A 57,671-nucleotide genomic window follows, 5' to 3' on the forward strand; every position below is an offset into this window, starting at 1 on the left:
GTGTTATGTCCTCTACTCGTTCGGTTGTCGAAGCCGGTATTTAACCGAGCCTCTCATTGTCCGTTCTCTAGTTTTCGCATTTATCGTGAAACGCTTTCGCATTTTTCGTGCGCCGCTTCAGCCGGAAGAATGGCCCGTTTTGAAAAAGCATGGGTTGACTTGCGCCTTACCGAACGGCGCCGGCATGGGAATCGAAAAAGGCTTTAACGATCTTGCACTGCATGATGAGCTGGTAAAAAGCTACGAAGAGATTTTCCCGAAGTTGAAAGAAGCAGGTTATACGACTGTCATTTGTTGTTCCGGAAACAGAAAAGGAATGTCGGACATTGACGGCATGCGTGAATCTCGGCCATCGGACTTCGGAGGCTGATGCCTTCCGCTGAAAAGTACGGCATTACCATGATTATGGAGCTGCTCAACAGCAAAGTGAATCACAAAGATTACATGTGTGACCACACTTCCTGGGGTGCAAGGGCTTTGCGAAATGGTTGGTTCAGAGCACTTTAAGTTGCTATACGACATTTGCCAGCAGTGTCGATCATGGAAGGTGACGTAATCGCGACGATCAAAAAAATATCATAAATACATCGGACATTATCACACTGGGGGCGTCCCTGGCCGGAGATGAGATTGACGAAGGGCAGGAGTTATACTATCCGGCGATCATGAAAGCCATTGCAGACACCGGTTTCGAAAGGATATGTTGCTCAGGAGTTTATCCCAAAAAAGAGAACCGTTAGCTTCGTTGAAACAATGTGTTCAGATTTGTGACATTGCTTAACACGATAACAGCGGGATTGTTTGAATTTACTTTTCAAAAACAATCTCGCTGTCATTGCAATATTTGAAACGCTTACCGATTGGGAAGTTGGCAGGATGGGCATTCGGGATTAATTTGTTTTGATGATAAACCCTCTGGTCGTCACAACTGCAATGATGTTCTTCACTAATAATTTTGAATACACTCGGATTGGCGTCCACCAATTTTTCGCCCCGCCAAAATACACTGGATTTGTCTTTTGTGTAAAATTGTGTGATGACGTGAAAACTGCTTTGCATCCACATTCTTGATTTCTCTCCAGACGAGCATTCTGCAATACAAACACCTGGGCATTGATCAACCGCATATGCATGTTCGAGCGGTCTGAAATGAATTGATGTAATTGAATCGACGCGCATGTCATTTGCAATAATGCCTTTGGAATCGCTGAAATATTTCAAATAGCCGAACTCGCCAATGTATTGCAGATTTTCCAGGATCATGCAGAAACGATGTGATCGCCGCGGTAAACGTGCTTGCTATCTTTATAAAGTCCGCCGTCAACCTTGACGAAATGCTGCGCGTCGTCCGACGAAAACTGTCCATCGCGAAAACACATGCTCGGCGTCCTTACTAAGTGAGCCACCAAGGATCCGGAAAGTTTCAAGAATCAGCTTCCTTAATTAAGTTTCCCTGATAGTACACGACCTGATCATCACCAGCGAATTCAGCAGCACTTTCATAACCGGGAAATCTTTTATCGAAAACTTCGAATGTCTCAGCATTGGCGCTTGTCAATTCATACAGTGATGCATTGCTGAAACCACCATACCAATAAGCCTTGCCATCTTTTACATGATAACCGCGGGGAGTCAGCGCACCTGGTTTGAATCCCGACTTTTTATCAGCGCAGTAAAACAAATTAGAAACAATTGCGAGAAACCCCATGATGATCAGTTTACTTTTTAAATGTTGGTGCTCAGCCATCTTAATGCTTGAATGTTTTTGCACAAAGATTGACCAGACGCCCGCAATTGATTCAAGTCAATTATTTAAAGGACAATTTTCTCTCAAGTGGCAGCATTCAAGTTATATGCATGTCAAAATGCAAATCATGCACAGGATTTTCGAAAGACATAATTCTTTAAAGCAAATGCTAGAAATCAATTTGTTACAACAGATTCTATACAAACGCATCCCGCTTAGAATATGAATAGAAACACTTATCCCTAAGTCGAGCCCGAAATAACTGAATTCTCAGTTAATGTCTAATGCCTTAAACCCAGACATGATTGTTGTATAATTTATATTATGTTAAATAGACTTTCTCTGGGAAACAGATCACCATAACCGATTCAGAAAATTACTGGATACCCTTCGCTCATCCCTTTCTATTAATACATTCACAAATTTGAATATTGATCCCGACACATTTAAGGATCAATGAGCAAACCACTAATTTCAATTGCCCTTTGCACATACAACGGTGACAAATACTTGGCCGAACAGCTGGACTCACTCGTGAACCAGTCTTATCAAAATTTTGAAATTGCTGCCGTCGAGATGACTGTTCAACTGATTCGACGTTTGACATCTTACTCAGTTACCAAGCTAAACATGCCTTCATTAGAATTTTCCAAAACGAAGCCAGACTTGGTTACAATCTGAACTTTGGCAAAGCACTCGGCCTCTGTAATGGAGAACTCATCGCCATCTCAGATCAGGATGACATTTGGAGAAACGACAAACTTGAAATTCAGTATCACGCCATTAAGAACAACTTACTCATTTACTGCGATTCACACTTCATTGACAGTTCCGGACAATCCATGCATTACAAAATGTCCGACAAGTTTAACTTCTACAAAGGCTCACAGCCAGAGGCTTTCTTATTTATGAACTGTGTTTCTGGACATAGTATTTTGTTCCAAAAGTCGGTTCTGCCTTATGCTTTACCTTTTCCAACTGAATATTATTACGATCAATGGCTTGCATTTGTGTGCTGTTGCATGGGATCCATAGATTTCGTAAACGAAGAACTTGTGCAATATCGGATGCATTCAACCAACTGCACAGACATTCTTGCTTTGGGAACAACCAAATTGAAGACTCAACAGAGCCTGGTGGAAGGTTTGTTAAAAGAGAGTAAGTGGCTACAAATATGTGCTTCGAGGGAATCGGCCTCCCAGCATTTGATTACTTCTCTATATCGACAAAGCCTACGAACAAACTCTTCCTTTATTAATATAGCATATGGTCTTAACATTTTGAGGAATAAAACGTCACTTCTTCAAATCAGGAAAAAAGGGAATATCAGTAATTTCTTCTTCGCACTCAGAAAGATTTGGGGCTTGAAGTTCAAGAGGCTTTTGGTAAGGTAAGATGCTGATATCAATTAATAAGACTGTTCAAAATGTTCCCAAGCCTTTAATATCGATAGCATTGTGCGTCTATAATGGCGAGCGTTTCTTATCTGAGCAACTCGATTCAATACTGAATCAATCCTACAAAAACATCGAGATCATTGCCGTGGATGACTGCAGCTGTGACAGCAGTTGGGAAATTCTAAGTGAATATCAGTCAATGGATCCACGGATTAAGATATTTAGGAATGAAGTCAATGTTGGTCATGCTAAAAATTTCGAAAAAGCACTCCGTCAATGCACTGGTCAATACATCGCGTTATCTGACCAGGATGACATTTGGGACTTGGGCAAACTAACCTTGCAAATGACGAACATTGCGAACCATCAACTTATTTATCACGACTCAGCGTTTTTGAATGAAGACGGGTCGCTTATGAACAAGGCGATGTCTGACGTTATAAACCTGTATTACGGCGATGATCCTAATGTATTTCTTTTCTTTAATTGTGTGTCAGGGCACGCTTGCTTATTCCGAAAGGAACTTCTTCCTTTCATCCTCCCCTTCCATTCTGCTTACTATCACGATCACTGGATTGCATATGTGGCAACCAGCCTCGGGTCTATCTCGTATATTCCTCAATGTCTGGTGAGTTACCGCCAGCATTCAGATAGTTCAACCGACATTTTAAACAAAAGAAGTTCCAAAAACATACATTATCATGAAAATAGAGATGTCGCTAAACTGCGGAAAGATTTAGAGTGGATAAAACATTGCGCAGCCTTCTCTCGAAACAAAGATCAAGCTTTTATAAATCGCCTGACCTATCTTTTCGAACGAAGGCTTGTCACATACTTTTTCGCTAGAATATGCAAGGTTGATTTATAAGCATTTCGAAATATTATATTTTATACAGAAAAATCGAAAGTCTAAGAAACTCGCTTTTATCTATCGACAGATTTGGGGATTGAAAGCAAAGCTAATTTGGAGCAGCATTTTTGGAAAATCAAGTTCAAAATCCTAAACACAAAAAAAAGCAGCAACTCTCGTTGCTTCTTTTTCCCATTTTATATTTCTTACAACATTATTCCTCTACACAAGCAACGCCTTTGCCAGCGAATTGTTCAAGGACTCCGTTTACTGTTGTCAAGTTTTCCTTAGCCTCAGCTTCGTCTTTTGCTTGAATTGCTTTTTCGAAGTAAGGTTTTGCTTTTTTGAATTTTCCGCAAACACGGCCTTCAATTTCCTTACCTCTTTGTTGATACTCAGTCATGTTCATGTTATCAACTTCGCCTTTCAATTGAACTGCTTCGTTGAAATAGAAAACACCTAAGTTGTACAGCGCATCATAATTAGCTCCGTCGATTTCCAAAGCTTTTTTGTAACTGGCAATTGCTTTGTCACTTGCTTCTTTTTGTTTTGCTTTCAGATCAGCAAGCTTCTTTTCGTTGCCGGCTGCATCTCCGCTTTGTGCTGATGCTTGTGCTGTTTTCACTTCACCTTCCATCGTTGCGATAGTTGCCAAAGTTTCTTTTTTCTTAGCATTCACATCTGCAAGCTGACGTTTCAAATCGGCGTTTTTCGGTTGCTTCTTGATCAAAGCACTGATACGCTTAACCTCTCCGTCGTAAACTTCAATTTTGCCTTTTTCAGCTTCGAGGTTTTTGGTAAGGCTCGCAGCACCTTTGCTCCCCGACCCCATTTTAGCGCTCAATTGTTTCACGCTGTCAGCCGCAGTCCGTTGCATGTTATCATAAAGAATTGCAAGGTTAACCACGTTCTGAATGTTCTTTGGATCAGATTGTGCCAATGCTTCAAGCTCGCTGATCGCTTTCGATTCGTTACCTGACGCAAGCAAAATGTTAACTACTTCCGCTTTAAGGTCTTTGTTGTTAGGAGATTGAGTCAAACCTTTGTTCAAAGTTTCGATTGCTTTGTCAAAGTTCTTCTCTTCTCTGTACAACTGAGCCAATCCGTAAAATACGCTTGGATCTTTACCGCCATTTGCTGCATATTTCTCAAACTGATCTCTTGCAACGTCCTTTTTATCAAGCTGTTGCGCAGCGATTCCACCATAAAGTGAAGCAAGTGTATCTTTTTTGTTGATCTCTTGCGCAGCTGTGAACATTTCAAGTGCACCATTCAGGTTTTTCGCCTGATATTTCTCGGCGCCTTGTTTTACAAATGCATTGAATAGTTGTGAACCTTCTCCGCCTGCAAGCACGTTTTCAGCTTCTTTGGCAGATTTACCTGGTTCTCCTTTTTTCGTTTTATCCAGCTCAACAACCTTTTTATAAGCTTCCAGAGAAGTTTTAGCTGCGCTAGAATCTACTGCTGAGCCTTGTAAAGCGATGTTTTCATAAAGTTTTGCTCTTTCCATCCAAAATGCCGCTTTCGCGCTGCTTTTCGGATCGCTCATATCTTTATCGCTTTTCTCTTTATCCTTACGAAATTGATCCACCATAGCCTTGTTGACAGCATCATCCTGCGCAAATGCAGCCATGCTGAACAGACTAAGTGCAGAAACAAAAAACAGTTTTTTCATAAATATTAAACTTAGGTTGTGATTGGTTGTTCGCTTAAATATAAATCAATTAATATAATTTTTACAAAAATCATGCCTCTGGCTCGTCAGAAGCGTCATTTTCATCTTCTGCCTCTTCATCGTCTTCATCTTCGATGACGTCTTCATCGTCGTCCCCCTCCTCTATTTGTTCATCAGCTGAAACGATGATCATGTCGGAAGTTCCTTCAATTGCAGGAGAAGTTTTGATCACATTGCCGTCCTCGTCCAATTCTTCCGCTTTTTCATCCGGATCTTTCAGGATGCGTGTTACAGAAGTGATTTCATCAGAGTTGTTCAATCGGATCAATTTCACACCCTGGGTGTTACGTCCAGCCAGCCTGATATCAAGCACACTCATGCGAATGGCGATACCATTTCTGGTAATGATCATTAAATCATCCTGCTCTGTAACTTCACGGATTGCAACAAGTTTACCCACTTTGTCCGTCGCATTCATGGTCGAAACACCTTTTCCGCCACGCTTTGTAATGCGATAACTGTCTATATCAGAACGTTTTCCAAAACCGTTTTCAGACACAACAAGCAGCTGCGCATCTTCGCGATTGATACAAACCATTCCGATCACCTTATTATCCGGATCGTTCAGATTGATACCGCGCACACCGGCCGCAGTTCTTCCCATCGGGCGAACACCTTTTTCATTGAAACGAACAGCGCGTCCGGCACTTGAAGCGATTACAATGTCATTGTCTCCATTGGTCAATGCAACATTCAGCAAGCGGTCACCTTCATTAATAGAAATCGCGATGATCCCGTTTGTTCTCGGACGAGAATATGCTTCGAGCAAGGTTTTCTTAATTGTGCCCTGCTGCGTACACATAATGAGGTAATTATTGTTGATATAATCCGCATCCGATAAAGTACGAACGTTGATCACTGAACGAATCGAATCACCATTTTCTAAACTGATCAAATTCTGGATCGGTCGGCCTTTCGATTGTTTGCTTCCCTCTGGCACTTCGTAAACCTTCATCCAGAACAGCTTACCATATTCTGTAAAGATCAGCAGATAGTTCAGCATCGTAGCCGAGAACAAATGCTCGGTGAAATCAGTGTCTTTGGTTTTCACACCGCGGGACCCTACTCCTCCTCTTGTCTGCGTTCTGTATTCTGCTAATGGTGTTCTCTTAATGTATCCTTCGTTCGAAATTGTAATCAACATTTCGTCATCCGGGATCATGTCCTCATCGCTGAACTCTTCGGCAGAGAACTCGATTTTGGTACGACGCTCATCTCCGTAGCGATCTTTGATTTCGCCCAATTCCGTTCTAATGATGTCAAACTTGCGATATTCGTTGGCAAGAATGTCTTTCAAATCGGTGATCAAAATCATGATCTCTTCGTATTCCTTCACGATCTTGTCTCTTTCAAGACCTGTCAACCGTTGCAGACGAAGTTCAAGAATGGCTTTTGCCTGAATTTCACTCAGTTCGAACGACTCCATCAAACCCGTTTTCGCAATCTCCGGATCACGTGCATTACGGATCAATGTGATTACGGCATCCAGGTTATCCAGCGCGATAAGCAAACCTTGCAAAATATGCGCTCTCTTTTCAGCTTCGCGCAGTTCGTATTCTGTACGACGTGTGATGACAACAATCCGGTGCTCCACATAATGCTTAATCAAATCTTTCAGATTAAGCGTTACCGGGCGTCCTTTAACGAGCGCCACATTGTTCACCCCGAAGCTCGATTGCAGCGGCGTATATTTGAATAAGTGATTTAATACAATGTTTGGAACGGCGTCTTTTTTAAGATCAAAAACGATCCGCATTCCGTCACGGTCAGATTCATCACGGATATCCGAAATTCCATCCAGTTTTTTATCATTAATAAGGCCGGCGATCCTTTCGATCATCGCGGCTTTATTGGTCATGTAAGGAATTTCAGTAATGATGATTTGCTCCCGACCTGTTTTTGAAACCTCAAATTGCGCTTTGGAACGCATGATAATGCTGCCGCGACCGGTTTCAAATGCTGACCTTACGCCTTGGTAACCATATATAATCCCTCCCGTTGGAAAATCCGGCGCCTTAACGTGCTCCATCAATTCCGGAATGGTGATCTCGTTGTTATCAATGTATGCCAAAACGCCATCGATCACCTCTGAAAGGTTGTGCGGCGCCATATTCGTCGCCATACCCACAGCAATTCCGGATGAACCGTTTACAAGCAGGTTAGGGAATTTGGCAGGAAGCACCGAAGGTTCTGACAGCGAATCGTCAAAGTTGGGCTGAAAATCGACCGTGTCTTTTCCAAGGTCGTTCAAAAGTTCGTCAGCAAGTCTTTTCAGCCTTGCCTCTGTGTAACGCATCGCCGCAGGATTGTCTCCATCCACGGATCCAAAGTTTCCTTGTCCGTCAACCAATGGATAACGCAAAGACCACGGCTGGGCCATCCGCACCATTGTGTTGTAAACAGATGAATCGCCATGCGGGTGATATTTACCCAAAACCTCCCCTACTATACGAGCTGATTTTTTATGCGAGCGGTTGTAATTAACCCCCAAATCCGACATCCCGTACAACACACGCCTGTGCACCGGTTTTAGACCATCGCGAACGTCGGGTAAAGCGCGGGAAATAATAACTGACATCGAGTAATCGATGTATGCTCCACGCATTTCATCCTCAATATTAATGGGGATAATGTTTTCACCAGAAGATTCTGCCATAAAGAATTAGAAAAGAATCGAAATTTAAACGAGCAGCTGAAATCCAACTACCCAATGAATTAATACAATAATGTTAGTTCTAAAAAGTCAAATTTCGCTATTTTAAAGCATTCTAACAAACTATCTTTTGTGCTATTTCGACTTTCATTTCGTATATCCGTGATCCTTCGGAAATTACCCGGCTAATATCGTTTCAAAACTTAATTCGCTTCTATGATTAAATTTTAGTTTCTTCCAGCTTCTAACCTAAACGCTTACTTTTTCCCGCTCCATTATGCCGTTATTATTGACATTTATTGCCATTATCGCGCTTATTGCACTCATTGCCTGGCTTAAAATTGACACATTTATATCATTTCTACTTGTTTCCATCGGTTTAGGACTAGCGAGCGGGCTCGATGTTGAAACGGTCAGTAAAGCAATTCAAAAAGGAGTCGGCGGCACATTGGGCGATCTGGTGCTCATCGTTGGCTTTGGTGCCATGCTAGGAAAAATGGTCGCGGACAGTGGCGCGGCGCAAAGAATAACGGATGCGCTCATCGGCCTTTTCGGGAAAAAATACATTCAGTGGGGAATGGCGCTGGCCGGATTTGTGATCGGCATCCCGCTGTTTTATAATGCAGGTTTCGTCATTGTAATCCCGTTGATTTTTATGATCAGCGCAACTGCACGTCTTCCTTTATTATATGTAGGCGTTCCCATGCTTTCTGCATTATCCGTTGCACATGGTTATCTCCCGCCTCACCCCTCGCCTGCCGCCATCGCCAGCCAGCTGAATGCGGATCTTGGTCAAACCCTTTTATACGGAATTATCGTTTCCATCCCGGCCATTGCAGTGGCCGGTCCGCTTTTCGGGAGCACATTAAAACGCTTTCAACCCAAGCCGGACGAAGATCTTTTTAATGTAAAACCTCGTCCTACTGCCGAGTTGCCTGGCCTGGGAATCAGTGTCATAACCGCTTTACTTCCTGTGTTTTTGCTAACCTCCATGTCGGGAGTCAAACGCATTTATCCTGACAATAAAATAATCGGATTGCTTGCTGAGCCCTATTTCGGGATGCTGATCTCTGTTTTGTTTGCTGCTTATGTTTTAGGAATTCGTCGCGGGATGAATATGAAAAATGTCAGCAAATCAATGGAGGAAGCATTTAAAGGTGTTTCCGTTATCCTGCTGATCATTGCCGGAGCGGGTGTTTTTAAAGAAATCATGACCGCCAGCGGTGTAAGCACATTCATTGCCGAAAGTCTGAAAGGCGTCGACATTTCGCCATTATTACTAAGCTGGGGAATTGCTGCAATTATCCGTGTTTGTGTTGGCTCAGCCACGGTTGCCGGACTCACAACGGTGGGCATACTTTCACCACTTTTAGTAACCTCTGATGTTTCGCCCGAATTGCTTGTATTGTCCATTGGATCAGGGAGTTTAATGTTTTCCCACCTGAACGACGGCGGTTTCTGGCTCTTTAAAGAATACTTCAATCTGAGCATCAAAGACACGCTTTTGACCTGGTCTGTGATGGAAACAATTGTGTCTGTAATGGGATTACTGGGCGTTTTAGTGCTAAATTTGTTCGTGTGACCAATCCTGAATGAGTGAATGATTGAATGACTGAATAAGCATTCTCATTCGGTCATTCACTCATTCAAAATTTCACATTCACTCATTCACTCAATAATCATGGATACTGCTGAATCAAACTTCGCTGCCTTAGGCCTTAACTTACCGCCTGCGCCTAAGCCACTTGGCGTTTACAAGCCGCTTTTAATTGTCGACAAACGCTGGGTTTACGTTTCTGGCCACGGAACTGTGCAGGACGACGGAACACTCATTAAAGGCCGCATCGGAAAAGATATGGATGCAGATGCGGGCAAGCTGGCAGCCCGCCAGGTTGGATTAACGATCCTTTCAACATTGAAAGCAAACCTGGGCAGCCTTAACCGCATCAAACGCGTGATAAAAGTTTTAGGAATGGTTAACTGCACGCCTGATTTCGAAAAACATCCTTTTATTATCAATGGTTGCAGCGAGCTTTTTGCCAAAATTTGGGGCGAAGAAAACGGAATCGGCGTAAGAAGCGCCGTAGGAATGGGAAGCCTTCCCGACAACATTCCGGTGGAAATTGAAGTGATGTTCGAGCTTGAAGAAAAATAGGTTGAATGAATATTAGTTCAAATTCACTCATTCAATCAGTCAATCATTCACTCCTTAAATAATGTGGTTTCAACTCAAAAATCCAGAGCGCGTCATCTCGCCTTCACTCCTGTTTTATAAGGATCGCATTGAAAATAACATTCGTGGCATGGTCAAAATCGCGGGTGACGCAGATCGGCTTATCCCGCATGTGAAGACGCATAAATCTGCCGAAATCGTAAAATTGCAGCTTTCGCAAGGCATTAATAAATTCAAATGCGCCACCATTGCAGAAGCAGAAATGCTCGCAGATTCTGGCGCAAAGTGGATTTTGTTGTCTTACCAAATGGTTGGACCGAACATTGAACGGTTGTTTGCATTGCGCGAAAAATTCAGCGACGTCACATTTGCGTCTTTGGTTGATAACGAAACGTCAGCCGACCAGTTGAACGAAGCCGCAGTTGCTAAGGGCGCTGTTGCGCATGTATTTTTAGACGTGAACAATGGTATGAACCGCTCCGGACACGTGACGGACGAAACCATATTATCGCTCTATCGCTACATTTCGACGCTTTCAAATGTCTCATTTGAAGGCGTTCACGTTTATGACGGCCATTTGCGCAATCCGGAATTCACCGAGCGCAAATCGGAAGTGGATCAGGCTTTTGAGAAAGTGCTGCCTCTTTTTGATCTGATCAAAACGCATACTGGCGCAGAGCCGATGATCATTGCAGGCGGGTCACCGTCTTTTACGGTCCACGCCCTGCGTCGCGAATGTCTTTCTTAGCCCGGGCACAAATGTGCTTTGGGACTGGGGTTACGGCGACCGGTTCGATGGTCAGCCATTCGAGCATGCCGCTCTGGTCCTTACGCGCGTCGTTTCCAAGCCAGCTGCGGGCGTCGTTACTATTGATCTTGGGCATAAGGCAGTTGCCGCCGAAAATCCGATTGAGAACCGCTTCAAATTACTGAATCTGAGTAATTACAAAGTGACAGGCCAAAGTGAAGAGCACGGTGTTTTGGAAGTTGGTCAAGAAGTTTGGGACGCGGTGCAAATCGGTGATGTGCTGTATGCACTGCCCTTTCACATATGCCCGACCGTTGCCTTGCACGACTTCGCCTCGGTGATCGAAGACGGGCAGGTTACTGATGAGTGGAAAATCGTTGCGCGCAACAGGCGCATAACCATTTAATTATCAATCCTAAACCAATAAAAATGTTTCTTTTCGACGCGCACCTTGACCTTTCCATGAATGCAGTGGAATGGAACCGCGACCTCACACAAGATCTGCATGCAATACGGCAGCGGGAAGCCAATATGACCGATAAGCCGGATCGCGGCAAAGGCGTTGTGAGCTTTCCTGAAATGCGCAAAGGAAATATTGGCATGTGCGTTGCAACCCAAATTGCGCGCTTTGTAAAACCTGACAGCAAAATCCCCGGCTGGCATTCACAAGCCCAGGCCTGGGCGCAGACGCAAGCGCAGATTGCCTGGTATAAAGCGATGGAAGAAGCCGGCGAGATGAAACAGATCGTCGATCTGAAAGGTCTGCACGCACATTTGCAGCTTTGGCAAAATGCGGAATGGACTGAAAACCTGCCGATCGGATACATTTTAAGTTTAGAAGGAGCGGATTCGGACTTATCTCGCTCAAAAACCTGGAAACCGCATATCAAATACGGTCTCCGTGCGATTGGGCCAGCACATTACGGGCCGGGCGTTTATGCTTATGGAACGGATTCGGATCAGCCGCTTTCCCAAAAAGGTAAGGATCTGCTGGTGGAAATGGACAAACTGAATATGATCCTCGATGCCACGCATTTATGCGACACGGCATTCTGGGAGGCAATGAACATTTACAAAGGGCCCGTTTGGGCAAGTGATAATCTTGTCCGGAAAATGACCGCCGCATAACAGGCAAGTTTTCCGACGAAATGATCAAGGAACTGCTTGAAAGAAAAGCGGTTATCGGGATGGCCTTCGACGCGTGGATGATGGTTCCTGGCGGGGTTCGTGGCAAATCCACACCCGAAAGCATGGGACTGACCATTGCGCATGTTGCCGAGCACATTGATCACATTTGCCAGATTGCAGGAAATGCACTGCACGTCGGCATAGGCTCGGATCTGGACGGCGCTTATGGTAAAGAGCAGCTCGCCCATGGACCTGGATTCTATCTCCGACCTGCAATCGATTACCGGAATTCTGGGAAAAACGTGGTTATTCTGCAACCGACATTGAGCAAATTATGTGGCGTAACTGGGTGGATTTTTTGGAGCGGAGCTGTTGAAATTGATTTGCTTAGAAAAAATCTAATCAATCTCTTAATATTATAATAAAGTGTTTCAGGAAAAAGCTTTGCAACTTACATCATCGTTGCAGAGCTTTTCTTTTGCACTCCATTTTAAAGATCTTTTAACATTTCTTATCTGGAATTATTATAAATAAACAGCATCTTTGATTAAAGTGTATGAGCGCATCATTTTGCCGACATGCATTGCCATTATCCTTCATTTTCAGAACCCATGCGTAATACATATAAGATTTCATTTCGCAACCAAAATAAAGAACAATAAATCCTTCCAGAGACTGCACGATTGCCTTAAACAGCTTAATGTAAAACACTGGGCTTACGATTTTCAGGATTTATTGCTGACCCTTACTTCCCGAACTTTCGGATTTCTCGAAGATCCAGGCTGTTGCTGCGCTCGGCAGGTTATGTCTGCCACTTTGTAAAACTGGAAAACCTTAGCGAAGCAAAAGGACTGGCAATGAGCTGATCACAATGCTTTTTCTCTGATCAGGTTTCTTTTGGCCTGCTGGATGTGGCGCTCGTTATGTGCGATGAGAAATTGAAAAACGTCTCCGAGTTTAAGCTTGATAAGCTTTTGTAATTGACGTTGGTATCTTAATACGCGTTTCAGGTCCTTTGTCCGGGCCTGACGCAATCGAAAAAGTCATCTCCTCCTGCTGCCTGATAAATTCTCCTATAACTTCCGCAGCATTCAATGTCGAAGGCGGAGTGTGCCCTTTCATTGCTTTATACTTTGTTTTTCCCGTCTGTGGATCCATCATTTTGGTAAAATAAGCGCCGAACCAGGAGCTCTTGAAATCCGGATTTTTACTGTTTGGCGAGCTAGAAAGCTTTTCATGAATGTGCGGATGATAAAAATTCCCGTAACTGTTCAGGTGGTCGAGACATTGGGCAATGCTCCATCCACCCGTTTCCGAGGGCGCGTTTAAGGATTCTTCACTTCTATTTTGAAAAAGCGCCACTGCGTCCGAAATATGGCTTTCGACTTTATTTTCTAGGCGGAAAAGCAGTTCTGATTTGTTTACCGGTTTCATATTATATGATTTATAATGCAAAACTGCATCCGGCAGCGCATTAAAAGATTGGTAAAAACCAACATTTCAGATCTTAATCTTATTCAAAAGCAGCGAATCCACAACGCCACCAAACGATGGCGGATACATTAAAGCCAGCGTCGCCTCGCGGTTTTGATCATCAAAATAATAAACGCGCTGAATGCCTTTTACAACAAAATAAAGATATCCCTCCACTGCCCCGGCGGCAGTGACAACTTCTTTTCTGCCAGACGCATATGGCTTCCAAACAGCAGTAAATGCATTCCAATCATCATCAGAAAGCGGCCTCACGGCATTCACTAGAACGCGAAGGCCTTCTAACTGGTCAGCATGCTGGTTTACGGAATATGCGTCTGGCACAACCTGTTTCAGTTTCTAGAAAATACTAAACGGTCATTCCCCCACAGGAGAAACCATAAAGTTAAGAAAATGAAACACTTCATCCTGACTTCTTATGTGGTTTCGTGCAGCGGAAAGATCGTCACCGATTTTTATCGTATACGCAGTGTCCGGCAGTGCTTCAAACATGTCCTCATCCGTCGTGTCGTCGCCAATGGCCAGAATGAAGTCGTAATCGCCGTTTTCCACAAAAGCACGTGCAGCGGTTCCTTTGTTAAAAGCGGTTTTCTTCACTTCAACAACCTTACTGCCGTCAATAACTTGCAAGTTCAATTCCGGCTGAATGTAGTTTTTCAACTGCCATAGCAACTCTTGCGCACGTCGTTGCGCGTATTCTTTCTCGTCAGCTGTGCGGTAATGCCAGGCCAGCGACGTTTCCCTTTCTTCTACAAAGGCACCCGGGCATCTTTTCGCATACATATCCATAATGGGCCGAATGCTTTCCTTCCAGTTCTCCTCATAATTTTCGTTCAAAACCCACTCCTCCGTTCCCTTTGTACGGATAAGTGCGCCGTGTTCGGCAATGATGTGAACGGGAAGATCTCTGAAAAGCTGATCCAGAAAATACCGGTCGCGTCCGCTGATAATGATCACCGTATCGCGTTTCGCAATTTCCAGAATCAGTTTTTTAACATCCTCAGAAACAATCGCTTGTGCAGGATCGGGCACAATGGGAGCAAGTGTTCCGTCATAATCAAAAAAGAGGATGCGGTTCGTTGAGGTTTCGTAGCCCTGCGGATGCCGTCTATTCCTTTATTGGTTAAAAAAACCTGTCTCAGGCGTTCGTGTTCTTGTTCTAGCATTGTCATTTGGGTAAAAAAGTCATTGGTCCAGGTGAAAACGTCATAATCCATGATCCGTTCGCGCATGGCATCCATCCTTTTGGTCTGTTCATCCTCCGGCATTTCGAAGGCCTTCTTAATGGCGTCCGCAATGTCCTGCACGTCCAGCGGGTTAATGATCAGCGCTTCGCCAAGCTCGGCCGCCGCGCCTGCCATTTCGCTTAATATCAAAACACCCTTACGGTCTTTCCGGCTTGCCACATATTCTTTACAAACAAGGTTCATCCCATCCCGCACGGGTGTAATAAGCGCCACATCGCTTGCCGTGTACATGCCCACGAGCTCGTGATAAGCCATTGAGCGATATTGATAAATAATCGGCTGCCAGTAAATATTTCCAAAATCAGCATTAATGCGACCCACAGTCTGGTCAATCTCAGATTTCATTTGCTGATATTGCTCAATGGTGTCGCGCGATGGAACGACAACCATGACGAACGAAACTTTCTCATGCCACTCAGGATAGCGTTCCAGAAACCGCTGAAAGCCGCGCAACCGGTGAATGATGCCTTTGGAATAATCGAGGCGGTCCACGGAGAAGATGATTTCTCGTTTAATGACTGCCGGGCCTCATTTCTGGCTTCTGCAACCTCAGGTTCGTCATATGCGCTGTTGAATTTCTCGAAATCAATGCTGATCGGAAATGAATCGATTTTTACGATCCGGTTGCTCATATTAATGTAATGCAGCTTATTGCCATAACCTGAAACCAGTCTGGCCGCTTTCAGAAAATATTCTACATAATCATTTGTATGAAACCCAACGACATCGGCGCCTAATATGCCGTCCACAATGGCCTTGCGCCAGTTTACGGGCAGCAGTCGGAAAAGTTCGAATGATGGAAAAGGAATGTGAAAGAAAAAGCCGATCTTATTGTCCTTATGCTTTTCCCTGATCATTTGCGGCAGCAGCATTAGTTGATAATCCTGCACCCAAACCACATCTCCCGGCCGGATTATCTCACTTACTTTATCAAAGAAAAGCCGGTTAGCAACCTGATAAGCGTCAAAATAATCGTCTTCGAAGCGGGCAAGCGAGGGAAAATAATGGCATAAAGGCCAAATAAGGTTATTGCAAAATCCTTCGTAGTAATTTTCGTTGAGACGTCTTCGGAAATAAACACGGGATGTGCTTCAAAGTCGTCGTTTGCAAGTGTCTGGCCTTCCAGCTCTTCCTGCGTATTTTCGGAAAAACCGACCCATTGGATCTTTTCCTGAGATGAAAATGCGATGCCCGTTTGCTCCTTTACCAATGACAGCACGGCCGAAACGAGCCCTCCTGAATTTTGAAATAATTGCACCTGATCGTTCTCGCGAACGATTTTGAATGGTAATCGATAGGCAACAATTATTAATCTTCCTGATTCATTTTTTGATTTTAAATTTTCCAGTAGCAACCCCAATAAAGTTAAAAAACCTGTGCCATGCGTCATTTTCGCGTACCAAAAACGAAAAATTTGATGTGGTCAGGATTTGTATTAGCTTAGCACCTGCAACCTCTTTCATCATTTTATCAGGAACCGATTCATCGAGGCACCAGCTGTTTTGCAGCTGATTGCAAGCAGATTAATTCTGCTGTTTTCCATACATTAAAGTGATGAATGAACACAAATACGGGTTTCAAAGCCTTAGATTAGTCAAGGACTACATTGTGTAATCGCAGATTAATACTGTGCCACTCTTTGTTGTGGGTTGCAGGCGGCCCGAAATGGCCGCCACTTTTTTTGCCTGATTCCAATTGCTATGCTCGCTCCGGTACGAATCCGGTTAACTAATTATTTAAATGAAGGGCATATTTACGCTTTCTATTCTGCTTGTCTCCCTCCTTACGACAGCTTTTCCGGCTGTTGCCCAATTTGAAAACATGGTTAATAAAACCCACGCAGCACGTTATACGGAGATGCGCAAGTTTATCAACATGTACATTGCCGAGCCGGATACGATTGAGTCCTTCAAATCCATTGCCCGGCTCAAAGCAGTCGCCATTGCGCATAATGACAACGATCTGACTCTTGAAGCGGATCTGATGCTGATCATGCTGAACTGGGAAATCCATCGCAGGGAAGTCGCTTATCAAAAACAACATATCAGAAGTCTGCATGCCATTATCAATGTGGCAGCCAAGGAAAATAACACGCAGATCATTATCCGCGCACACCGTTTTCTGGCTCAATATTACTGGTACAGAATCCAAAAATTATGAGCGTGCTTTTGACCAATATCTGAAAATCCATACACTGTTAAAAAACGTATCCGGGAAAGATTTTCCTGAAAAGTCCTTCATACTGACCCAGATCGGGGAAGCTTATTATTTTTTCGCTGATTACAGAAATGCAATCCGCTTTTCCAGAGAGGCCATTACGGTGGAAGTGATTCGGGAGCAGCGCGGCGTGCATAACATTGCCATGAACACGATCGGGTTAAGTTTATGTGAAGATCTCCGAGTTGGACTCAGCTGACTATTATTTCACCAAAATCCTAAACAACATTGATCTTGACGACTTCAACGTCTGGAAAGGAATTGCGCAGGGCGATCTTGGACACACCGCTTATCTCCGTGGCAACTATGCACGCGCCACGCCGCTCCTAAAAGCCAGCATTGATCAGGCCATCATTATATCCGACCGCGCCCAGGCGGCTCAGTTAACGACTTATCTGGCTGACATCCTGATCCGTGAGAATAAAATCGCCGAAGCCGAAAAGACAATGCTGGAAGCCAGGAAACTGGCAGAGGTCGGTGAAAATCCAAGACCCCTGGAACAGATTTACCAGGTTGCCGCAAAGGTGTATGCCGCAAAAGGCAATCTGCATTTGACCAATATTTATCTAGACTCATCCAATCAAGCGCAGAACATTAAAGAAAGGAATTTCAATGCACTGCAAATGCTGCGGGCAAGTGAAAAGGCCCAGTTAACCGCGCATAGGGCGGTTATGGAGCGGGTTGCGGCAGAAAAGCAAATCAAGACGTTAGAAAGAAACATTCTGTTGGTGCTTGTGCTCTTGCTGGTGGTGATGGCTTTGTATTTTTATAAAACATATTATTACAAAAACCTCGAAAAACAGCGCCTTGTAAATGATCAGCTTAAAAAGGCGGAGCAGGAACTGAACTTTGCCACGATGCAGCTGGAAGAATTTACGAGAAGCATTTCCGAGAAGAATCAGCTGGTCGAAGAGCTCAGCGCAAAGTACGGCAACACCGCCAGCGAGGAAACGATCCAGGAATTACAAAAGATCACGATCCTGACCGACGAACAGTGGGAATATTTCAGAAATCTTTTTGAAAAAATCCATGTGGGTTACCTTTCCCGTCTGCGTGAAAAACTGCCCGGCCTCACCCCTGCCGAAGTCCGGTTTATGGCGCTCGCCCGACTCAATCTCGGCTATAAAGAAATGGCCAGCACACTGGGAATTTCGGTTCAGAGTGTGCGCGTGATCCGGCACCGGATCCGCAAAAAGCTGAACCTTCCCGAGGAGGCAGATCTCAAAGATGTGATCGCGACGATTTAAAGTGCGTGCGTGCATATTTTTCTTTGCGCGTCAAGTAACAGTCAATCAAGCCGTTTCAAATTGGAATGTTTTTGGAATGCCCGATATCTACGCATTAACGGAGCTATTTCTACATTTGAACTGTCAGACCTACTTACTCAAACCCCATGCGCACCGCCAAGTCCAGGTATTTCCTTTTACAATCTTTTATCCTCGGCCTTTTATTGATCTTATCCGTTTGCAGGTGGCATAACGGGCAGGTTGCACAAGCTCAAAAAAAGATCCGATTAATGCAGGTTATGTCGCAACAGATCAGCGCCCGATAACCGCCCGGCCATACTGACTATATCATTACCTAAACCCTCCCCGAAAATTCCTAAACACTTAAACAAAAATGCCCTGGATGATTTGATCGTCCAAGGCATTTTGTCTAAAAACCATTGTCTGCAATGCTGTTTAAGCGAAAAGCAGGCTTAATGCAGCACCGGTTCCAGCGCTTCTTCTTCACTGACCACGTGCTCAATGGAAGGCGGCAACAGCTTGTACATGACGGGCGTTACCAAACGCGAAAGCAATGTTGAACTGATCAATCCACCGATTAAAACGAGTGCAAGCGGCGAATAAAGTGCGCTGTATTCGATCACAAGCGGAATTAGGCCACCAATGGCAGTCATAGATGTCAGCAAGATCGGAACGAAACGAATTTCGCCCGCTTCAATGATCGCCTCTTCTATTCCTTTGCCTTGCGCCCTCAGCTGATTGGTAAAATCAACAACCAAAAGTGAGTTTTTGACCTCAATCCCAACCAATGCAATGAATCCAATGGTTGCCGTAAAAGACAGCGTTTCGCCGGTTAGGAAAAGCATCGCCAGTCCGCCCACAATGCCCAGTGGGATTACTGAAAGCACAATGAGAATGCTTTTGAATGTTTTGAATTCCAAAATCAACACGCCGAGGAAGCCGAACACGGTTACCAGAATAATCAGTCCTAATCCCCCAAAACTCTCTTCCTGACTCTCCTTTTCGCCCGCGACCGTGAATGTCTGGCCTTTTTCGAATTTGAAATTATTGAGCTTCGTCGTGATCTCTTCGTTCATGCGCTGCACATTGTAGCCGGGCTTTGCAAATGACGAAACGGTCACATAACGGTCCTTATCATAATGTCGGATCTGGTTAGGCGAGCTCTCAAATTCGATGGTTGCAACGTTTTTCAGTGGAATGTTGGCTCCTGAGGCAGCTGTGACATATAATTTGTCAAAAACACCATAGTCCTGAATCGTCGCATTTCTTGACACCGAAACATTGACATTATAATTATCGGCTTTACCAACATCTTCCCGGTAAGTCGCAACATTTAAGCCTGCTGCGCCTAGCCGCACAGTGCGATCTATATCGGCGGAGGAAATGCCCAAAGTCCCGGCTTTTTCCTTATTAATGTTCACTTTCAGGTCCGTTGGCTGAACGAGCAAAGGATTGTTGACATAAATTGTCCCCTCAGTCTTACTCAGCATTTCTGCCACACGGAATGCAGTTTTGCGCAGATCGTTAAGATCTTCTCCATAAATGCGATACGCAAGCGGCGCTTCAATAAGTGGGCCTTGTTCAAAATCCTTCACCTTTATTTCGGCACCCGGATAACGCTCCAATTTCTTCCGCAAACGCTCAATAACCTCTACTTTTTCGTGCGTTTCCAAGCCTTCGACCTGCACAAAAATTTCTGCAAAATTCTCACTTTCATTGCGTTGGATCACATTATAGTAAACCCGCGGATTGCCCTTGCCCACATTGGTTGCGAACGACGTAATAAGCGGCTCCTGCTTCAAAACCCCTTCCACATAACGCGTTACCTGATTGGTTTTTTTCAAATTAGTCCCCTGCGGCGTTTCAATATCGATCAAAAACATCGGCTTTTCAGATTTCGGAAACAAGCTGTTGCCGATCAGCGGCACTAGGGCGAGCGAACCTGCGAATATAAGACCTGCTAGCACCAATGTTGTTGCAGGCCATTTCAGCGCCTTATCCAACACACTTCCGTAAGTTTTGTGAATGCCTTTTTTCATGCCTCTCAATAAAAAGTTACCATCCGCACTTGCATGACGTTTCAATATAACGCTCGACAAGAATGGCACAATGGTAAGCGACACGAGCATGGACGCAAACACGGTTGTGATCACCGAAAGTGGGAGACTCCGGATAAAATCACCTGCGCCTTCTGGCAGAAAAACCAGTGGAAGAAATGCGAAAATGAGCAGAATTGTACAACCTACAACGGCCATTCCAATTTGTGAGGACGCTTTTACGGCCGCATCCACGCGATTGTAACCGAGCCGCAGATAACGCTCAATATTCTCCACAACCACAATGCTGTCGTCGACCAAAATGCCAAGCGCGACGATCATGCCGACAATGCTCAGCTGGTTAATGTTATAACCGAGCAAATTCATAATTGTAAGCCCGATGCTCAGCGAAAGCGGAATCGAGATCATCACAACAAGTGACGCGCGTGTTCCCAAAGGCAGCAGCGTTAAAAGCACAAGCAAAATCGCGATGCCGAAGTCTCTTGCAAAATGTGACAAACGCAGATCCACACTTTTTGCCTGATCAAAAACCTTCACCAGATCAATGTTCGCTGGAAGCTCTTTCTCAAATTGTTCAACAATGGGCGAAACCTGATCCTGCACGGCGATGATATTCTCGCCTTCCTTCTGGCTCACATTTACAAAACTGCAACGGAAACCGTTCAGGCGTGTAATGTGCGTTTCGTCTTCATAACCCAGTTTGACATCTGCCACATCTTTCAGGTAAACGACTTTGCCGCCCGCCGTGGAAACAATGGTGTTGGCCACTTCGTCCAGTGTCCGGTAATTTCCGCTGGTTTTAATGTTCAGCTTCTTCGTGGCCATGCTGATGCTGCCACCGGGAATGTTCACATTTTCGCTTTGTAATGCGCCGATAATCTGATTTTGTGTGAGTTTTTGCTGCGCTATTTTTTGCAGATTCAGGCTCACATTCACCTGACGTTCCGGAAATCCCGCATAGTCAACCTTTTTAAGCGATTTGATCTTTTCAAGGCGCTCCTTGAATTCCTTCGAGTATTTCTTTAATTGCGCATAGGACGCATTTTCGCTGATCAATGCATATTGATAAATGCTTACGTCCGAGGGAATCTGCTTGTTAATGCGGATATCATTAATGTCCGCGGGCAGACTACTTCTCAAACTGTTGATCTCACGAACGAGCTCCTGATATTTATCGTCGGGATCGCTGCTGTATTTATACTGCACCTGCATGACAGCAAGCCCGTCACGGATGTCCGTAATCACGTGTTTCATGTCGTCGAGCTCGTTGATCTTCTTCTCCATCGGATCCACAACAAGCTGTTCTACGTCTTTTGGACTGGCGCCGGGATAGACAATCACCACCGTGAATTGCGGCGGATGAATATCGGGGTCTTCACTCCTGGGCATCGAAAGCAGCGAGTAAACGCCCAATGCTAACACTGCTAGAAAGATTACCAGAGTGAATTGGTAATTTTTGACAGCAAATTCAGGTAATTTCATGACGTTAAGGTTTGAATGTTACTGCACTATTCTGATCGCTGAACCGTCTGCCAGATAAGCGGAACCCTCGCGGATAATTTGTGCGCCTGCATCGACACCTGTGCGAATAAAAGCCTTCTCCCCTTGCAAAAAAGCGACTTTCACCTGCTTTTTCACGGCCTTACCCTGCGCAGCTACGAATACGAAAGCGCTGTCGCTTTCCCCTTCAATTAATGCGTCAACCGGAATGGAAATAAGGTTGGTTTTTTCTTTTCGGGTAAATGCTAACCTTCGCAAAAAGTCCGTTTGCGAGCTTGGCTGGCTGCTTATCAATCCTGATCTCGGCTTGGTAAAGTCCCGAAGTGGCGTCGCTTCCTTGCGATAAAGCTGAAATGCTTCCTGAAAAAGTCTGCGGATAAGCGTCAAAGGTGATTTCGGCTTTTTCACCGCCTTTTAAGCGGGTCCAGTCCTTGTCAGTCAGACCACATTTGATTACCCAATCTTTGTTACTGGTGCTCGTCAGGAACAGAATCGGCACGCCGCCCTGCACTTGCTCACCTGCATTCTGCAATTTCTTAATGACAACGCCGTCTGCATTTGCATAAATTTTGGACTGCGAAAGATTAAACCGGACAATATCCAATTGCTTTTCTGCGACATTCAGCGACGTAAGGCTGTTTTCAAGCTGCTCTTTTGTATTAACGCTGTCTCGATACAAATTCTGCGTGCGCTGCGCATCGCGTTTTGCTTTCATAAAGTTCTCCTCAGCCTGTGCCATTTGCGCGGCTATTTCAGTTGTATTCAATGTGGCAAGCAACTGCCCGGTCCGCACACGATCGCCCTCTTTGACCAAAATATCCCTGATAATTCCACCAACCTTAAATGAGAGATTCGCTTCGTTATCAGAGCCCAGCAAGCCGGATGTTTCAACGGGTTGTGACTGGCTCAACGCCGCCGAACTAATGATTTTGACCGGAATCGTGCTGTCAGTCTGCTCCACCTTTTTTGCTTCTTTGCAGCTTGCCAAAAACAGCGCGGCCAAAGCAATGGTGAGAATAATGCTTGTTTGAAATGTTTTTTTCATGACTTATTAATTAGAAAATAAATAGCTGGCTTGGGCGCGTTCCAGCTCAGCGGAACGACTTTGCATATTCATGTAGGCAATGCTTTGCTGCAACTGATCGCTAATGAGTCGGTTTTGCGCATCAAGCAGTTCAATGTAAAGCAGTTGTCCCTCGCGGTAAAGTTTTTGCTGATCCTGATAATACTGCTCCGAAAGTGCCGTCTGACTCCTGGAAGCCTGATGAAGTTTGATGGATGCATTCAGTTTGTTAGAAGCCGTTTGCGATTGCAATTCCAGCTGCTGCGACACCTGACTGATCTGTTCGCCCGTAACTTTTCCGTCTAGTAATGCCTGCTTCGTCCTGTATTGCACGCGGTTTCCTGCAAAAACGCGCCAGTCCAATGTTAATCCAAACAAATAGTAACGCGTTATCATTATTGAAATTAAGAAAATCACCCTGCGAACCCAGGTCTATAAACGTAGCCAGTTTTGGTAATGATGAAGCCCTGGCAAGCTGGCCAGATAAGGTGTTAATTTTGGAAAGCGATTCGAGCTTAATCAACTCTTCTCTTCTCGCAGACGCTACGGCCGCAGAGCCAGGCTCAACCTGCGGCGTATCCCTGGCGTCTATTTTCGTTTCCAAAGGGCTGTTTAATAAAAAATTAAAATAAGCAGCAGCGCTTTGTGACTGATATTTTGCTTCTTCCCATCTTGCTTCCAGCCCGATCAGCTCATTCTCGGAGCGGCTCACCACCGTGCGTATTGCTTTATCATTACTGACCAGGACGCGGTTATAGCGAAGGTTTTCCCTGGCCAGCGCCACAGCACTTTCCAGAATGCGAACCGCTTCTTCTGATTGCAGGTAAGCATAGTAACCGAGCTTGATCTCTTTCACTAGCTCTCGCTTATAAACCTCATAATCAGCTTGTTGCAGGTTGATCTGCTCTTTTCTGATCTTCGTGTTATACCCGATTTCAGGGTTATAAAGCGGCAGTGATGTCCTGAATTTGGCGTCGTAATAGTTGTTCGGGTTGAATGTCTGGTTCACATTCTCGACCTGTGGAAAAGCAGTGGAATTGGTGAGCTGGTTCAGCGACGAATAAACCGGATTGAGCAGGTCACCGATCGGGATGCTGATTTTCCGGCCTCCGCGCGAATCGAGATAAGAGGTGTTAAAGTTGACTTCCGGCAAAAAATAACTTTTCGCTTCTTTCAGCGCGTACATGCTCTTTTGTAACAAAAAATCCTGCTGTCGCAGTCCCTGATTATTTTTGAGCCCCTGGGCAATGTAGGCTTCCAAAATTTTGTCTTGTGCTCGCAATGGTTGAGCCAAGCACACGATCATTGCAATAAATGCAATTTGCCGTCGCAGGCGTAGAATCCGTCTATTCATGTAAATGACGTTTATTTAGTAAACAGTGTTCATTACTGGGGAAATTTTTTTAGGCTTTCATGTTTTCAATAAAAAATTCAAGAGAGCTTTCCATCATCTTTTGCATTAAATCATCAGGCATCTGCATCACGCACAACCGCTCACGCACATGAAGCGAAACAAGCCCGTGCGTGTAAGACCAAACGGTCATTGACAACACATATTTATCAGCAGGTTTAATCAGCATTGCTTCCAGACATTCGGCTATGGTGTCCACCACATATTCAAAAGCACATTCGCCGGCGTCCCATTTTTCTTCAGACTTGATCTGCGACAGCGGAGCCCGCATGATGAACATCAGATCGTAGTAATCGGGGTTTTCCATCGCAAACCGCACATAGGACTTCGCAACGGCAACGAGCCTTTCATACGGATTTTTAATGACGTCATGCTTTCTGAATTCTTTAAAAAGCATGGCAAATCCATTTTCATGGATCACGTAAAAGATCTCGTCCTTATCCTTGAAATAAAGGTAAATCGTGGCCGGGCTGTATTCAATGTCCTCCGCAATGTTCCGGATCGACGTTTTGTCATAGCCTTGTTTCAAAAACAGCTGGGTTGCCGATTCAATGATAAGATTTCTCATATCCTGCTTCTCCCGCTCTTTTCGCTCCTTAATCGCCATGTTATCTTGATTTCGATGTAAATATAATAAACACTGTTTAGTAAATACATTTTTGCCGAAAAATTTATTTCAAAAAATAAAATTCCTGCTGACATACGGCTGTCATAAGCCCCCTGTTCCTTTGTTGTGTTCAATAAACAAATCACTAAAAACCTTTAAAAAATGGAAGCTAACAGCCTTGAAACCAAAGAAGTTGCACAATCACCATTGATCATTTCAACAGACGCATTGCTTGAACATTGGCAAGGACACCGCAAATTGACACGTCGCGTTATCGAAGCATTTCCGGAAGCTCAGTTCTACACATTCTCAATTGGCGGCATGCGCACATTCGCCGAGCTGACGATGGAGATGGTCGGATTGGCAGCGCCGGGCATCCGCGGGATCGCTTATGGAGAATGGACATTTTCCGAACCTGTTCTTGATCATTCAACGCCGGCCCCGGCAACGAAAGACGAAGTCCTCAATCTGTGGGATTTGGTAACAGCGTATATCGACGCACTCTGGCCGCAGATCGAGCCAAGCCGGTTTTCAGAAACGGAAGCAGCATTCGGCATGTATGAAAACACCATTCTGAACACATTGCTTTATCTCATCGATAACGAGATCCATCACCGTGCACAGGGCTATGTTTATCTGCGTGCATTGGGAGTTGAGCCGCCTGCATTCTGGGATCGGTAGTCATTTGCGTCTATTAGCCAAGGTTATTATAAACGGCCTGCATCGACTTGATGCAGGTCCGTTTGTCAATCGGTCTCACGGTCAGTGTCTCAGGAACAATTTTGGTACAGACCTGAATGATATTACATTTATCATTCAATTCAACCAACACTATATGAAGATTCTGACCGTAATGCTCGTTTCAGCACTTATTATTGCCGAAGCGGTTTTTATTCAATCACACGCACAACGCATTCCATCCCGACCTGCGCCCACGGGCAAGATCCCAAGCTCCGGAACAGGCCAGCCAGCAAGACCTTACAGTGAATATCAGCCCAAGCCAACCGGCCAGATCCAAAGCGCCACACAAGCTGCTGATCCGGGAGCGGTTACCAACCCGGTGCCGGCCGTGCAGGAAGGGCAAGTGCCAAAAGTGAATACATCCCAGGACCCGCTGACATTTCCTGAACGATATCAGCCAGCAGCAACGCAGCCCGTTCAACAAACGATAGAAGTGCAGCAGACGACAACAGGAACTACGCAGCAGACACAGCAAACAGGCACCAATGTGCAGGTGGAAACCAATGTGCAGGGTGAGCGGGGAACAACCTCGCCGCAGACAGCTCCCGTAGTAACGCAGCCAGCGAGCACGACAACGACGACAACCAGCAAAACTGCCCCGGCGCCTGCAACAAGGCAAACTGTTCCGCAAACAACGCCGCAGTCTACGCCTGTACGCAGCGTTCCATGAGTTATTTTTAGTGCAAATATGCCTTGTAAGATTGGCATGTTTGCACCCCCAAGTTGTCCTGTGAACCCAGCGTGTTGTTGCAGCTGATGTAGTACATTTGTAATGTCAGATTGAATTAATTTCAGACAGACGATCAAAAGCGCTATATCCATGAAGACCTTTTACGCCATATTAGCCAATTCGCTTGCTGCCTCGCTTACCAACACATTTGTCTGGTTTGCGGTAACATTCTGGGTTTATCTGGAAACAAAATCCGTGATTGTAACGTCAGTGATGGCGGGCATTTACTTTGCTACGGTTGCACTTTCGGGCTTTTTTCTGGGCTCGATTGTGGATCGTTATAAGAAAAAGACTTCCATGACCATATCGGGCATTGCCACGCTTTTTCTTTATACAATTGCCTTAATAGTCTACATTATTACGCCCGACGCAGACTTCAAAAATCCGTCAAGCATTGGCCTCTGGATACTGATCACCTGCTGCTTGTTTGGCGCAATTACCGGCAATATCCGGAGCATTGCACTGTCAACGGTTGTCACCATTCTCATTGAAGAAGATGGCCGCGATAAGGCGAACGGAATGGTGGGAACGGTTAATGGCGTTTCATTTCTGGTCGCCTCCATTTTCAGCGGGCTCGTGATCGGGTTTATGGGCATGACCTGGATGCTTGCGCTGGCCGTTGGGCTTACTGTGCTGGTGCTTGTCCATCTGTTCACCATTCACATTCCTGAAAAAGAGATCGTTCAAACGGGCTCACATCTCGAAAACATTGACATTAAGGGCACAATTGCCGTTGTAGGACTCGTTCCCGGACTTTTCGGACTTATATTTTTTAACACATTCAACAATTTCCTCGGCGGCGTTTTCATGTCGCTCATGGATGCATATGGCCTTTCGCTTGTTTCCGTGCAGGTTTGGGGAATTTTGTGGGGCGTGTTAAGTCTTGGATTTATTGTCGGCGGACTGGTTGTCGCCAAAAAGGGCTTGGGCAAAAAGCCGTTGCGCACGCTTTTCGTTTCCAACCTGATCATGTGGACAGTCTGCATTTTCTTCACCATTCAGGCATCCATTGTGCTGTTTGGCGTCGGCATGTTCATTTATCTCTGCCTCATCCCTGTCGTGGAAGCCACCGAGCAAACGATTTTACAAAAGGTTATTCCGCATGAGCGGCAGGGACGTGTTTTTGGTTTTGCCCAAAGCATTGAGCAGGCCGCCTCGCCGATCACTGCATTTATGATCGGGCCGATTGCCAAATTTATCTTCATTCCATTCATGACGACCGGCGCTGGTGTAGACCTGATCGGTTCCTGGTTTGGCACGGGCATAGCACGTGGATTGGCTTTATTATTCACGGTTACTGGCGTTATTGGACTCATCAAAACATTAATAGCAATGCGGTCAAAGGCTTACGGGGAGCTTTCCAAAATTTACAAACAGCCCGAACCTGCCTTTACCGAAGCCGACGCAATCAGCGTGTCGGGAAATTAATTTTCAACAGCCGGCGCCATTAGGTGGCCGTCATCAACAACTAAAACCATGTTCAAAAACACAAAAGCATTCAGCGGATTCTCGGTCGATAATTTGCAAAAAGCAAAAGAATTTTACGGCAACATTTTGCAAATTGATTTATCAGAATTGGAAGATATGAGCATTCTGCAACTGCACATTGCGGGCAGCAACGACGTGGTCGTGTATGAAAAGCCCAATCATACGCCAGCCACTTTTACAGTTTTAAATTTCCCCGTCGACGACATTGAGCAGACCGTAAGTGAGCTCAAAGCGCTGGGCGTGAAGTTCGAAAGCTATGATTTACCGGGATTTAAAACCGATGAAGATAACATTTTGCGCGGCGAGCCGACGGTTGCATGGTTTACGGATCCGGCTGGCAACATTCATTCCGTAATGCAAAGCTAAATACTTGTGAAAGATGGGGACAATGTTCGCTGCCGTCTGTGATGGATTCGAACATTGTCCTAAATTGGGCTGACATTCCGATCGACCCTATGAATCCCATAAATATTCTTTCCGTTAAAGCACTTGCGGTTATTTTAGCTGCTTCCACATTGTTTCAATGTGCCGATAAAGAATCGCCGACAGACAGTTTGCAAAGCCTTTTAACCGGCACGGAAAGCATTACCGGAAAGTCTGCTTACCTCAACACGCCATACATTACGGCTGGGGATCGGGTGTATATGGTGGGTCATCAAAACGGGACTTTTCCCGATCTCGGCTGGCATGTTACCGGTGAAATGGGTGGCATATGGGATCATCCGATCAAGCTGATGGACGGCTTTACAGCTTCCTTAACCATTAATAATGAGACAGTTTGTTTGGCCAAAGCAGACACATTTGTCAACTATCCTTTTGCCAACAAACATATTTTTACAAAAGGTTTATCAGAAATGCGCGTGGAGCGTTTGCAGTTCGCACCGGACGGAAAAGAGGCGGTCGTTGTGGCTTACACGATGCATAACCAAAGCAGTAAAAAGCAGACTGTTAAATTTGATTTCAATGGTTACACGGACCTGCGGCCTGTGTGGCTGGGAGAAAAAACGGGCATGATTGACGCAAAAGATCAGACGACCTGGAATGAAGCAAATCATAGCTGGATCGCGAAGGACAGCCTGAATGATTGGTTTGTCATGTTTGGATCTGCAATCAAACCGATAGCACATGGTCAGAACGCTGTAACCTGCGATTACAAGCCGCAAGGAAACGGCGTGAATGCTTTGCTGCAATATCAGCTCGACATTGCGCCAGGTGGGTCGGTAACCATTCCTTTTACAATTGCCGGCTCCTACAAATCAGAGGCGAATGCAAGGGAAACTTTCAAAGAGGTGGAAGCGAATGCGGCGGCACTTTTATCGGCTAAAAAAGCGAGATATGCGGCCATTGAATCAAAAACTAAGCTCACCATCCCGGATAAGAAACTGGAACAGGCTTTTCGCTGGACAAAATACAACACCGATTGGCTGATCCGGGATGTTCCGGAGATTGGACGCGGGCTCTCAGCGGGCGCACCCGATTATCCCTGGTGGTTTGGCGCCGACAGCGAATATGCATTGAAAGGGCTCATCGCCACGGGACAAGCGGATGTGGTCAGGCAGTCGGTTGAGGTTGTCCATAAGCTTTCGGAAAAAGTAAACGGGAACGGCCGCATCATGCATGAGACATCGACGAATGGTGCCGTTTTTAATCCGGGTAATGTTAACGAAACGCCCCAGTTCGCCTCGCTTGTTGCGCACGTTTACAGATGGACGGGAGACAAAGCGTTTTTGAAAAAATATTTTCCAACAGTCAAAAAAGGGCTGGACTGGTTACTGAATGAGAATGATAAGGATGGAAATCTGCTTCCGGATGGATTTGGCATGATGGAAATCCACGGAATGAACAGCGAAATGATCGATGTGGCGGCTTATACGCAAAAAGCATTTGCAGATGCAGCAGAAATGGCTTTGGAAATGAATGAAAATGCATTGGCGAAGGAATATGGGGCCGTTGCAGCGAAGATCGGGGCGAAAATCAACACCGACTTTTGGGTTCCTGAAAGCAATTCATTTGCGGATTTCATCGGCACACCAAGGCAAGCCGCGGCGCTTATTAATGATGCGATTGTGCGCGCCGACACATTGAAAAAACCGTGGGCTGTGGACGAGCTGAAAGCTGCGAAGGCGAAGCTGAACAGTCAAAGTCAGGATGGTAAAAAAGGTTTTGTTGTGCATCACAATTGGGTTGTGAACACGCCGATGGAAACCGGAATTGCGGATTCGGCGAAAGCATTAGCAGCACTGCAAACCGCTTCAAAGTTTGTAAATCCTTTCGGCGCATTTGTGACCGGGATAGATCGCGATGAGCTTGCGGGAAAGGATGCAAGTTCGGTGGCCGGACGAAACAAAGTGTTCACTTACACAGGCGCTGTAATGACGCTTCCGACTGGTGTGCTGGCGATTGCCGAAAACAATTACGGCCGTCCGGACGCAGCATTGGGTTATCTCAAAAGGATGACGCAATCGTTCAGTTTTGCCTTACCGGGTTCCATTTATGAGGTCTCACCGGACTTCGGAATGATGGCGCAGGCCTGGAATGTGTACAGTTACGCTTATCCGATCGTCCAGCAGTTTTTCGGGATTCAGCCACATGCTTCCATGAAAATCATCCGAATTCAACCGCAGATGCCTGCCGAATGGAATGATGCAAGTCTCGAAAATGTGATCGTGGGTGATAATGAGCTGAATTATCGGTTCAAAAGATCCGGAAAAAAGATCCTGCTTGATCTTTCGCAAAAGCAGGCAGATTGGAAACTGGGCATTGTGCTGCCAAAAGGAAAATATAAGTCATTTACAGTCAATGCAAAAGCGGTCTCGACCAGTTCTGATGAAAAGTTTGACACGATTGACCTTTCAGGCAAAGACAATGCTTTCTCTGCGGAATTGAAGTGATATATTGTCACAATTCCCCCCTTTCAATGTCGCAAATCGCAACCACTGTTTTTGATTTTAAGTGGTTAGTTTGTTAATCAAAAATCACCTTCGCTGGCGACATTAAACATGACAGCGGAAGCAGCATTTATCCTAAACATCAACAAAAAACTACATAAACGATCCTCAGAAATGGTAGAGATCTTTAAAACCAATGTTCGAAAACCAGGGCAGGCTAATTTGCTGATCGAACAAATTGAACGCGCATTTCCGGGTTATAGCGCCAGTTTTGATCTGGAAGATTGCGATCAGGTGCTGCGGATTGATGCGCACCAGCAGATCAGAGCAGCGCGGCTGATTGCACTTTTAAACCAGTTCGGCTTCCAGGCCGAGATATTACAAGACGAAATCCCGTTTCCGTTTCCTGCTTTCCTATTGTCTAAATCAGAACCAACATTAACCTAAACTATCCAGAAAATGAGAGTCCTCTTCATCATTGTGATTGTACTTGTAAGCATTATAGCATTGGTGCTGATCATTGCACTTTTTGTAAAGAAAAATTACGAAGTAAAGCGTGAAATAACGATTAGTAAGCCCGTCACGCAGGTTTTCGACTATATAAGGCACGTTAAAAATCAGGATAATTACAGCAAGTGGGTGATGACCGATCCGAATATGAAAAAGGATTTCTCCGGTGTGGATGGTCAGGTCGGATTCATTTACGCGTGGGACAGTCAGGACGGGAAAGTTGGCAAAGGACAGCAGGAAATCACAGACATCAAAAACGGCGAAAAAGTGGATTTGAAAGTGACATTTATCAAACCATTTGAAGGAATCGGCATTGCTGAAATGAAGACTGAACCGGCCGGTGACGGGCAGACAAAAGTAAGCTGGGGCATGACCGGCAAAAGTGTTTATCCTATGAATATCACCAACCTTTTCATCGACGGAATTCTTGGTAAGGACTTGGAAATAAGCCTTAACAACCTTAAAAAAGTGCTTGAAAGATAATTCCTTAAAAACCATTTCATTAAGTTAAACCAACAACATCATGGAAGCTTTGCTCATTAAAAAATCGGTTGACATCAACGCATCAAAAGAAGAAGTTTGGAAAACGTTGATCTTGCAGGAAAGAAATGCGGTCTGGTATAATGAATTCAGCAAAGGAACGATTGCGGAAACGGATTGGGAGACCGGCAGTAAAGTGATTTTCAAAGATCCGTCCCAGTCAGGAATTATCGGATTTATTAAGGAAAACAAGCCCTATGAGGTTTTAATAGTCGAATATACGGGCATGCTCATGAACGGCGAGGAGGATTATGATGGCGAGATGGCGCAGGCTTTCAAAGGAGTGCAGGAATCATACTGGCTGACGGAACAAAATGGTCAAACACGCCTGGATGTTGAGACTTACATGGGTGAAGATTATTATGAAATGATGTCCAAAAGCTGGGACAATGCCATGGAAAAAATCAAGGAACTATCGGAAGGTAAAACGGCGTGAAACTGATAACTTGCGGATTCTAAATTTCAAAAGAATCTTACGAGTATGTTCAAAAAAATCATCCCGACCCTGTTTTTCTTAGCTGTCAGCAGTGCGTCATTTGCTCAATCCGCATTGGGGCAAAAAAAGATCGCACCTTTCCAGATCAAGCTCACCAACGGCCAGCAGTACACTGCATCGCAATTGGCTGCCGGGCCGGTGGTGCTGATCTACTTTTCTCCTGACTGCGAGCATTGCCAGGATTTTACCAAAGACATGCTGAAGAATTACAGCGTCTTTGCTAATAAGCAAGTTGTAATGGTCACTTTCCAGTCTATGGAAATGTTGAAACCATTTGTAACACAATATAAGCTAAGCACTTATCCCAACATTAAGGTCGGCACGGAAGGCTATTCTTACATTGTGCAGCGCTATTATCAGATTAAGTCATTCCCTTATATTGCCATTTACAACAAGGCGGGCAATCTGGTCCAAACATTCGAAGGCGAGCAGCCGCATCAGACGATTTTCAATGCAGTCAAAAAAATTTAAACAAGGCCGATCCTTGCCACCGCAGCGCGCAAAATCGGGAGGTCACCTGCTGATTTAATTTCATCATTTACCGGGTAATGTTCGTAACCCAGCGTCTTTAATCAAGGAACACAGGACCGAGCGAATTTACCAGAAGATGAAAATTAGAATTCCGAAAAAACGCATTCGTTGCGGTGGTATGGGCCTTGGCCTTGCACTCTGCGCTTTTACATTCGCGGCTGCCCAGCAGGACAATGTAAATCTGAATCACGATCCGCAGAAAAATACGCAAAAGCTCAATCCTTACGGGGCTAATGTGGTTTCACCGGAAGTTAACGACGATCACACCATTACATTCCGGGTTAAAGCGCCTGATGTTCAAAAGGTTGCATTGACCGGCGGACCAATTCTGCTTGCATTAAAAGCCAAACAACCGATTCCTTTCATAAAAGGAGCTGACAGCACCTGGACATTGACAGTCGGGCCGGTTAAGCCCAATATTTACGTCTACAGGCTGCTTATTGATGGCGTCGCTGTGTCCGACCCGAACAATACTTTCACCGGAACTTCCAATCAGCCGGGTTACTCCAATGTGGTTGTGCATGACAGCAAGCCGGCCTACTACGATGCCAAAAATGTCCCTCACGGCAGCATAAACCGCCACATTTACCATTCTGCCACATTAAATGGTGAGCGGGAAATGTACGTCTACACACCTTCGGGCTACGATCCGAAGAAAAAATATCCTGTGCTTTATCTTCTCGGCGGAAGCGGTGAGCTGGCTTCGGGCTGGATGTTCGATGGCCGTGCCAATTTCATTGCTGATAACCTCATTTCCGAAGGCAAAATAGTGCCGATGATCATTGCTATGCCTAATAATCAGGTCATTCACAGAAGCGATCCGAAACATCTTGACAAAACTTACAAGCTTTTCGAAGCAGAATTACGGAATGAAATCGTTCCATACATGGACAAAACGTACAGCACGATTAAGGACAGGAAGGGACGCGCAATTTCAGGCTTATCGATGGGCGGGCGGCATACGCAGGCCGTGGGTTTCAATGCGCTGGATCTTTTCAGTTCATTCGGGATTCTGAGTGCTGGCGATCTGGAACCCGAAAAACTCAACCCCACATTTTTCAGTGATCCGAAAGTGAAAGACCAAGTGGATTACATGCTTGTGGGACTTGGAAGCGGCGAGCTGGATTTTGTAGGAAAGCGCTCGGAAGCGACACACCTGGCTTTGGAAAAACATGGCATTAAGCACGAATATTTCATTGGCGGCGACGGCGCACACGACTGGGGAACCTGGCGCATGCTTTTGAATGACAAGTTGTTACCAAATCTTTGGAAAAATAATTCGGCAAAAACCAAATAAGCGGATACTCATCATATTATGTCAAATTTCAACATCGATTCCGTAAAAGCGCAGACTTACGATGCAATTGTAGTCGGCACGGGAATCAGCGGCGGATGGGCGGCCAAGGAGCTGACCGAGAATGGATTGAAGACATTAATACTGGAACGCGGCAGGGACGTGAAGCACATTGTGGACTACCCTACCGCCAATATGCAACCCTGGGAATTTGAGCATCTGGGGCAACCTTCGCTGGCGATCCGGCAGGCCAATCCGATGGCGAGCAAGCATTATATTTTCCGGGAAGACGCCATGCATTTTGTGGTAAAAGATGCTGAGCATCCTTATGTCCAGGACAAGCCGTTTGACTGGATGCGCGGCTATCAGGTGGGCGGCCGCTCGCTGCTGTGGGCTAGGCAAACGCAACGCTGGTCTGACTTCGATTTTGAAGGCCCGGCGCGCGATGGCTTTGCTGTGGACTGGCCGATCCGCTATGCCGACATTGCACCCTGGTATAGTTACGTCGAGAAGTTTGCGGGAATTTCGGGAAACAAGGACGGGCTTCCGCAGTTACCTGATGGTGAATTCCTCAAACCGCATGAAATGTCTTGTGTTGAAAAACATTTCAGCGAACAAACTGCTAAAAATTACAACAATGCACGGCCGATCATCATTGGCCGGGCGGCGCATATCAGTGATCCGCAGCCCATTCACACCGAACAGGGACGCGCTAAATGTCAGCATAGGACCATGTGCCAGCGCGGTTGTCCGTTTGGCGGATATTTCAGTTCTAATGCTTCGACTTTGCCCTGGGCTGAGAAAACTGGAAATCTGACCTTACAGCCGCATTCCGTTGTACATTCTGTCATTTATGATGAGAAGAAAAAACGCGCAACAGGCGTGCGTGTGGTTGACGCCATTACGAAGGAAATGACGGAGTATTATGCCAAAATCATCTTCGTCAATGCTTCTGCGATCAATTCTAACCTCATTTTACTAAATTCAAAATCGAGCCGTTTTCCGAACGGACTTGGCAATGACAATGGTTTAATGGGCAAATTCATTGGTTTCCATAATTATCGGGGCCGCGTAAGTGCCGAGTTTGACGGTTTCTATGACCAGACCGTGGAAGGAAGAAGGCCGAATGGTGCTTATATCCCGCGTTTCAGAAATGTTTTCAAGCAGGAGACTGACTTTTTGCGCGGTTACGCTACATCTTTTTCCGCGTCGAAAATGGGCAACCCGACTAACGAGCTGGGTGATGCCTTGAAGCAAAGCTTGTTTGCACCGGAAAGCAGCGGATGGAGCTTGGGTGCGCAAATGATGGGTGAAACGCTTCCTAAGGAGACAAACTTCGTTCGCCTGGATCCAAATTTGAAAGATGACTGGGGCATTCCGCAGCTCCGCATGTCTGTCGATTTTGATGACAATGATATGAAAATGGTCAAAGATTTTTACACGGAGCTGAGTGAAATGCTTGAAAAATCGGGCTTTTCAAATATTAAAACTTCGGATACAAAACGCAATCCCGGAAGCGAAAACCACGAAATGGGCGGCGTAAGAATGGGCAATGATCCTAAAACTTCATTGCTCAACAAATGGAACCAGATGCACCAATGTGCAAATGTATTTGTCACCGACGGCGCCTGCATGACGTCGACTTCCACGCAAAACCCGTCGCTTACTTACATGGCGCTTACAGCCAGAGCGGTTGATTATGCGGTGAAGGAAATGAAAAAAGGAAATATTTGATCCCTATCTTTGCGGCCTGAACATAATTAATCGAATGGCGGTACAAAAGTTTTTTGATGGCACGCGCGTCAAAATCAAGGGAAGCAAAGACATATGGGTGATCATTAACCACGAATCCATCCAGAAAGGCGCAATGGTGAAAGTAACCGGCAAAGTAAAATGCAGGAATGAAAAAACCGGCGAGGTGAAGTTCTGCAACGAAAAGAACTGCGAGATTCCATAAAAAAAGGTCAGCGATTAATCGCCGACCTTTACAAACTCATAATTGTTCTTTATTTCCTGATTCAAAAAAGTGCCCTTGGAGGGTGCATTCCGCATGGCCTGATAAACGTGTAAAGGCACTTTTTTGTAATCATAAACCATTCCCGAAACGAAAACAACGCGTAACGTTTCCGTGTGTTCATTGTAAATCGTGTTTGCTACGACAGAAGACGGCATAACAAATCTGTTTTTGTTCTAATTCAGATCATCCAGCTTATCTCTCAACTTCTCAACGGCTTCCGAAGAAACATTAGACGAAGTGAAAATGGTGTTTGCATCCATTGATTTGCTGTAAAAAGCATTATTCGCTTTGGCGTCCACTTCCAATGCAGCCCCATTAATGGTAACACCTGCAAAAAGCCCTTTGCTTCTTGAATAGGAATAAACCTCGGCTTCGAGCTTGTAATCTGTGCTTGCAGAGGAACTTCTGCCCATCGGTCCGGCCGCAACAGAAAGGTCACCGCCTAATGTAAAACTGCCCTTTCCGATCTCCGTAAGCGTTTTGCTGCTTTTGAAGATCAAAACAAGGTCTACTGCCTGCACGCCGATCTGCGCGCCAATGCTTCCGCCCGTAATGGTTACAAAAACGGGATCGCTCCACTCGCCTTTGCTGTTTTTCACCATTGCAATCCCTTTTCCATGTCTGCCGCCCACAACCAGTCCGGCATTAATGAGCTTTGGGACGATAATGATGCCTTTGGAAATGTCGAGCAATTGAGCCGGAATGTTTTCCTGCATCCCGCTGAAATCGTCAAGAACTGTAACAGCCGCATTGATTTTTCCTTCTTCCTTACTCTGGGCTGAGACCAAAGATGAGCTGCCGGTGAGGGTTGCCAATAGTAACAGGACGCTGAGTTTTAAACTTTTCGTAGTCATCATATAATTAAAAATTGTGGGTCATTGCGTGTCCCCTGACACGATATGGCGTAATAAACGAGTAACGTTCAACTATCGTGCCTGATCACCAAAAAATAGCGTCAGGGACGATTTTAGATATATTTTGTGCTTGTGAAAGGTTTTACGTATATATGTGAAACTAAATTTGCTGGTATGGTTTTGATACCAACATTAGCTGTAAACATTAATCCAAAACATCATGAATGCCGAAGCAATAAGCCTCAACGAAAAGGAAGTGAAACCGGTGGTTGACCTCCTGAATGATTACCTGGCCAACTATCATGTCCATTACCAAAAGCTGAGAGGCTGTCACTGGAATATCAAGGGCCAGAACTTCTTTACACTGCACGTGAAATTTGAAGAACTTTATACCAATGCGCAATTGACAATCGATGAAATCGCAGAGCGCGTGCTGACACTTGGCAAGCCGCCACACAGCCGTTTTGCAGATTACATTAATGAGTCGGTTATTAAAGAAATTGACACCATTGGCATGCAGGATCTTGCTATGGTGGACGCGCTCCTGGACGATATGGCCAAGCTGATCGAGCTGGAACGCGAACTTTTGATCGCGAGTGACACGGCTAGTGACGATGGCACAAATGATATGGTGAACCGCTTTATGCAGTTTAAAGAGAAAAATACCTGGATGCTGCGCTCATTTGCGGGCAAGAAATAAGCTTTATTTCTGTTATAGCATTCCAAATCTTATAAACCATCCGCATTCCGGATGGTTTTTTTATGCCTTAATCACTTATTTGCAGAAATTCTCTTTTTGATTCCTGATCATGCGCAGCATTCCCGTATATAAACTTGGAAGACTTAGTGTTTTGGCTCCATTCAAGTTTGCCAAAAATCCATTGCATTTCCTCCACCAAGGTTTCGAGACGTGCGGCGACACGTTCCAGATGCGGCTTTTCCGCGAGTTTGTCGTCAGCCGCGACCCGGGGTTTTTCAAACATATCTTACAGCAGCAAAACCGGAATTTTAAAAAAGGGAGCTCTTCCAAAATGCTTCGTCCGGTGCTGGGCAATGGCTTGGTGACCAGCGACGGAGATTTTTGGTTGAGGCAGAGAAGACTCGTTCAGCCCGCTTTCCACCGGGAAAGGTTGCAGGAATTGTTTCTGGAAATGGGCAAGCTCACTGCTGCCTTTTTGGAAGAAATGGAAGCATTTCGTGGAAAAGATTCGGTTGACATAGACGCTAAAATGATGGGTGTAACCTCCGACATTGCACTTAAAACGCTGTTTGGAAACATGACCACGGAAGACAAGGCGCGCATTTACCAGCAAGTGACACGCACCCAAAAATATCTGGTAACCCGCGTGCGGAGGCCTTACCGCGTGCCCATTATGGCGGTCAATGGCGAAAATCGTCGCTTTGAAACAGATCTGGCGTATTTTAACACACTAGTTTTCAACTTTATCCATGAAAGACGCATTTCAGGCGAAAAGCCTAACGATCTGCTCCAACTGCTGCTGGACAGCACCGACGAAGAGACTGGCGAGCAAATGAATGACCAGCAGATCCGGGATGAAGCAATTACCATGTTCGCAGCGGGGCATGAGACCTCCGCTACGGGCCTGAGCTGGCTCCTGTTTGAGCTTGCAAAACAACCTGGAATCGTAGCGAAAATACGGGAAGAAAGCGCGATATTCGAGCAAGTGCCGACATTCCAGCAGCTGATGCAAATGCCTTACACCCGGCAAGTGGTGGAAGAAGGCCTCCGGCTTTACCCGCCTGCATGGACCATGACACGCGAGGCCGTTACCAATCAGGAGATCGAAGGATTTCAGGTTAAAGCCGGAACATCGGTTTTTCTGTCCGTTTTTGAATTGCACCGGAATCCGAACCTTTGGAAAAATCCGGACACATTTGACCCTGAAAATTTCAATGCTGAGCATGTCAAAGACCGGCCGAAATTCAATTATCTGCCTTTCGGAGCAGGACCTCGCATATGCATCGGGCAGCAGTTTGCGATGATGGAAATGCAGCTCCTGCTGGCGGCTTTGGTGAAGCGTTTCACTTTCGAATCCGATCCGCGCCATCCCGTGGGCATGCATCCGCAAATTGTGCTTAAATCAACCAACGGAATTAAACTTTACGTGCGCTAGTCGCTATAACGGCCCTCTATGTCAGAACAAATTATACTTTACATCTCGCTGATTGTCATCATTTTATTCCTCGTCATGCTGGCGCAGCGCATCAAGGTCTCCTACCCAATCGTGCTGGTGCTGGGCGGCTTGGTTATCAGCTTTTTCCCCGGCCTGCCCACCATTGCAATCGATCCAGAACTGATCTTTCTGATATTCCTGCCGCCTTTGCTTTACGATGCCGCATGGCAGACTTCCTGGAAAGATTTTTACAAATGGCGGCGCGTGATCGGCTCGTTTGCGTTTATCATTGTGCTGCTGACGTCCTGCGTCATTGCTTACGTTTCACATTCGCTCATACCTGGTTTTACATTGCCATTGGGTTTCCTTTTGGGTGGAATCATTTCGCCTCCCGACGCCGTTGCTGCCACTTCTATTTTGAAAGATGTGAAAGTAACCAAGCGCCTGGTGACCATTCTGGAAGGTGAAAGCTTGCTGAATGATGCGTCCAGTCTGATCGTCTTCCGTTTCGCATTAATGGCGATTTTGTCGGGAACATTTGTGATGGGCGATGCGGTGAGCAGCTTTTTCGTAGTTATCACGATGGGTGTAATCACTGGTCTGGGCATTGGAGGCATTTTTTATGCGATCCACCGGTGGCTTCCCACTACGCCGAGCATTGATACGATTTTAACATTGATTGCGCCTTATGCCATGTACATTACGGCAGAAGAATTCCATTATTCGGGGGTGATCGCGGTGGTTACGGGCGGTTTGTTTTTGTCTTATAACAGCCACACGATCCTGAGTCACCTGAGTCGAATACAAGGCGTAAACGTTTGGTCAACAGTGGGTTTTGTACTGAACGGGATCGTGTTCATGCTTATCGGACTGGAACTTCCGGTTATCGTCGAACAGCTCGGGCCTGATGCGCTGCCCGACGCAATCCGCTATGGATTGATCATTTCCGTGGTCGTTATCCTCACCCGGCTTGCTTCCACGATTGGCGCTTCATTATTCACCGTTTTTATCAGCAGATTTATCGTTACTGCTGACAGCAGGCCTGGCTTTCGTGCACCTTTAATGTTCGGATGGGCGGGCATGCGCGGTGTGGTTTCATTGGCTTCCGCATTATCCATCCCGCTGCTCCTGAACAACGGCGATCCGTTTCCGCAACGGAATATGATCCTGTTTATCACATTTGTGGTGATCCTGGTAACACTTGTTTTTCAAGGCCTTACATTGCCTTGGGTGATCAAATGGCTGGATGTGGGTGAACTGGATTATCAGATTCCTGCACAGGTGCAGGATCTTAAAATTCGCAGAAAACTGGCCGAAGAATCGCTGGAATTCCTGAACACAAACTATGCAGACGAATTGCAGAAAAATGAGCTTTTACAAAACCTCGTGGCGAAACTGGAAAGTGACATTGGTTTTCTGGAACACGTAATCCATCCAGACAATTCGGCTGCGGGTTATGACTATATCAGACGTTTCCAGGACATTACAAAAGAGCTGCTGGACCATAAAAGAATGCTCCTTAACCGGTTTAATAAGAAGGAAATTTTTGAAGAAGAGGTCATCCGTCAGCACCAAGCCCAACTTGATCTGGAAGAAGAAAAAATCAGACAGCAATTCCTGCATATGGAGTGAATGCGGCCGCTAAACCAGCCCGTATTCATGAACGGGATAAACCGCTGCCACCATCTTCCTGTGTTTTGATTCTCTGTTGAAATAATAATCCAGACGACCAAGATTAATGCCCGCAAAACCAACCTGATTAACGGTTGTAACCTTGCCGTCCAGGTTGAGAATATCTTCCGGCACTTTCATGAATGTATGCGTATGGCCGCCAATGATAAGGTCAATGTTGCGTGTGGATTTGGCCAGGACCTGGTCAGAAACCTTGTTATCCTTGTATTTGTAACCCAGATGTGATAGGCAAATCACTAGATCACAATGCTTTTCATTTTTTAATAATGATGCCGTTTCGTTCGCTTTTGTGATCGGATCGAGATATTCGGTTTCGCCGTAATTTTTCTTGTTAACTAAACCCGCCAACTGGATTCCCAAGCCAAAAACGCCGATTTTAAGCCCTTGCTTTTCAAAGATCTTGTAAGGCTGGGTTTTGCCTTGCAATTCGGTGTTGTTGAAATTATAATTGCTTACCAGAATTGGAAAACTGGCATGTGGAAGTTGTTTTGCAAAGCCGGCAACGCCATTATCAAAATCGTGGTTTCCCATTGTCGCAGCATCATAACCCATGTCGCTCATAATCTGCATTTCCAGCTCCCCGCCATACAAATTGAAATACGGCGTTCCCTGAAAAATGTCGCCCGCATCCAGCAGCAACACATTTTTTTGTTCCTGCCTGATCTGCCTGACCAATGCTGCCCGGCGCGCTACACCGCCCAATCCCTGGTTGCGGGATCCGTCCATAGGAAATGGCTCAATGCGGCTATGCACATCGTTTGTGTGCAAGATCGTCAGCTGCACGGTCCTGTCTTTCGAAAAAGCCTCGAACGGAAAGGTGCCCGCTGCCAGCAATGCCGAAGCACCGGCACTTTTCTTCAAAAAATCCCTGCGGTTAGTCTTTAACAATGACAATTCTTCCATCGAGCTGAGCGGTTATTTTTTTTCCCTGACGGGTCAGATCATCTATATTTTCAAGAAGCGCTTCACGCACTTTCTGATTAAGGTCTCTTCTTTGAATCGGGTTGCGCAAACATGCAAGCTCGTCACCGCCATCTGCCAGATAATCGTAAGTGAGCAGATTGTAATTTTTGGTTTTATCAAAAGGCTGACCGCCAATGGTGACGTCATAAGCAGCGCCATTCCTGATCTTCATCCGCATGCCGGAGATCGGTTCGCCATCTTTTTTAACGATAAAATCAATGAGTTGCTGCACGTTTTCACCGGATAATTTCAATACAACCATTTCATTTTCAAACGGCATGAGCTCAAAAACGTGTGAAACGGTGATGTCACCTTTTGGAAAAGTCGTTCGCAGGCCGCCTTTGGTTGACAATGTAAATTGAATGGTCGAATCCTTTTTCAGCCCTTCGGCAAGCAGCGCATCTGCAAAATAATTGCCCATTAGCGTCTCCGGTTCAGACGGTTTGGTAAGCTCCTGATCCGTTTGGCCGATGACTTTGCTCATCTCGGCCTGCATCTTCTGCTTGTAAGGCAAATAATATTTTACAATCGCCGAATCCTCAGCGGTTTGCGCATCAATGCTATATTGTTTAAAGTCGTTTTTGGAAACTGCCAGATGGCGCTGGCAGGAAGTGGAGAAGGCAATGGCGCATGTCCATGCCAAAAAATATTGCAGTCGCTTTGCGGACAAAGTCATATTGGCTGTTTGTTGAGCCAACAAAAATAGCGATCATTTTTTATAATCAGACCTTCCGGATTTCGAATATCCGGAAGGTCTGATGCAAATCACCAACCTTCGTTCTGTCTCAGATTCGGGTTTGCGTCGATTTGCGATTGTGGGATCGGATACAATTCCAGACGCGGTGAATATGGGATCAGCACATTGTCAACAATCTGATCTTCGCTCATGGCGGCGATTTCCTGCTGTAATGTTCCCCAGCGGCGAATGTCAAACACCGTGTTAAATTCCCCTGTTAATTCCAGTCGACGTTCCAAGCGGATTGCGGTGCGAAGTGCTGCGGCCGTTGTTGCTTTGGAAGCCGTGGCCTTTGCACGAGCCCTCACCCGATTTAATATGGGCAACGCCAGTGCCGTTTTACCGGTTTCAACCAATGCTTCTGCATAACTTAACAAAACATCCGAAAAGCGCATTTCAATTAAATCAGCGCTATAACCTTGCACTGCTGCACCGGCCGGACGAGGCTCCCGTGCGAGTTTGCCGAATGCAATCCCGTATTTGAAATCATCGTGGCCAAGCGATGCATTGGTGCGCTTGATAATGTAGTTACCGATCGTCGGATTGTAAATGATGCTGTCACCTTCCTGCGCGCCGGCCCTTGCGCCGCCTGTGAACACATAGCGATCCACGAGCGTGAACGGCCGGCGGATATCTGTTTTTTCAAACAATTTATAAAAATCGTAAGTGAGGCCGTAGTTGGTTTGCTCATCACCATTCACTAAACCGGAAGGGAACAAATTGAAAGGCAGAATGTTTCCGTTGGGATTAGAAGAATTCACGAAATAGCCGAATGAAAGCACAATTTCCCGGTTACGCTCATTGTCGAGTGCAAACACTTCTGAGAAATCTGGTAACAGTTCAAAATCATATTTTTCCTCATTTTCCGGGCCGACCAGCTCGCCGAATTTATCAACCGCTTTCTGGTAATTTTCCGTTCTGCTCAATGGTTTTCCAGCCATTGTGAGATAAACTTTTCCAAGCATTGCTTTTGCAGTTCCGGCGGAAACACGCCCGAGCTCAGCCCCTCCCCGCGAGTCGGGCAGGTTTGCTTCGGCGAAATTAAGGTCGGCAATGATGGCGTCGTAAACAGCCACATCCGTTTCTCTTGGTGCAAAAATAATGTCTTCATCCGCCAGCGAATTCACCTCTTTCAGGATCAAAGGCACGCCTCCAAACAACCGAACGAGATTAAAATAGGCATAGGCCCGCAAAAACCGCGCTTCAGCAATGTAAGGATTCGCTTCTTCCTCTTCTCCGGGAACAGCGCGTGCCGCATTATCGATAACGACATTAGCCCGGAAAATGATTTTGTAAAAACGCGACCACACGGCTTCAAATGCACCGGAAGTGGAAACGTGGCCAAAGCGATAATAAGGATCGGCACCCGAGCCGAGGATGCCGGCCGTTGCGTAGCGGTGGCCAGATTCTGAAAGCACAAAGCGTGCGCTGATGTCTGTAAAATCGGGCGCAGTCCAGGCTTGATACACACCAATTGTAGCCTGGTTCAGGCCGTCCTCATCTTTAAATACAACCTCTTTACTCAGCGATGAATAAGGCGATTCTTCAAGATTGTCTTTGCAGGAAGCAATGGCCAATGTAAGCATGAGCATTGCGGAAATTTTTATATAAATTTTCATAATATTGTTGCGTTGATTAGAAATTGCAAGAAAAGCCGATCGTATACGAACGTTGCGAAGGATACGCACCGTAATCAATGCCTTGTTGCAGCAACGATTGCGCATAGGAACTTACTTCCGGGTCAAACCCTGTGTAATTCGTCAAGGTCCAGATGTTGGTTCCGGTCACGAATAATCTTGGATTTTGAATCGGCCCTAACCTCGGGAAAGTGTATGACAAACTCAGCATTTTCAGTCTTACGAAGCTTCCGTCCTCGATCATTGTCGAGTTAATGTCACCCGAAGCAATGCCGCGCTGAATGCCTGGATATTTAACATTGTTATGCTCATTCCCTTCTCTGTAACGGTTGTTATACCAGTCTTCGGATTGGTTGAATCCCACGCCGCCGTAATCTACAACACCATTATTAATGTAGAAATTGGTGAGGTTAAGCACATCATTCCCAACAGATCCGGTAAACAATGCATTAACGGAAAAGTTTTTCCAGGTCAGATCATTGCTCCATCCGAATGTGAAATCAGGAGTCGATTTCCCAAGCACCACGCGGTCGTCTGCGGTGATAATGTTGTCTCCGTTGACATCTTCATAAATCCACGCACCATAAAGCGGTGTGCCTTTGGAGCCGGGAGGCCGCGGACCTTCAAATGTCGCAAATGTAGGATTGCCGTCGCTGTCAAAAGAATTGGTTTGGGTCAAGCCCGAAACACGGAATCCAAAGAACTTTCCTACTTCTTCGCCCGGCGTCAGGATCCCTGAAACTCCGCCGAGCAGGTTACCATTAATGCTCACATAATCTGACTGCGTGCGGTCGCCAAGATCGATCAATGTGTTTACGTTTCTTGAAAGATTGATTCTTGACGAGAAAGTAACATTGCGTTTCTGAATAATGTTGGCCTGAATACTTAGCTCCAAACCGCGGTTACGCATCGTCCCGTAGTTATCAATGATAGTCCCTACACCCGATTGCGTCGGCACTTTTCTGGGTTGCAACAGGTCAGAAGTAACTTTGTCATAATAGTCGAAACTGAAAACAAGTCGGTCGTTCACTGCATTGAAGTCAGCACCCGCATTGAACTGACGCGTCCCGCTCCCAGGATAAATTCGGGTTGGCAATTGTGTTTGGAAAAATGCCTGTGTTGATCACGCTTCCGTCTCCGGCTGGCCCCATTTCGTAAAAGCCGCTTCCATATTGTGATAACGACGAATAAGGTCCGATGGCCTGGCTTCCCGTTTCACCATAAGAAGCGCGAAGTTTAGTATTGGAAATAAAGGTGATGCCTTTCATAAATTCCTCCTGTTCGAGATTCCAGGCAAGTGCGACAGAAGGGAAAATGCCATATTTGTTATTTGCTGCGAAGGCCGATGCGCCGTCGATCCGGATCGAAGTGTTCAGGACATAGCGGCCTTTCAAAGAATAATTGGCACGCAGGAAACCTGACTGCAAAATGCGCTTCTCTTTGAACGATCCGATGGATTGCGACTGCGCGCTACCAATGTTGTCTACGCCAAAAAACGGCACATCGAACCCGGATGAGTTAGTGCTGACGAATTCAACAGTTTGGTCGTTATATTCCACACCTAAGGTTGTATTCAAATAGTGGTCTTTCTTAAATGTCTTTTCGTATTGCAGATAAGCATTGACATTATAACTGTAAGTGTTGGAAGTGTTATTGCTCCCACGGCCTTTCACCTGATTTCCTTCGGCGGTGGATGGCGGCAAAAACACTTTTCTTCTCGTGAGGTTCTGGTTTCCGCCCAAGCTGACGACCATTTGTAAACCGTCGGCCAATTTGAAATAGTTTTCAATGTTCAGGATCGAATAATCGTTCTGCGTAATGTCGGTTTTGGCCATGAGCTCATTAACCGGATTGGCAAAATAATAACCCTGATAGTTCGGGATCCCCAGGCTGTTATTTCCCAGATAATCAACTGCTAATGTAGGCGCTGCACGCAATCCGTCCATTAATCCGCCCGAGTTGGGCCATGCGCGGGAAGCAGTCACAGCGCGGTTATTCTTCTGGCGCGTCACGGCAACCTGTCCTTTCACAGTATACCAGTTGTTGATCTCATTGTTCAGGTTAAGGCGCAGACTCGCGCGGTTGTTGTCTGAATTAATGATCGTTCCTTTTTCTTTGAGATAATTTCCGGATATATAATAAGATGATTTCGGACTTCCGCCTGACAAGCTGAGCGTAATGTCCTCGCGGAAACTGGGCTGCGTTACTGCTTCCACCCAATCCGTGTTCGTCAAGGCGCTGTCCAGATTCTCAAATGGCGCATTGCGGCCAGATATAATGTAGCTTTCATTGATCGTCTCCGCATATTGGCGCGAATTCATCATTTTGATCGGATTTGCAATTGTTCCAAATGAGGTTTTGTTAACAAGCTCAACCCGTCCTTCGCCTCTTTTCCCCGACTTTGTTGTGATCAAAACAACCCCATTAGCGCCTCTGGAACCGTAAATGGCTGTCGCAGAAGCGTCTTTCAGGATTTCCATGCTTTCAATGTCGTTGGGATTGATCCCGTACAAGCCATTTTGCGTGTAAGCTCCAGTGAAATTGGCACCAGCCTCGCGATACGGCGGCATCGGGAATCCATCGACTACGTAAAGTGGCTCGTTATTCCCGCTCAATGAGTTGTTACCACGGATCCTGACCACGGAAGCGGCGCCCGGTTCACCCGAAGATTCAACAACCTGAACACCCGTCGTGCGGCCTTGCAATGCCTGATCGATCGTGTTTACAACTGCCGATTTATACTCCTGAGACGAAACTCGGGATGTGGAACTTGCCAGGTCGCGCTTGCTCTGCGCACCATAACCAACCACCACAACTTCCTTCAACGCCTTAGCTTCCGGTGTTAGTTGTACGTTGATCTGCGCCTGCGTTCCCACTGTCACTTCCTTCGCTGCAAAACCAATTGAACTGAAAACCAAAACAGCGCCGGTTGCAGGCACTTTCATCGTATATGTGCCTTCCGGGGTTGTTTCAGTGACGATTTCGGTGTTTTTTACTAAAACCCTTACACCCGGTAGTCCGCCGCCTTTTTCATCGACAACTTTGCCGGAAACTGTTTTTGGATTTGCTCCCAGCTCCGCGGATGGCTGTCCAGCGGGCGTTACATTATTCGTATCTGGTGTCGTCACGGCCTGCTGGGCTGGTTGTGCAGGTGTCGCTGGCTGCGCTGGTTGTGCTGGTGCTGCATTGCCCGTTGCTGCGGGCTGCTGCGTTTTATTCGTGTCAGGAGCAGCGCCTGGCGTTGTTGCTGATTGCGGCTGCGCTGCTGAATCTGGCTTGGCAACTGGCTTTAACAGCGGATCAAAGTTTTGAGAGGGTTTCACTGCGGGAGCAGTGCTGGCCGAATCGGCGGTGGCTTTTGGTTTGGGAAGGGTATCAGTTGCTGGTTTTACAGCTGCCGGAACGGGCTTTGGCAAGGAATCTTTCTTCGCGGAATCGGGTGTAACCTGCTGTGCGTAAATGTTTGTAGTTGCTAAAAAGCATAACATCAGCAGCACCCGACACCCTCGAAAAATGAGATTGCCTGTTTGAGGCTCAACCTCATTTGATCGTTGAGTTGTTTGCATATTTATCGTTTGGCTAAGTGATAGGACGGTGTCCCAAAAGTTGATACGTATAGTGCCTGACAAAAATCATACCCTTATGTTCCCAACGGTGATAAACTGCATTTTAGAGCCTGCTAACCCGGTCGTATATATGTAAGATGCCGCTAGCTAAAATGATCGGGAATTTCAGGCACATTATTTTTTTATTTTCCAAATTAATTCGTAATCAGATGTGATTATTTTTGGAAACAACCATGTTAAGATTACATTTGTCAAAATGCCCATAACCCCGGGGATTGAGATTTATATTGTGAATAAGAGTATAGGAAACTAAATACAACCATGAGCCAGGAACAACTGCTAACCGCCGATTATATTGATTCTCAGATAGGAAACGTCATCGAATACTATATCCGCTGGGATTTTGAAGAGGATCCTTTTTTCGGAAAAGCCAGGATCAAAGGGTTGGTGGATGATGATTTTGGCAAATTGAAAATAATCTGCGACGTAATTGAAGGAAGCGATCTGGAACTGGCCTACGAAGAAGAAGAAGTGTTCATGTATTCAGATAACCACCCGATTTATGCGGGCACATTGCCCGAAATCTATTCTGCTAACTGGGTCAGCACGGACGGCAAGAAGAAGAAGCAGATCTTCATATCACCTCCCAATGAAAATGCAAAGGAATTTGCGATCGCGCAAACCAACAGTAAGGTGATCGTAAAAAGGATTTATTAAAATAAAAACGGGCTTAACGTTGATCATTAAGCCCGTTTTAGCATTGCTCCTCTCCTAGTTCTTGACAATTTTCTTTGTCAGGACCCTGTCAGCAAATTCAGCTTTTACAATATATAACCCGCTCGCATAATTGGTCAGATCGAAGTCGTAGACATTTGTGCTTACTTCCCCGGTGACCTGCTGCTCGGCCATTTTTTCTCCCGCGACATTATAAATCGAGACGGATTGCAAACCGACCGGATGCGGATAAAACTGGACGGAAACGAGCCCGTTTGTCGGATTAGGCGTAACCAGGAAGCCGGCTTCTTTCAGATTCGGGTTAATGGTGACGGTCCTGATGTTGATGTCGTCCAGATAAATGTTGTTCTCATTACCATTCGAATTCAGGAATGCAACCAGCACTTCGCCCTGGTTGATAAATCTGCTGATGTTGATTTGCTCATTGCGCCACTCGTTCGCAGTTGGCGTAAAAGCTGTGCGGATCGCCGAAGTCCGGGTCGTAAGGGAAGGCCCCCATTTCTTGTAAACGCTCGTATAAGTTTGCCCGCAATCCGCGCTGATCAGCACTTGCAATGTATCCCAGACATTGCCCTCCGCAGTCGGGTTTGTGTAGGTCGCCGCGGCAAGCTGGAATGAAACGAACGCCGAGTCCGTATTGGCAATGTTCACAGTGGGCGCCCGCAAGTAATCGCGCTGGCCAATTGCTTCATTTCCAAAGTTGAAAATCCTGACAGAAGCCGTTCCGGTTTTGGCCGCGGTCGTCGTCTTTTCCCAGGTCGTGCCATTGTCTTCATTTACAATGTCCCAGCCTTGCGGCGGGAAAAGGCTTTCGAAACTCTCGACAACCGGCGCTTCAAATGCTTCGTAATAAATGAATGAAAGACTGATCGAATCATTCGCGTCATCCTCATCCGCAATGCCATTCGGGTTGGTTGTATAAATGGTCAGCACATGATTGCCTTCCGCGGTTGTAAGCGCGGGCAAGTTCACGGTTGTTTCAGCAAATGTTGCCAGTGAGCCCGTCCAGCGGAAAGTCTGCACCGTGCCGTCGTCGATCACCGCATTGATATTAACCGAAGTCAGCACTTCCAGCCCGCGGTTCACCAACACCACTCGCGGCGTAAGCGTGTTGTTGCAAATCCGCTGATCAGGATTCAATATGGTTTTCAGCGAAGCATCTTTCCTTTTGAGGTTTAACGGAGTGCAGGCATCAGAACTAGCAAGAGACATTCTCCAATTTGTTAGTGAAATATCCATGCGCTGTACTTGCCCCTTGGTGAACATAATTAAGCAGTTATCAGCAGTATAATCCATATAATTCTGATACATTATTCCTGGGGCGGTGGGAGTACAATTATCCGTTTTGATTCCTGACGGGCAAGCACTGGTGCTATTAGTCTGGTTAGGGGTATCATCAACTAAATCAGTTCCGTTACAAGTTCCGTTATCATCACCCCAAATGTGATAAAGATTAAAGTAGTGCCCTATTTCATGGGTAAGTGTTTTGCCCGCGTTATACCCAGCAACATTTCCGCCTGGTAGACTTCCGAAATCGATTACCACGCCTTGCTCCTCGGGAACGCCGTCATCTGGAAAAGTTGCATAGCCTAATGTTCCCCCGCAAGATCACAAATCCAAATGTTAAGATAACGGTCCGGATCCCAAGCATCTGCACCGCCAGATTCTGCGTGCTTCACTAGGTTATTGGTATAATCGAATGTCGAACGATTCGTGCTATAACGCTGGATGCCCGATGTGGTTTTCTCGTCGGGCGTGCGTTGCGCGAGACAAAACTGAATGCCCGATTGCCCGAACAATGACCTGAAATGTGCCGGAACGCGGCTTGCGCTGCCGTTGATGCCCGCATAATCTTTGTTAATGGTGTCGAGCTGCGCCATGATCTGCGCTTCGGTAATGACTGACTGGTTGTTACTCACGACATGAAAGACAACAGGAATGGTCACATCCGCAGTCGTTTTCAATGATTTGCCTGAAATGCTGCGCTGGCGAATGACTTGTTTCAACTGCTGCTCGCGCTGATCGAACATGATTTTTAACGTCGGCTGCTGCTTGAAGCGCAGGTTAAGAAGATCCATCGTTCCGCAACGGTCCTGCGCTGCAAGGCGCGTGCCGGTTATTACGAAAAATAAGATTATAATGCTTGTAATGAAATATTTAACGTCAGGTAAAATGTAGCGCATTGGTGGGGTTCCCGGGAACAAGATTGAGAAAATATTTTTGTTGATGTTGCAGCACTGCCCGTTTTTATAGTGTACTACGTAAAAAAACCGGCAAGTGATGCGAATTGTTACTTATTTAATTTGTTTTATCTTAAAATCATACCCATCATGCCCGAGCAGACTGCCTTACCGACGCGCAAGATAATCCATATTGATATGGATGCATTCTATGCGTCCGTGGAGCAGCGTGATTTTCCCGAATACCGCGGCAAACCACTCGCAGTAGGCGGTTCGCCGAGTGGCCGGGGCGTGGTGGCGACGGCCAGTTATGAAGCAAGAAAATTTGGCGTAAGGTCTGCAATGTCGTCCCGAAAGGCCATCCAGTTATGCCCGAACATTATATTTGTCCGCCCACGATTTGAGGTTTACAAATCGGTTTCGAATCACATCCGGGAGATTTTTATGCGCTATACGGATATCATTGAACCGCTCTCGCTTGATGAAGCATTTCTGGATGTGACGGAGGACAAGCAACAAATCGGATCGGCATTGGAAATTGCGGAAAAGATCAAAGCGGCCATCAAATCAGAACTCGACCTCACCGCTTCGGCAGGCGTTTCGGTTAACAAATTCGTTGCAAAGATCGCCTCGGACATTAACAAACCTAACGGCCTTACATTCGTCGGGCCTTCGAAAGTGGAGTCTTTTATCAATGCGTTGCCCGTTGAGAAATTTTTTGGTGTAGGAAAAGTAACGGCCGACAAGATGAAGCGCATGCAGCTTTTCACTGGTGCAGACCTGAAAAAGCTTTCTGAACAAGAACTCGTCAAGCATTTTGGTAAAACAGGGCATTTCTTTTATAAAATTGTAAGAGGAATTGATAACCGGGAAGTGGAAACGCACCGGGAAACCAAGTCGCTGGGCGCCGAGGATACATTCATGTATGACCTCACGACCATTGACGAAATGCACAAAGAACTCGACAAAATTGGCGTGACTGTTGTTACCCGACTCGAAAAAAAGCAATTGAAAGGGCGGACGATTACATTGAAGATCAAATACAGCGATTTTACCCAAATAACCAGAAACCATTCTTTCGCATCGCCGGTCGGTGACCTCGATACGATACTGGACATTGCCAAGCAGTTGCTGGAAAAAGTGGATATGGAAGAAAAAGCCGTTCGGCTTCTGGGCATTTCGCTGTCCAGCTTTGGAGAGCAAGAGTTTCGGCCTAGGCGGTCGAGGGACTCTGCTCAACTGGAATTATTCGATTAAATCTTCTTTCTTAAAGTAACAATGCATCAACCCGGTGCGCCTGCACTTTTCCTTCACACGGCGACCACGAGAATATTGTAAAACGGCCGTCCTGAGAAGCCACAAGTGCAATGGAATCGCGCTGATCGAAGACAAATTGTGCTGCTGAAAGATGCCTCGTGCCTCCTTGCTGCACAGGATGAAGCACCAAACCTTCGTTCCCTATAACGGGCTCCGTTACCAGCATTTCCTCAATCGCCTCGCTCCCAGCTGCCCGTCCGATCTTGGCACCGAAAGCCAGCAATTCGTAATTATCGTTAATAATAGTCGCGCCGTCAACTGCAGTTAATCCCGCCAGACCGTTGATCGCTGAGCTAAGCTGACTTTGCCAGGCAATCGGATTAGGATCGGCAACATAGCGCCGGTTCAACTCCGCAAGCTCAGAAAATGCCGGCTGGACGTGATAAGTGATCGGATGAATGATGGATTTTCGCCAATTCTCTTTTCCATTCGGCACTACAAGCAAAATGCCTCCACGCTCGTGCTCGCGCATGGAAACCGCCAATTGAACCAGAATATTAAGCGAATCCGTCCATAAGCTGGACGATGCAAAACCGATCATGGAATTAATCACGGAAGGACAATCCCGCGCCTTACCGCTCTTTTCATCGACGATTTTAACCTGATCGCCTTTTAAAACCGCAACATTGACAAACTTCCCAAAACCATCCAGCCTACGGTGTTTCACCACCAGCATTCCCGGCTCGATCACCTCCAGAACAAAGCATAAACCCGGTATAACCCGCGTCGTGCCCCAAATCCGCAACTCGTCGCCCTCCATCCACACGCCCAAATGGATTCCTGAACGCTCGACTGCGGGTGCCAGCTTGGTCAGTGAATTGGAAGTAAGGGATAATGTTTCGCTGAAAATAAGCGGGTGCTCGGCAAATTCGGGCGGTAAAAAGGCAATGGAAACTTTGGGGGAACGGCCTTCTTCCCTGCGCAAGCTCGCCCAGAAAGTCGTGTCGATAATGGTTTCAATGGTTTTGGCGTCGGGCTTGGGCGCCAGTTCCTGATCGTAGTGACTGCTGACCTGCAAATGATGACGCTCAAAATGGCTTTCAACGAGGCTCGCAATCGCCCGCGCCGCTTTGTATGTTGTAACCGGAACCGTATCTCCGGCCAGGGTGTTGGTATTGAAGTTCTTAATCATTGGGAACGGGCACTTAAAATTTTTTGCAATTGTGGTCGTTGTCTTGGCAGCTGCACATCCGCACAGCGTCCGATAAGTTAAGATAGCAACAAAGAGAAGTCATAAAAAGTTGGGATTTCAGAACTGCGTATTTTTTTTCACACACAAAAAAAATTTTTGACCCAAACCTGATACAGTTGCCCGTGATACTGAGCCGATTCAAGTTTTTCCGAACATTGATTTAGCATTTTTTCACAATTTCTTACACATCGTTTCCAACCATTTCTGATTTTGGAACGTCGTATAAAACAAAGCTTGAAAGTAGAGAAGTGATATTTCAGCCATGAAAATAAAAACAACGGTTTCAATGATTGATCTTGGAAAAAACATATCTTGCCTGCATCAAAATGATCAGATTGCGTGTATAGATACACGAAATGATAATAATCACATTAACTATTTGCGGAATGCTGTAACAAGTTAAATCCAAAAGCTGTTACGCCTTGCATACCGCATTACCTATTCCCTCTTCGCCCTTAAAATTCGGAAACGCAAATAAGCAGGACGCTAAGTCCTCAGAAGTTTCTTTGTGTTTTGTAAAAAACAGAAACCGCCGCGCCGTTAAATAATCAGGTGCATGTCAGTTTCGGAGAAAAAGAACACTGGTTCAATAATTGTTGATTGACGACGTGAAATCTGATAAAACTAGGTTACCAAAAATTAGCAAACTATCGGGTACAACATATACTCTACACTTTAAATTGTAAGATTGATGAAAAGCATCTCGGTAGTGATTCCGAATTACAACGGAAAGCATTTATTCGAAAAATATTTCGAAAGCAACTACAAGATCCTCAAAGGGGCTTGGAACGAAGGTTCAGATCATCGTAGTGGATGATGCATCGAGCGACGATTCCGTAGCTTATCTTGAACAGCAATATGGAAATGAAATTACGATTATCCGTAAGGAAAAGAACTCCGGATTTTCGCACACCTGCAACCTGGGCATCCAGAAAGCAGCAAATGATCTGATTTTCCTTTTAAATACGGATGTTACGCTGGAAGAAGGTTACTTCGAAAAGCTTTACAAATATTTCGAGCTCGAAGATACATTTGGCGTGATGGGCCGCATTATCGGCATGGAAGATGACAACATTCTCGATGCCGCGCGTTCTCCGAGGATCCTGGGACGCAAGATCAAGCCGAGCAACTTTTTTTATCTGAAAGATTCCGACACGCTTACGCCTACTTTTTACCTTTCAGGAGCGATCGCATTGATGGATACGAGGAAACTGAAAGCCATTAACGGGTTCAATGAAATGTTCAATCCGTATTATGGTGAAGATCAGGAAATGTCGATACGGGCGTGGAGATTGGGCTGGAAATGTTATTACGAGCACAATGCAGTTTGCCGCCACGAGGTTTCAGCCAGCACAAAAGGACACAAAGACAATTACTCGGTAAAGCGGATATATTTCCGTAACCGTTATTATATGCATCACCTGCATTTACATGGCATTGACCTTAATCTTTATCATTTGCAGGTTATTCTGAGCGATGTGCTCCCGAGCATTATCACGCTTCAATTCTACAAAGCACAGGCTTATCTGGATTTTCTGCGCAACATGAACGAACTTGCTATCAAGAAATCGGCGTTCAAAACGCAGATGAAAAATCATAAATCCAACATCGGGATTAATGATGTCATCGAGAATATCAAGATGATGCTGAAATACAAGCAGGTAGTAAAATTATAATCTTAGCCTGCGTTTTTCAAGCGATAAGCATTAATTTGCACCCTCAACCGGAAATTTCACAATTTCCGGCTGTTTTTACTTTCAGGCATATCCTAATATGCCATTTTCCATATAAATGAAAACATACTTCCGATTATTATCTTTTGCCCAGCCCATTGCCCGATTTGCAGTCCCCTACATTATTTTCACAGTTCTCGGGGTTATATTCAACACACTTAATTTAGCCCTGCTCGCTCCTCTGATGAGCACCCTTTTCAACAATAACAAGGACGGAGCGGAGATCATCGAAAAACCTGACAATTGGGATGTTACCGGCCTGCTCAACTATTACGCGCAGCAAGCCAATGACACTTATGGCCCGCACGGCGCCCTGCAAATCGTTTGTGCCGTTATCGTTACTTCTATTCTGCTTTCCAATATTTTCAAATATTTCTCGCAGCGGGTTATGGAAAACCTGCGGATCCATACATTGCTGAATCTGCGCAAAACGGTTTTCAACAATGTCATGAATTTGCATGCTGGCTATTTCAGCAACCAGCGGAAAGGCGACATTATTTCCAAAATCGCTTCCGATGTGCAGGTGGTGCAGTTTTCGGTGACGGGAACTTTGCAGGTTGTGTTTAAAGAGCCTTTGCAGCTGCTTGCTTACGTTTTCATGCTTTTCGCAACTTCTGCTAAGCTTACGTTTTTTGCCATTCTTGTTATTCCCATTTCTGCTTTTATTATTTCCAAAATTGTCAAAAGACTGAAAGAGCAAGCCACGATGGCGCAGCATCTTTTTGGGTTAATGATCAGTTATCTGGACGAAGCGCTTTCAGGGATCAAGATCATCAAAGCATTTAATGCGACGGAGGACATTAAGGAGAAGTTTCATCAGGAAAACATCCGTTATTCAGAGCTCGGCCGCAAAATGGCGCGTCGTCAGCAATTAAGCGGACCCGTTTCGGAGTTTTTGGGCGTGACGATGGTTGCTATCATTGTGCTTTACGGAGGCTCGCTGATCCTGGATAACCAATCCGATCTGAGCGTTTCGAAGTTTGTGGCTTACATTGCGCTCTTCTCACAAGTAATGCGGCCTGCCAAGGCGCTGACGGATTCTTTCAGCACCATTCATGCGGGAATAGCAGCCGGCGAAAGGGTTTTGGAACTGATTGATGAAAAACCGGAAATCCAGGATGCACCGAACGCAATTGACGTGAAGGAATTTAACGATTCTCTCAAACTGACGAATGTTTCCTTCGCTTACCAATCCCGGCCCGTTCTCAAATCAATAAACCTGATCATTCCAAAAGGCAAAACGGTTGCGCTGGTTGGCCCTTCGGGTGGTGGAAAATCAACATTAATGGACTTGCTTCCGCGCTTTATTGATGCGCAGCAAGGATCGGTTTCTATTGATGGTCTGGATGTTAAGCAGGCAAAAATGGAATCTTTGTGGGCATTGTTCGGGGTAGTAAACCAGGAATCCATGCTTTTCAATGACACGATCTATAATAACATTGCATTTGGAAACCACACAGCGACGCCGGAAAAAGTAGAAGCAGCGGCACGCGTTGCCAATGCACACGACTTTATTATGGACACAGAAAACGGTTATCAAAGCAATATCGGTGACCGAGGAATGAAGCTTTCTGGCGGACAAAAACAGCGTATTTGCATTGCACGAGCCGTTTTGAAAAACCCGCCGATCATGCTTTTGGATGAAGCCACGTCTGCATTGGATACGGAATCTGAAAAACTGGTGCAGGGCGCATTGAATAATTTAATGCAAAACAGAACTTCGCTGGTGATCGCGCACAGGCTGAGCACGATTCAGAAAGCGGATATGATTGTGGTGCTGGAAGATGGGCAGATTGTGGAGCAAGGCAATCATTCTGAGCTAATTGCACGCGACGGCCTTTACAAAAGGCTGATCGACATGCAAACGTTTAACGATTAAGTTTTAATTAAGTTCTTATGTTCAAAAAGAGAAATCTGGTTTCGAGACTCTGGCTTAAACACACGGACAAGATCCGTTACAAGCAATATAAATGGGAGTTGAAAAACCAGAAACAATTGGCGTTTGCAAATTTCATTAACGACGCCGATAAGCTTACAAGTCCTGCCAAAATTAAGGAATACGCTGCTCAAAAGGGATTTATCCGACTAAGCCACAGCGGAAACGCCGGAGACATTATTTATGCTTTGCCGACTATTGAGGCGATCCGCAAAATGACAAATGTGCGCATTGAGCTGTATCTCAGGCTCGGGCAGCCATTGATCCTCTCAGGTTACAACACGCACCCGCTGGGGAATGTGATGCTGAACCAAAAGATGGCGGATATGCTGATCACGCTTTTGAAACCGCAGTCTTACATTGATCTGGTTGAAGTGCATACGGACCAGCTTATCGATATTGATCTCGATTATTTCCGCGCGGGCGGCATTCCATTAGATAAGGGCAACATTGCGCGCTGGTGCAGTTATCTGACGGGCGTGAATCCGA

55 protein-coding genes and 3 pseudogenes (1 of these 58 running past the window's edge) are annotated in these 57,671 nt (G+C 45.7%); 31 read left to right on the forward strand and 27 right to left on the reverse strand.

Features of this window, described 5'->3' with window-relative positions; all coding sequences use genetic code 11:
- Positions 1-121: 121 nt before the first annotated feature.
- Positions 122-781, forward strand: a pseudogene (locus AC0IYG_RS20310) (hydroxypyruvate isomerase family protein); the annotation flags it as partial.
- 26 nt (positions 782-807) lie between these two features.
- Here AC0IYG_RS20310 and AC0IYG_RS20315 read toward each other — a convergent pair.
- Genes AC0IYG_RS20315 through AC0IYG_RS20325 form a run of 3 tightly spaced genes read right to left on the reverse strand, consistent with a single transcriptional unit; the run spans position 808 to position 1,747 of the window.
- Positions 808-1,263 carry a DKNYY domain-containing protein gene (locus AC0IYG_RS20315; RefSeq protein ID WP_471712889.1) on the reverse strand — a complete coding sequence of 152 codons (456 nt, stop codon included), beginning with the start codon at positions 1,261-1,263 and terminating at the stop codon, positions 808-810.
- Positions 1,260-1,409, reverse strand: coding sequence for a hypothetical protein (locus AC0IYG_RS20320; protein WP_471712890.1), 150 nt, complete (start codon positions 1,407-1,409; stop codon positions 1,260-1,262). Before AC0IYG_RS20320 ends, AC0IYG_RS20315 begins: the two co-directional genes overlap by 4 nt.
- 14 nt (positions 1,410-1,423) lie before the next feature.
- Positions 1,424-1,747, reverse strand: coding sequence for a hypothetical protein (locus tag AC0IYG_RS20325; RefSeq protein ID WP_471712891.1), 324 nt, complete (start codon positions 1,745-1,747; stop codon positions 1,424-1,426).
- Positions 1,748-2,352: 605 nt separating this feature from the next.
- On the opposite strand from AC0IYG_RS20325, the gene AC0IYG_RS20330 reads away from it, so the two are divergent.
- On the forward strand, positions 2,353-3,141 hold the full coding sequence (locus AC0IYG_RS20330; RefSeq protein WP_471713255.1) for a glycosyltransferase: 789 nt from the start codon (positions 2,353-2,355) through the stop codon (positions 3,139-3,141).
- Positions 3,142-3,202: 61 nt separating this feature from the next.
- Positions 3,203-4,012, forward strand: a complete 810-nt coding sequence (locus tag AC0IYG_RS20335) for a glycosyltransferase family 2 protein (RefSeq protein ID WP_471712892.1) — start codon at positions 3,203-3,205, stop codon at positions 4,010-4,012.
- 196 nt (positions 4,013-4,208) lie between these two features.
- On the opposite strand, the gene AC0IYG_RS20340 is transcribed toward AC0IYG_RS20335, so the two are convergent.
- Together AC0IYG_RS20340 and gyrA are read right to left on the reverse strand one after the other, a co-directional pair.
- Complete coding sequence (locus AC0IYG_RS20340; RefSeq protein WP_471712893.1) at positions 4,209-5,669, reverse strand: tetratricopeptide repeat protein; 1,461 nt, start codon at positions 5,667-5,669, stop codon at positions 4,209-4,211.
- 70 nt (positions 5,670-5,739) lie between these two features.
- Positions 5,740-8,385, reverse strand: a complete 2,646-nt coding sequence (gene gyrA, locus AC0IYG_RS20345) for a DNA gyrase subunit A (protein WP_471712894.1) — start codon at positions 8,383-8,385, stop codon at positions 5,740-5,742.
- 274 nt (positions 8,386-8,659) lie between these two features.
- Between gyrA and AC0IYG_RS20350 the strand changes: the two genes are divergently transcribed.
- The 6 genes from AC0IYG_RS20350 to AC0IYG_RS20375 all read left to right on the forward strand — a co-directional run bounded on the left by AC0IYG_RS20350 (position 8,660) and on the right by AC0IYG_RS20375 (position 12,853).
- Complete coding sequence (locus AC0IYG_RS20350; protein ID WP_471712895.1) at positions 8,660-9,964, forward strand: gluconate:H+ symporter; 1,305 nt, start codon at positions 8,660-8,662, stop codon at positions 9,962-9,964.
- 99 nt (positions 9,965-10,063) lie between these two features.
- A complete protein-coding gene (locus tag AC0IYG_RS20355; RefSeq protein ID WP_471712896.1) occupies positions 10,064-10,537 on the forward strand; it encodes a RidA family protein in 474 nt (157 codons plus the stop codon).
- A gap of 61 nt (positions 10,538-10,598) precedes the next feature.
- Complete coding sequence (locus AC0IYG_RS20360; protein ID WP_471712897.1) at positions 10,599-11,303, forward strand: alanine racemase; 705 nt, start codon at positions 10,599-10,601, stop codon at positions 11,301-11,303.
- A 13-nt stretch (positions 11,304-11,316) separates the two neighbouring features.
- Positions 11,317-11,709, forward strand: a complete 393-nt coding sequence (locus AC0IYG_RS20365; protein ID WP_471712898.1) for a hypothetical protein — start codon at positions 11,317-11,319, stop codon at positions 11,707-11,709.
- A gap of 23 nt (positions 11,710-11,732) precedes the next feature.
- Positions 11,733-12,431, forward strand: coding sequence for a membrane dipeptidase (locus AC0IYG_RS20370; RefSeq protein ID WP_471712899.1), 699 nt, complete (start codon positions 11,733-11,735; stop codon positions 12,429-12,431).
- 20 nt (positions 12,432-12,451) lie between these two features.
- Positions 12,452-12,853 (forward strand): membrane dipeptidase, encoded by a 402-nt coding sequence (locus AC0IYG_RS20375; protein ID WP_471712900.1) that lies wholly within the window; start codon positions 12,452-12,454, stop codon positions 12,851-12,853.
- A gap of 535 nt (positions 12,854-13,388) precedes the next feature.
- On the opposite strand, the gene AC0IYG_RS20380 is transcribed toward AC0IYG_RS20375, so the two are convergent.
- The 5 genes and pseudogenes from AC0IYG_RS20380 to AC0IYG_RS20400 form a co-directional block, all read right to left on the reverse strand.
- Positions 13,389-13,865, reverse strand: coding sequence for a DinB family protein (locus tag AC0IYG_RS20380; RefSeq protein WP_471712901.1), 477 nt, complete (start codon positions 13,863-13,865; stop codon positions 13,389-13,391).
- A gap of 66 nt (positions 13,866-13,931) precedes the next feature.
- A complete protein-coding gene (locus tag AC0IYG_RS20385) occupies positions 13,932-14,246 on the reverse strand; it encodes a hypothetical protein (RefSeq protein ID WP_471712902.1) in 315 nt (104 codons plus the stop codon).
- Between the two features lie 33 nt (positions 14,247-14,279).
- Positions 14,280-14,954, reverse strand: coding sequence for a trehalose-phosphatase (gene otsB, locus AC0IYG_RS20390; RefSeq protein ID WP_471712903.1), 675 nt, complete (start codon positions 14,952-14,954; stop codon positions 14,280-14,282).
- Positions 14,906-16,194: pseudogene (locus AC0IYG_RS20395) on the reverse strand (trehalose-6-phosphate synthase); the annotation flags it as partial. The pseudogene AC0IYG_RS20395 and the gene otsB, both read right to left, overlap by 49 nt.
- Positions 16,092-16,523 (reverse strand): hypothetical protein, encoded by a 432-nt coding sequence (locus AC0IYG_RS20400; protein WP_471712904.1) that lies wholly within the window; start codon positions 16,521-16,523, stop codon positions 16,092-16,094. The gene AC0IYG_RS20400 and the pseudogene AC0IYG_RS20395, both read right to left, overlap by 103 nt.
- A gap of 386 nt (positions 16,524-16,909) precedes the next feature.
- Between AC0IYG_RS20400 and AC0IYG_RS20405 the strand changes: the two genes are divergently transcribed.
- Both AC0IYG_RS20405 and AC0IYG_RS20410 read left to right on the forward strand, forming a co-directional pair.
- Positions 16,910-17,329, forward strand: a complete 420-nt coding sequence (locus AC0IYG_RS20405) for a hypothetical protein (protein ID WP_471712905.1) — start codon at positions 16,910-16,912, stop codon at positions 17,327-17,329.
- 227 nt (positions 17,330-17,556) lie between these two features.
- Positions 17,557-18,633 (forward strand): helix-turn-helix transcriptional regulator, encoded by a 1,077-nt coding sequence (locus tag AC0IYG_RS20410; protein ID WP_471712906.1) that lies wholly within the window; start codon positions 17,557-17,559, stop codon positions 18,631-18,633.
- 452 nt (positions 18,634-19,085) lie between these two features.
- On the opposite strand, the gene AC0IYG_RS20415 is transcribed toward AC0IYG_RS20410, so the two are convergent.
- From AC0IYG_RS20415 to AC0IYG_RS20440, 6 genes are read right to left on the reverse strand one after another with little or no spacing between them, the layout of a single operon-like run.
- Complete coding sequence (locus AC0IYG_RS20415; protein ID WP_471712907.1) at positions 19,086-22,172, reverse strand: efflux RND transporter permease subunit; 3,087 nt, start codon at positions 22,170-22,172, stop codon at positions 19,086-19,088.
- Positions 22,173-22,190: 18 nt separating this feature from the next.
- The gene (locus AC0IYG_RS20420) at positions 22,191-22,484 is read right to left on the reverse strand and encodes a permuted SH3 domain-containing protein (RefSeq protein ID WP_471712908.1); all 294 of its coding nucleotides are present in this window, start codon (positions 22,482-22,484) and stop codon (positions 22,191-22,193) included.
- On the reverse strand, positions 22,390-23,235 hold the full coding sequence (locus tag AC0IYG_RS20425; protein ID WP_471712909.1) for an efflux RND transporter periplasmic adaptor subunit: 846 nt from the start codon (positions 23,233-23,235) through the stop codon (positions 22,390-22,392). The genes AC0IYG_RS20420 and AC0IYG_RS20425 overlap by 95 nt, the downstream gene beginning before the upstream one ends.
- Before the next feature lie 6 nt (positions 23,236-23,241).
- Positions 23,242-23,523: a hypothetical protein gene (locus tag AC0IYG_RS20430; RefSeq protein WP_471712910.1), complete on the reverse strand. Its 282-nt coding sequence runs from the start codon at positions 23,521-23,523 to the stop codon at positions 23,242-23,244.
- Positions 23,483-24,607 (reverse strand): TolC family protein, encoded by a 1,125-nt coding sequence (locus AC0IYG_RS20435; protein ID WP_471712911.1) that lies wholly within the window; start codon positions 24,605-24,607, stop codon positions 23,483-23,485. The genes AC0IYG_RS20430 and AC0IYG_RS20435 overlap by 41 nt, the downstream gene beginning before the upstream one ends.
- Before the next feature lie 49 nt (positions 24,608-24,656).
- Positions 24,657-25,271 carry a TetR/AcrR family transcriptional regulator gene (locus AC0IYG_RS20440; RefSeq protein WP_471712912.1) on the reverse strand — a complete coding sequence of 205 codons (615 nt, stop codon included), beginning with the start codon at positions 25,269-25,271 and terminating at the stop codon, positions 24,657-24,659.
- A 162-nt stretch (positions 25,272-25,433) separates the two neighbouring features.
- On the opposite strand from AC0IYG_RS20440, the gene AC0IYG_RS20445 reads away from it, so the two are divergent.
- From AC0IYG_RS20445 to AC0IYG_RS20500, 12 genes are all read left to right on the forward strand, one after another.
- Positions 25,434-25,952, forward strand: coding sequence for a DinB family protein (locus tag AC0IYG_RS20445; RefSeq protein WP_471712913.1), 519 nt, complete (start codon positions 25,434-25,436; stop codon positions 25,950-25,952).
- Between the two features lie 154 nt (positions 25,953-26,106).
- A complete protein-coding gene (locus AC0IYG_RS20450) occupies positions 26,107-26,682 on the forward strand; it encodes a hypothetical protein (RefSeq protein ID WP_471712914.1) in 576 nt (191 codons plus the stop codon).
- Between the two features lie 150 nt (positions 26,683-26,832).
- A complete protein-coding gene (locus AC0IYG_RS20455; RefSeq protein ID WP_471712915.1) occupies positions 26,833-28,170 on the forward strand; it encodes an MFS transporter in 1,338 nt (445 codons plus the stop codon).
- A 48-nt stretch (positions 28,171-28,218) separates the two neighbouring features.
- Positions 28,219-28,596 carry a VOC family protein gene (locus AC0IYG_RS20460; RefSeq protein WP_471712916.1) on the forward strand — a complete coding sequence of 126 codons (378 nt, stop codon included), beginning with the start codon at positions 28,219-28,221 and terminating at the stop codon, positions 28,594-28,596.
- Between the two features lie 89 nt (positions 28,597-28,685).
- Positions 28,686-31,121, forward strand: a complete 2,436-nt coding sequence (locus AC0IYG_RS20465; RefSeq protein ID WP_471712917.1) for an alpha-L-rhamnosidase-related protein — start codon at positions 28,686-28,688, stop codon at positions 31,119-31,121.
- A gap of 171 nt (positions 31,122-31,292) precedes the next feature.
- Complete coding sequence (locus AC0IYG_RS20470) at positions 31,293-31,565, forward strand: hypothetical protein (RefSeq protein WP_471712918.1); 273 nt, start codon at positions 31,293-31,295, stop codon at positions 31,563-31,565.
- A 12-nt stretch (positions 31,566-31,577) separates the two neighbouring features.
- A complete protein-coding gene (locus AC0IYG_RS20475) occupies positions 31,578-32,111 on the forward strand; it encodes an SRPBCC family protein (protein ID WP_471712919.1) in 534 nt (177 codons plus the stop codon).
- Between the two features lie 40 nt (positions 32,112-32,151).
- Positions 32,152-32,604 (forward strand): SRPBCC family protein, encoded by a 453-nt coding sequence (locus AC0IYG_RS20480; protein ID WP_471712920.1) that lies wholly within the window; start codon positions 32,152-32,154, stop codon positions 32,602-32,604.
- A gap of 45 nt (positions 32,605-32,649) precedes the next feature.
- Positions 32,650-33,135 (forward strand): TlpA family protein disulfide reductase, encoded by a 486-nt coding sequence (locus AC0IYG_RS20485; protein ID WP_471712921.1) that lies wholly within the window; start codon positions 32,650-32,652, stop codon positions 33,133-33,135.
- A 136-nt stretch (positions 33,136-33,271) separates the two neighbouring features.
- The gene (locus tag AC0IYG_RS20490) at positions 33,272-34,492 is read left to right on the forward strand and encodes an alpha/beta hydrolase-fold protein (protein WP_471712922.1); all 1,221 of its coding nucleotides are present in this window, start codon (positions 33,272-33,274) and stop codon (positions 34,490-34,492) included.
- A gap of 18 nt (positions 34,493-34,510) precedes the next feature.
- Positions 34,511-36,223 (forward strand): GMC oxidoreductase, encoded by a 1,713-nt coding sequence (locus AC0IYG_RS20495; protein WP_471712923.1) that lies wholly within the window; start codon positions 34,511-34,513, stop codon positions 36,221-36,223.
- Positions 36,224-36,257: 34 nt separating this feature from the next.
- The gene (locus tag AC0IYG_RS20500; protein WP_233846847.1) at positions 36,258-36,446 is read left to right on the forward strand and encodes a hypothetical protein; all 189 of its coding nucleotides are present in this window, start codon (positions 36,258-36,260) and stop codon (positions 36,444-36,446) included.
- 14 nt (positions 36,447-36,460) lie between these two features.
- Here the strand turns inward: AC0IYG_RS20500 and AC0IYG_RS20505 are convergent, their stop codons facing one another.
- Together AC0IYG_RS20505 and AC0IYG_RS20510 are read right to left on the reverse strand one after the other, a co-directional pair.
- On the reverse strand, positions 36,461-36,661 hold the full coding sequence (locus AC0IYG_RS20505; protein ID WP_471712924.1) for a KTSC domain-containing protein: 201 nt from the start codon (positions 36,659-36,661) through the stop codon (positions 36,461-36,463).
- Positions 36,662-36,679: 18 nt separating this feature from the next.
- Positions 36,680-37,363 carry a lipid-binding SYLF domain-containing protein gene (locus tag AC0IYG_RS20510; RefSeq protein WP_471712925.1) on the reverse strand — a complete coding sequence of 228 codons (684 nt, stop codon included), beginning with the start codon at positions 37,361-37,363 and terminating at the stop codon, positions 36,680-36,682.
- Between the two features lie 217 nt (positions 37,364-37,580).
- Between AC0IYG_RS20510 and AC0IYG_RS20515 the strand changes: the two genes are divergently transcribed.
- From AC0IYG_RS20515 to AC0IYG_RS20525, 3 genes are all read left to right on the forward strand, one after another.
- The gene (locus tag AC0IYG_RS20515) at positions 37,581-38,060 is read left to right on the forward strand and encodes a Dps family protein (protein ID WP_471712926.1); all 480 of its coding nucleotides are present in this window, start codon (positions 37,581-37,583) and stop codon (positions 38,058-38,060) included.
- Between the two features lie 109 nt (positions 38,061-38,169).
- Positions 38,170-39,495 (forward strand): cytochrome P450, encoded by a 1,326-nt coding sequence (locus tag AC0IYG_RS20520; protein WP_471712927.1) that lies wholly within the window; start codon positions 38,170-38,172, stop codon positions 39,493-39,495.
- Between the two features lie 18 nt (positions 39,496-39,513).
- A complete protein-coding gene (locus tag AC0IYG_RS20525) occupies positions 39,514-41,127 on the forward strand; it encodes a Na+/H+ antiporter (protein WP_471712928.1) in 1,614 nt (537 codons plus the stop codon).
- 9 nt (positions 41,128-41,136) lie between these two features.
- Here AC0IYG_RS20525 and AC0IYG_RS20530 read toward each other — a convergent pair whose 3' ends face one another.
- The 5 genes from AC0IYG_RS20530 to AC0IYG_RS20550 all read right to left on the reverse strand — a co-directional run bounded on the left by AC0IYG_RS20530 (position 41,137) and on the right by AC0IYG_RS20550 (position 48,011).
- Positions 41,137-42,090, reverse strand: a complete 954-nt coding sequence (locus AC0IYG_RS20530; RefSeq protein ID WP_471712929.1) for a bifunctional metallophosphatase/5'-nucleotidase — start codon at positions 42,088-42,090, stop codon at positions 41,137-41,139.
- Entirely contained in the window at positions 42,062-42,826 is a 765-nt protein-coding gene (locus tag AC0IYG_RS20535; protein ID WP_471712930.1) for a 5'-nucleotidase C-terminal domain-containing protein, read from the reverse strand. Before AC0IYG_RS20535 ends, AC0IYG_RS20530 begins: the two co-directional genes overlap by 29 nt.
- An 89-nt stretch (positions 42,827-42,915) precedes the next feature.
- A complete protein-coding gene (locus AC0IYG_RS20540) occupies positions 42,916-44,505 on the reverse strand; it encodes a RagB/SusD family nutrient uptake outer membrane protein (RefSeq protein ID WP_471712931.1) in 1,590 nt (529 codons plus the stop codon).
- A 16-nt stretch (positions 44,506-44,521) separates the two neighbouring features.
- On the reverse strand, positions 44,522-45,619 hold the full coding sequence (locus tag AC0IYG_RS20545; protein ID WP_471712932.1) for a TonB-dependent receptor domain-containing protein: 1,098 nt from the start codon (positions 45,617-45,619) through the stop codon (positions 44,522-44,524).
- Positions 45,564-48,011, reverse strand: a complete 2,448-nt coding sequence (locus AC0IYG_RS20550; RefSeq protein WP_471712933.1) for a SusC/RagA family TonB-linked outer membrane protein — start codon at positions 48,009-48,011, stop codon at positions 45,564-45,566. Before AC0IYG_RS20550 ends, AC0IYG_RS20545 begins: the two co-directional genes overlap by 56 nt.
- 399 nt (positions 48,012-48,410) lie before the next feature.
- Between AC0IYG_RS20550 and AC0IYG_RS20555 the strand changes: the two genes are divergently transcribed.
- Positions 48,411-48,806: a hypothetical protein gene (locus AC0IYG_RS20555; protein ID WP_471712934.1), complete on the forward strand. Its 396-nt coding sequence runs from the start codon at positions 48,411-48,413 to the stop codon at positions 48,804-48,806.
- 54 nt (positions 48,807-48,860) lie between these two features.
- On the opposite strand, the gene AC0IYG_RS20560 is transcribed toward AC0IYG_RS20555, so the two are convergent.
- The 3 genes and pseudogenes from AC0IYG_RS20560 to AC0IYG_RS20570 form a co-directional block, all read right to left on the reverse strand.
- Positions 48,861-50,036, reverse strand: coding sequence for a T9SS type A sorting domain-containing protein (locus AC0IYG_RS20560; protein ID WP_471713256.1), 1,176 nt, complete (start codon positions 50,034-50,036; stop codon positions 48,861-48,863).
- A gap of 78 nt (positions 50,037-50,114) precedes the next feature.
- A pseudogene (locus tag AC0IYG_RS20565) lies at positions 50,115-50,369 on the reverse strand (M43 family zinc metalloprotease); the annotation flags it as partial.
- A gap of 44 nt (positions 50,370-50,413) precedes the next feature.
- Entirely contained in the window at positions 50,414-51,007 is a 594-nt protein-coding gene (locus AC0IYG_RS20570) for a zinc metalloprotease (protein WP_471712935.1), read from the reverse strand.
- Positions 51,008-51,154: 147 nt separating this feature from the next.
- Here AC0IYG_RS20570 and dinB point away from each other — a divergent pair, with 147 nt between their 5' ends.
- Positions 51,155-52,261, forward strand: coding sequence for a DNA polymerase IV (gene dinB, locus AC0IYG_RS20575; protein ID WP_471712936.1), 1,107 nt, complete (start codon positions 51,155-51,157; stop codon positions 52,259-52,261).
- 10 nt (positions 52,262-52,271) lie between these two features.
- Here dinB and AC0IYG_RS20580 read toward each other — a convergent pair whose 3' ends face one another.
- On the reverse strand, positions 52,272-53,453 hold the full coding sequence (locus AC0IYG_RS20580) for a putative sensor domain DACNV-containing protein (protein WP_471712937.1): 1,182 nt from the start codon (positions 53,451-53,453) through the stop codon (positions 52,272-52,274).
- A gap of 869 nt (positions 53,454-54,322) precedes the next feature.
- On the opposite strand from AC0IYG_RS20580, the gene AC0IYG_RS20585 reads away from it, so the two are divergent.
- The 3 genes from AC0IYG_RS20585 to AC0IYG_RS20595 all read left to right on the forward strand — a co-directional run.
- Positions 54,323-55,189 (forward strand): glycosyltransferase family 2 protein, encoded by an 867-nt coding sequence (locus AC0IYG_RS20585; protein ID WP_471712938.1) that lies wholly within the window; start codon positions 54,323-54,325, stop codon positions 55,187-55,189.
- Between the two features lie 115 nt (positions 55,190-55,304).
- Entirely contained in the window at positions 55,305-57,125 is a 1,821-nt protein-coding gene (locus AC0IYG_RS20590) for an ABC transporter ATP-binding protein (RefSeq protein ID WP_471712939.1), read from the forward strand.
- A gap of 17 nt (positions 57,126-57,142) precedes the next feature.
- Positions 57,143-57,671: the 5' portion of a hypothetical protein gene (locus AC0IYG_RS20595; RefSeq protein ID WP_471712940.1), read on the forward strand. It continues 419 nt past the right edge of the window; the window shows 529 of its 948 coding nt (coding positions 1-529); its start codon is at positions 57,143-57,145; its stop codon lies beyond the right edge, outside the window.

The organism is Dyadobacter sp. AC419, from assembly GCF_979253085.1.

What these genes read in the sequence shown, in the direction of transcription:
- AC0IYG_RS20315 (WP_471712889.1), bottom strand. Translation starts at nt 1,263, where the DNA reads ATGATCCTGGAAAATCTGCAATACATTGGCGAGTTCGGCTATTTGAAA.
- AC0IYG_RS20325 (WP_471712891.1), bottom strand. Translation starts at nt 1,747, where the DNA reads ATGGCTGAGCACCAACATTTAAAAAGTAAACTGATCATCATGGGGTTT.
- AC0IYG_RS20340 (WP_471712893.1), bottom strand. Translation starts at nt 5,669, where the DNA reads ATGAAAAAACTGTTTTTTGTTTCTGCACTTAGTCTGTTCAGCATGGCT.
- gyrA (WP_471712894.1), bottom strand. Translation starts at nt 8,385, where the DNA reads ATGGCAGAATCTTCTGGTGAAAACATTATCCCCATTAATATTGAGGAT.
- AC0IYG_RS20350 (WP_471712895.1), top strand. Translation starts at nt 8,660, where the DNA reads ATGCCGTTATTATTGACATTTATTGCCATTATCGCGCTTATTGCACTC.
- AC0IYG_RS20355 (WP_471712896.1), top strand. Translation starts at nt 10,064, where the DNA reads ATGGATACTGCTGAATCAAACTTCGCTGCCTTAGGCCTTAACTTACCG.
- AC0IYG_RS20360 (WP_471712897.1), top strand. Translation starts at nt 10,599, where the DNA reads ATGTGGTTTCAACTCAAAAATCCAGAGCGCGTCATCTCGCCTTCACTC.
- AC0IYG_RS20370 (WP_471712899.1), top strand. Translation starts at nt 11,733, where the DNA reads ATGTTTCTTTTCGACGCGCACCTTGACCTTTCCATGAATGCAGTGGAA.
- AC0IYG_RS20375 (WP_471712900.1), top strand. Translation starts at nt 12,452, where the DNA reads ATGATCAAGGAACTGCTTGAAAGAAAAGCGGTTATCGGGATGGCCTTC.
- AC0IYG_RS20380 (WP_471712901.1), bottom strand. Translation starts at nt 13,865, where the DNA reads ATGAAACCGGTAAACAAATCAGAACTGCTTTTCCGCCTAGAAAATAAA.
- AC0IYG_RS20405 (WP_471712905.1), top strand. Translation starts at nt 16,910, where the DNA reads ATGAAGGGCATATTTACGCTTTCTATTCTGCTTGTCTCCCTCCTTACG.
- AC0IYG_RS20415 (WP_471712907.1), bottom strand. Translation starts at nt 22,172, where the DNA reads ATGAAATTACCTGAATTTGCTGTCAAAAATTACCAATTCACTCTGGTA.
- AC0IYG_RS20425 (WP_471712909.1), bottom strand. Translation starts at nt 23,235, where the DNA reads ATGAAAAAAACATTTCAAACAAGCATTATTCTCACCATTGCTTTGGCC.
- AC0IYG_RS20435 (WP_471712911.1), bottom strand. Translation starts at nt 24,607, where the DNA reads ATGAATAGACGGATTCTACGCCTGCGACGGCAAATTGCATTTATTGCA.
- AC0IYG_RS20440 (WP_471712912.1), bottom strand. Translation starts at nt 25,271, where the DNA reads ATGGCGATTAAGGAGCGAAAAGAGCGGGAGAAGCAGGATATGAGAAAT.
- AC0IYG_RS20445 (WP_471712913.1), top strand. Translation starts at nt 25,434, where the DNA reads ATGGAAGCTAACAGCCTTGAAACCAAAGAAGTTGCACAATCACCATTG.
- AC0IYG_RS20450 (WP_471712914.1), top strand. Translation starts at nt 26,107, where the DNA reads ATGAAGATTCTGACCGTAATGCTCGTTTCAGCACTTATTATTGCCGAA.
- AC0IYG_RS20455 (WP_471712915.1), top strand. Translation starts at nt 26,833, where the DNA reads ATGAAGACCTTTTACGCCATATTAGCCAATTCGCTTGCTGCCTCGCTT.
- AC0IYG_RS20460 (WP_471712916.1), top strand. Translation starts at nt 28,219, where the DNA reads ATGTTCAAAAACACAAAAGCATTCAGCGGATTCTCGGTCGATAATTTG.
- AC0IYG_RS20465 (WP_471712917.1), top strand. Translation starts at nt 28,686, where the DNA reads ATGAATCCCATAAATATTCTTTCCGTTAAAGCACTTGCGGTTATTTTA.
- AC0IYG_RS20470 (WP_471712918.1), top strand. Translation starts at nt 31,293, where the DNA reads ATGGTAGAGATCTTTAAAACCAATGTTCGAAAACCAGGGCAGGCTAAT.
- AC0IYG_RS20475 (WP_471712919.1), top strand. Translation starts at nt 31,578, where the DNA reads ATGAGAGTCCTCTTCATCATTGTGATTGTACTTGTAAGCATTATAGCA.
- AC0IYG_RS20480 (WP_471712920.1), top strand. Translation starts at nt 32,152, where the DNA reads ATGGAAGCTTTGCTCATTAAAAAATCGGTTGACATCAACGCATCAAAA.
- AC0IYG_RS20485 (WP_471712921.1), top strand. Translation starts at nt 32,650, where the DNA reads ATGTTCAAAAAAATCATCCCGACCCTGTTTTTCTTAGCTGTCAGCAGT.
- AC0IYG_RS20490 (WP_471712922.1), top strand. Translation starts at nt 33,272, where the DNA reads ATGAAAATTAGAATTCCGAAAAAACGCATTCGTTGCGGTGGTATGGGC.
- AC0IYG_RS20495 (WP_471712923.1), top strand. Translation starts at nt 34,511, where the DNA reads ATGTCAAATTTCAACATCGATTCCGTAAAAGCGCAGACTTACGATGCA.
- AC0IYG_RS20500 (WP_233846847.1), top strand. Translation starts at nt 36,258, where the DNA reads ATGGCGGTACAAAAGTTTTTTGATGGCACGCGCGTCAAAATCAAGGGA.
- AC0IYG_RS20505 (WP_471712924.1), bottom strand. Translation starts at nt 36,661, where the DNA reads ATGCCGTCTTCTGTCGTAGCAAACACGATTTACAATGAACACACGGAA.
- AC0IYG_RS20510 (WP_471712925.1), bottom strand. Translation starts at nt 37,363, where the DNA reads ATGATGACTACGAAAAGTTTAAAACTCAGCGTCCTGTTACTATTGGCA.
- AC0IYG_RS20515 (WP_471712926.1), top strand. Translation starts at nt 37,581, where the DNA reads ATGAATGCCGAAGCAATAAGCCTCAACGAAAAGGAAGTGAAACCGGTG.
- AC0IYG_RS20520 (WP_471712927.1), top strand. Translation starts at nt 38,170, where the DNA reads ATGCGCAGCATTCCCGTATATAAACTTGGAAGACTTAGTGTTTTGGCT.
- AC0IYG_RS20525 (WP_471712928.1), top strand. Translation starts at nt 39,514, where the DNA reads ATGTCAGAACAAATTATACTTTACATCTCGCTGATTGTCATCATTTTA.
- AC0IYG_RS20530 (WP_471712929.1), bottom strand. Translation starts at nt 42,090, where the DNA reads ATGGAAGAATTGTCATTGTTAAAGACTAACCGCAGGGATTTTTTGAAG.
- AC0IYG_RS20535 (WP_471712930.1), bottom strand. Translation starts at nt 42,826, where the DNA reads ATGACTTTGTCCGCAAAGCGACTGCAATATTTTTTGGCATGGACATGC.
- AC0IYG_RS20540 (WP_471712931.1), bottom strand. Translation starts at nt 44,505, where the DNA reads ATGAAAATTTATATAAAAATTTCCGCAATGCTCATGCTTACATTGGCC.
- AC0IYG_RS20550 (WP_471712933.1), bottom strand. Translation starts at nt 48,011, where the DNA reads ATGTTATGCTTTTTAGCAACTACAAACATTTACGCACAGCAGGTTACA.
- AC0IYG_RS20555 (WP_471712934.1), top strand. Translation starts at nt 48,411, where the DNA reads ATGAGCCAGGAACAACTGCTAACCGCCGATTATATTGATTCTCAGATA.
- AC0IYG_RS20560 (WP_471713256.1), bottom strand. Translation starts at nt 50,036, where the DNA reads ATGTCTCTTGCTAGTTCTGATGCCTGCACTCCGTTAAACCTCAAAAGG.
- AC0IYG_RS20570 (WP_471712935.1), bottom strand. Translation starts at nt 51,007, where the DNA reads ATGCGCTACATTTTACCTGACGTTAAATATTTCATTACAAGCATTATA.
- dinB (WP_471712936.1), top strand. Translation starts at nt 51,155, where the DNA reads ATGCCCGAGCAGACTGCCTTACCGACGCGCAAGATAATCCATATTGAT.
- AC0IYG_RS20580 (WP_471712937.1), bottom strand. Translation starts at nt 53,453, where the DNA reads ATGATTAAGAACTTCAATACCAACACCCTGGCCGGAGATACGGTTCCG.
- AC0IYG_RS20590 (WP_471712939.1), top strand. Translation starts at nt 55,305, where the DNA reads ATGAAAACATACTTCCGATTATTATCTTTTGCCCAGCCCATTGCCCGA.